Origin of the sequence: Segatella copri, assembly GCF_015074785.1 — a bacterium.
Lineage (GTDB): Bacteria > Bacteroidota > Bacteroidia > Bacteroidales > Bacteroidaceae > Prevotella.
In genome coordinates, this window is the sequence record NZ_CP042464.1 from 2,854,727 (window position 1) to 2,910,000 (window position 55,274).

A 55,274-nucleotide genomic window follows, 5' to 3' on the forward strand; every position below is an offset into this window, starting at 1 on the left:
AATACAGAAGGGGCTTTATCCTTTTATGCTTCCTTCCACACTCTTCTCTTCAACCACAACGCCAAAATGGGGTCACTCATTTCCAGATGCTTAGGAGCAGGTATTGTAATCAGATCTTTCACCATCAAGGACTTCTTGAGGCGGGTTACATTGGCTGCAGATACAGAACTTCTGCAAAGATAGCAAAAAAAAACAAATTAAACAAGGTTGTTTTAAACAAAGTTGTTTAAAATCGTCATTTTTATTACGAATTAACTAATAGTCAATGGATTACGGGTAAGACACCAAAGAATTTAACGGGAATATTTTTAAAACACGGACAAATTGAATTTGTCCGGATGGTTGTCCGGCAGGCTTATAAGTACCAGAAAAACAACACGTTATGACGCTCCAGACAATTTGTCCGTGTTATTTTTTATGAGAAAGGAAGAAGAAGAAAAAGGGGGTTACGGATTGAAACGAAAACCTGTTATCCGAGAAGCTATAACCTGGCACCCGAGAAACTATGATTTAGCACATAAGAACCTATGTTTTCCGCCCCACAAAACTATGACTTAGATTTTTTAACACAATTTGCTCCAAATGGCTGCTGAATTTCGGACCTTATCACACACTCAAATTTGGCGGTTACAGAAGATAGTCGTATTTTTGCCCCCGTTTACCGGATATTCCGACAAGCTAACTTTTAAACATTAAATAATTATGGAGAATGAAAATTTAAGAAACATAGAGAACCTTTTAGCCGCTAAGGCAAGTACACAGCCTCTTTACGAATTCCCAGTAGACCAGCTTCCACTCGGACTCCGCGACTCGCTCTCTGGCGTAGCCGCAGAGGCACGCGTGCCTGCCCTCTTCTCAGCCCTCCCTATTGCCGCAACCTACGCAGACCGTCTGAAGGCGAAGTATTGCGACGGCAGCGATACTCCGATGGCACTCATGTCTATCATCATCGGCGAGCAGGCATCGGGTAAGGGCGTATGCCGCCGCATCGAGAACATCTGGGCGAAGAAGATGGATAAGGACGATGAGAAACCACGTGAAGACGAAGCCTGGTACCAGCAGCACAAGGGCAAGAAGGGTGTAGTGGATCCCAAACCTTGCATCCGTCACATTGGCGATACTATCTCGAAGTCGGCCCTGATGCGTCGTCAGCTCTGTGCCGACGGCCATACCATGTATATGTTCAGCGAGGAGCTCGGTTCGATGAAGAGCGTATGGAAGGTGTTCGGCGACTACTTCCGTAAGGCGTTCGACCAGAGCGAGGTGGGTCAAGACTACATCACAGCCACCAGCGGCGTAACCCACGCCCAGCTCAACTTCTCCGGCTGCTGCACCCAGAACATCTTCCAGAAGTTCTTCACCGATGATAACATCGAGGACGGATCTTCTTCAAGAATGATGCTCGCCAAGATGCCCGATACCTCCTTCGCACCCCTCAGTCAGCACCACGGCTACACCAAAGAGGAGCAGGCCAACATCCTCAAGGCAGTAACTCTCCTTGAACGTAGTCACGGCGTGATGGAGCTGCCCCGTATGTGCAAGGAGTTCTGCCAGTGGCTCGAAGCGAAGAGACAGCTCGCCCTGGCGAATGCCGACCGTGTGATGGATGTATATCGTCGCCGTTCCGCCGTCATCGGCTTCCGTTGTGGCGTCATCTTCCACATCCTGGAACAGACCGGAGAGGAGACAGATGCCTGCATCCGTTTTGCCAAGGCTGTGGCCGACTACGTGCTCGCCATGCAGATGGAGATGTTTGGCTTGCGTCTCGACAAGCAGCAGCAGGACAACGAGGCTATCCCAGTCTATAAGTCTCGAAACACCCTGCTCTTCGCCCAGCTCCCGGAGCAGTTCACCCTCTTCGATGCCAGCCGTGAGCGTGGCGACGGAGCCAGCCGTGAAACCATCCGTAAGATGATAAGCCGTTGGACCAAGCGTGGTCTCTGCAAGAAGCTGAAAGGTGGCGACACCGAGATCTGGCAGAAGCTTACCCTCTCGGCATAAAGCATCTTGAATCTCCTGAAACTGTTAATCCCCCATCACGCAGCCATAGCGTGGTGGGGGATTACTGTTTATATAGTTTTTCTATATTTTATTGAGGTAAGATGTTGCAGTATTCTCGTTTGAACCACAGTTCGAAGACGGGGTCAACCATTTTGAAACCATCGCCCGATTTCTCTATGAAGTCTCTTTCTACAAGAGTCTTTTTGTTCTTGGTGATGGTCCGTGGAGCACCGAGTCCATATTCTGCTACTACCTGTTGGGCATTGAAATGAATCTCTCCCATGCAGACGGCACGCAGGAATGCTATCTGAGAGGCAGGCATACCATCAATATCGGTAATGAACATATCGGCATTGGTATCCAGAAGTTTGGCGAGTTGTGACTGATAGATTTCCTCTGTTACTTCTGTTGCTGTACGAGTCCAGATGAGAAAGCAGAATTGCTGCATGTACCAGGAGTGGCATTGCATGGCATTGCAGATTCGCTCTATCATATCATCGCTGATAGACTTGCCGTGATTGTAGAAACTGTCGTGAATAAAAGGTTTCCAGTATTCCTTGGCTATCTTCTTCAAGGTCATCATCTGTCCAAAACGATAGAATGGATTCTTCGAGTTGCCGAATATATCCATCATCATATGGCGTTTACTGCCATAGAGACAGTAGGTCGTACTGTGTTGTCCTTGCCATACCGAACGCATGGTTCCTTCCAGTCTCTTCCAGTCGGGCAGGTTTGCCAATTGTTGGAACTCATCAATACACACGATGACATGGATGCCTTTTGCCTTGGCAATCTTTTCTGGTAGATTGAGAATTTCCTCGGCACTTTCCTTCAAAGGTTTGAAGTTTAGATTTACTTCTACGGCATTCACCGGGTCGCTATTGATGGTAAGGCTTGGAGATATGGATTGGACGAACTTTACGATGTCGGCCCATCTCTTTTCCATCGTGGAAGAAACTCCTTGGAGTATTGCACTTGCAAACTTGTTGTAGAACTCTTCCTCGGAGAAAATCTTGAAGGCATCCAGATAGCATACTCTTATGTCCTTCTGCTCTTGCTTCAGCTCTTCCATTGCTGCTTTGACAAGTGAAGACTTGCCCCATCGTCTTGGAGAAATCAGCATCACGTTGATGCCTCCTCCAAGAAAAGTCTTGAGGTCTCTTCTATCTTCGATTCTATCTATGAAATATTCATTTTCTGCGATAGAACCATATTCAAATGGTATCTTGTTCATATGCTTAAAGTCTTGATTCTCTGCAAAGTTACAAAATTATACCCAAAGGTATTATACCCTAGGGTATAATTTATGAAACTTTATATTTTATCTCCATCAGAAACAGTTAATCCCCCATCACGCAGCCATAGCGTGGTGGGGGATTTCTGTTGTTTATTGCTGATGTCGCTCGATATATTCAGCAGCCTGGATATTCGAGAACACATAGTTCTTCAAATCCTGGAACTTAGACTCCTGCTTGGTTTCCTTCAGATTGCCATTCGGCAACACATCATAGCAGAAACTGCGGCTCATCGACGGATTATAGACGAAGCAACGCTGATGATCTCTTGCCACAATCTGGTTGTCTGCCGAATAGAATACCATCGGGCGCTGCTGCTTCAGCAGATCCACGCCGAAGCCCTCGTACTCATAATTCAGATTCATCAAGCCGAAAAGCGTAGGCATCACATCCACCTGCATGCCCAAGCCCGCATACTGCTGCTGCGGAACACCAGGACCAAAGATGATGAGCGGAATGTGGTTGTAAGACTGAGGCAACTCGCCCTCGCTCTTACCCACCAGCTTACCATGGTCTGCCTGAATCACGAATATCGTGTTCTTATACCAAGGCTCCCGACTTGCCTTCTTCAGAAAGTCGCCTATCGCCCAGTCGGCATACTCCACAATCTGTGTTTCCTTCTCCTTGGTCTTCGGCTTGAAGAAATCAGGAATGATATATGGCGGATGATTGCTCACGGTGAGGATGGTAGCCATGAAAGGCTTGCCCGTCTTCGCCTTCTGGTTGATGGTGTTGAGGGCGTAGTCCATCTCGAAATGGTCGCTCACACCAAAGCTGTTCACCACCTCGCTCTTAGGATAGTTCTCCTGAGAGAAGATGTCATCATAGCCATTGGTCTGGAAGAAAGCCTTCATGTTGTCATACTGTGCCTCGTGGGTCATGAAGAACATGTTCTCGTAGCCATACTTCTTCAACACCGTGGCGATACCCTTGCGGCGTGGAGTTACCGTTCCCTTCATCAGGTTTCGGAACATGAGAGCAGGGAAGCTGTAGAGCGTAGCCGTCATGCCATGGTTGGTATGGATGCCGGCACTATAAAAGTGGGTGAACGCCAGAGAATGATGATAGAGCGAATCGAGCGTTGGGGTGAGCGGCTGCTGATTGCCGAAAGTACCCAACAGATTTGCCGACATCGACTCCATCAGTATCACCACCACGTTAGGATGATTCTTCTTCATCATCAGGGAATTGTTCACCACCTCACGCTTCAGAATATTCGTGCTATCCACCTTTCCCATAATACCCAGCCACTGGCGGGTATTCGTAATAGCCTCAGCGTATGGCATGAGATGCAACTCCTTGTTCTCCTTGCGCATATCGTCGAGCGCAGAAGTAAGGAGATTGAATGCCGGATTGATGCCGAGCTGGTTGAGAAAAGAATCCTCGCAATAGTAAGCCTGGCTCACCTTGATAGGGTTATAGCCCATTCTGCCACGGATACCGAAGAGACAGGCACCTATCATCACAGCAGAAATAAGGAAACGGCTGACTACCTGCACCAGGTGCATATTGTCCTTAGGCAGAAGGAAGAGCCCCTCGAAGTAGCGGCGCAGACGGACGAGCGCATAGATAAACGCCCCCGTAAACACGAAATAGAGGGCGATATAGAGCCAGTAGGAAGATTCCTGCAAGAGCATGCCCGATGTGGTGGCTACATAGCCGAACCACCCGAATATGCTGGAATTGATGTTCTTGAAGAAATACTGGAAATAAGGAGTATTGGCTGCCGAAGGCATGAAGGCGATGGCAAACCATGCCGCATACCAGATGTTGATGCCACGCAGCAAACGGCGATGACACCACCCCAGGCTGGCTGCTATCAGGAGCACAGCCACAGGCAACACCGAAATATAACAAGCTATGACATTGTCAAACCATACACCCTTGACAAACGCCATTACCCTACTCGCCTCTGCATCTACAATCATGCCATGCAGGGCGATGAATTCTACCAATCTGAACAGAGTCATCACCAGCAATGCCAATACATGCACCGAAAGGAGATACCCAAAAGCCTTAAAATATCGTTTCATTTTTATTCTACTTTAGAAATCGGGTGCAAAGTTAATAATTATATCCCAATAAAAGCAAAATTTCTAGCCTTATTCTGTCTATAAACAAATAATTATATGTAACTTTGCAGCCAAAATAACATAATAAGACTTCGATAAGACATGAACATCAAGTACAACAAAGCCCTATGGCTCATCATCATCCTGGCTATCGTGATGATGATTCCATTCCTCGGACTCACCGATTTCAATACCAAGGGAGAACCTCGCGAAGCGGTGGTTGCCTACACCATGCTGGAACATGGCAACTGGATTCTGCCTATCAACAACGGAGGCGACATCCCTTACAAACCGCCATTCTTCCACTGGTGCATCGCCTTCTTCAGCCTCTTCATCGGCCATGTGAATGAGTACACCTCACGCCTGCCGTCTGCCGTATCGCTGGTATTGATGACCATTGGCGGTTTCGTGTTCTATGCCAAGCGCAAGAACGCCCAGACCAGCCTCATCGCAGCCATCCTTACGCTCACCGCCTTCGAGGTGCACCGTGCGGGTATGAACTGCCGTGTAGATATGCTGAACACCGCCTTCATGGTGGGAGCCATGTATCTGCTCTACCGCTGGTGGGAGAAAGGAAAGCACCAGTTGCCTTGGCTCGCTATCCTCTGCATGAGTGGCGCTACGCTTACCAAAGGTCCTGTGGGCATCATTCTGCCTTGCTTTGTGATGGGCGTATTCATGCTTACCCAACGTGAGAACTTCTGGGGCATCGTATGGCGCATGGCTCTAACCGCCCTGCTCTCGCTCATCATCCCATTCTGCTGGTATTATGCAGCCTATCTGCAAGGCGGCGACGAGTTCCTGCGACTGGTGAAGGAAGAGAATATCGACCGATTCATGGGCAAGATGGCATACGAATCGCACGAGAATCCAGCGTGGTACAACCTTCTCACGCTCATCACGGGCTGGTTGCCTTACACCTTATTATTATTGTTCTCGCTCTTCATTCTGCCATGGAAGAAGTTCTCGAAGACCCGTTTCCTTGAGAATGCGAAGAAGGCTACTCCGCTGCAGGTGTTCACCTGGCTCGCTTTCCTCCTGGTACTCTTCTTCTACTGCATCCCAAAGAGCAAACGCAGCGTTTATCTGCTGCCATGCTATCCGTTCATGGCCTATCTCATCGCCGAATACATCGTTTGGATGATGAAGGAGAAGATGGGAGCCTTGAAGGTTTATGCAGGGGTGATTGCTGCGATAACCCTGATTCTCAATATCGCCCTGCTGGTGGTAAAAAAAGGATGGGTGCCAGAAAGCATCTTCCACGGTAAGCATGCCATAGACAATATCGCCATGCTCCATGCGCTCGAAAACAACGATTTTCTCATCCCATGCAGCATCTTTATGGTTATCACTTTGGAGGGAGTTTACCTCATCTTCCGAGCACTCAGGAAGAAGAATTCAGGCAATATTGTTTCATATACTCTTGCCACCATCGTGGGGATCTTCCTGATGCTCGACTCCAGTCTGCAGCCACCTGTGCTCAACACGAAGGCCGATAAGCACCTGGCGCCGGTTATCGAGAAGAAGTTTGATACCAGCAAACTCTATTCTTATATGTCAGTAGATATGCTGCATTTCTTCAGCCTCAACTTCTATCTGGGCGATAAGATCCAGCAGTTTGACAAGGTATTGCCACAGGATGGCGTGCTGATGATTCCGGAAGAAGACATGCCTGATTTCCTTGAGAAATACGGCAAGGACTACACCTTCCAGAAAGTTTGGGAAGTAAAGAAACTCGTAGAATGGCACCATCCGGTAGGCTTCTATCGGTTTGTAAAGGTAAGAAAGGCTTTGTAATATAAGCCTTTCTATCCTACATTTCATTCAAAATAATCATTTATAAACTAAAAGATATGACAAACAAAATCAAAATATTACTTTTAGCTACTCTGTTCTATACTTCATGTAATAGTTCAAAATACCCTAAGAGTTTAGTAGAAATTGACAGTTTATGCTATTCAAATCCTCAGTTAGCTTTAACTAAATTGGAACAAATTGGCAATAATTTTGATACAACTCAGACTGCCTATTGGATGTATTACAACCTCTTGAAGCTAAAAGCACAAGAAAAGACTTGTACCCCACATCCTAATTTAGGCAAAATCAATCTACTAAAATCTTATTATGAAAGAAATGACGATAAGAAACTTCTACCTGAGATTTATTACTTAACAGGTACAACTTATTTAGACCTACACGACTCTCCTCAAGCCTTAGAGTACTTTCATAAAACATTAAACGAGTGTAAAGATATTCGTTTAAAGGGGCTTACATATGCCCAACTGGGCTATATTATGCTTTACCAAGGCAACTTCTCTTCTGCCATAGATTTCTATAAGAAATCATATCATATCGACTTAATAAGAAATGATATAAAAGGACAAATATATGATCTTAGAGACCTAGGATATACTTACGCCAACACCAACAAAGTCGATAGTGCGATTTTCTTCAGCCAACAATCGTTACAATTAGCACTAAAAGCCAAAATGCCGAAAATGATAACTTCCGCAAAATCAAGTTTGGCTAATATTTATTTAGACTCAAGACAAGATGTTGATTCAGCTGCCAAATATTTTCTTCCACTACTCAATGATATTAGAGAAGAAAATAAAAGTGGTACCTTTTCTATGGCTATAAAATACTATAAATTGTGCAATCTTCCTGATTCTGTCAATTACTATATAAAGAAAATTGAAGAAACAGGAGACGTTTATGCCAAAGAAGCTGCTTATCGAGAAAAGGTTGAGATGGCATTAAAAAAGAATTGTTCCTACAAAGACTTACTGTCATGGAAGCTATTTATCCAATACGCTGATTCCATTGAAAATATCTCGAATGCCAACGCCATCGCAAAAAGTCAGTCTCTTTATGATTATACGCAAAAAGAAAAGGAATATATCAAATTACAAAATGAAAACAAACAACATAAATTATGGCAAATTATATATGGACTAACAACCCTACTCACATTTTTGTTATTTTATGTGTACTACAAAAAATACAAAATAGCAAAAAATGAACAAAAACGGCAAACGATGGAATTACAACATATTTTGGAAAAAAGTGCCTCGCAAAAGACCAACAATAAAGACACCCTATCACAGATTAAAGAAACAAACATTTATTCAATTTTCATCCAAAAAACACAAAACAAAAACAATATCAATGAGAACGAATGGAAAGAATTAGATGAATTAGTCAACAAAAACTATTACGATTTTAAAATTACACTTTACAGAATTTGCAAATTATCTGAAATCGAATACCGAATATGCCTACTTCTTAAAGTCGGATTTACTTTGTCTGACATGGCAATTATACTTCACCGAGAACCATCAACACTTAGCATGGCTAGAAAACGTTTATATAAGAAGCTTTTCCATAAAGACGGTAAAGCAGAAGAGTTAGATATATTCATTCGCTCCATCTGAAATTTGAAATCTCTTACTAGAAAGAAGCCAGAAGACATGTGAAATATTTCACATGTCTTCTGGCTTCTTCCATAATAGCAACCTGAATATCAACAACTTACAAAATGTGAAATATTTGTGAAAAGGATTTTGACCACCATATTATTTTTTTTCATAATTTTACCACCAAAAAAAGAAACGTTATGAAGCAACTAAGTTTAATTATTTTAATGTGGTTTTCTACATTATACCTAAATGCTCAGCAAAAGTTCGATATTGAACTTTTCCCTATTTCGGTATATAGCAATGATAGAGAGAACTACCATGAACGTCACAGAATGCCTTCAAAGAAACCTTTAAAAGTTTTCTGTGAAGACGGAATGATACATTTTACAAATGTACCAACAAGCTGTCGTATAGTATTCAAAAATGAGCAAGGAGAAATTCTATGTCAATTTTCCTTTAACGCTACATTTTTTACTATCGAGAAACCAGCATCAGCCGCTTGTTTAGAAATTTACTATGGCGATTCGACATTGAGAGGCTTTATATCATAAAATATTCACCAAAATATTACACTACATGAAAAAATTACTTATTTTCGGAATATTGCTATCATGTATAGCAATATCATGCACCCAAAACTTAGAAGAAGGTGCTCAAGACAATGGTGGTAACCTGTTACACCGCCTAGCAATAGGTTTAACTGAACCAGAATTGTTAAGTATTGCCTACGACTCTAACAATGACTTATCTGAGGAAGCCGCAACAGACATTCTTGCTGATTTTATTGCAGAAAACAATGTATCAAGAAGTTCTATGCCTACTTTTTGCCTAAAAAACAAGTACACCATCAACGCAAAGAACAACTCGACATGTTCTGTCAATAAAGACCATGTTACCTTCTATGAGTATGAGACTGAAAATCAGCCAGAGAAAAAGAAAGCGTTAGTTTGTGGAGATAAGCGTTTTCCTGCGGTAATTGCTTACATAGACTCCTATAACAGAAATAGCATATTACCATCTGACATCATGCTAGCCAATGCAAAGCAATATGTTTTGTCCACAATCTCACAAATCAAACATTATGAGGATTCCTTGCGAGTACAAACTATTGACAAGATTCGCCACATTAGACAGTTTACCGGGGATTTTAAGTTTAAAGACTTTGAAGACAACATCTTTGTTTACGAAAATCCAACAAGAGGATGGGCTGTCACACCTGGTGGAACTGAAATGGCAAAAATTGGTCCCCTCACAACAACCCAATGGGACCAAGTTTCTCCCTATAACTTATATGCCGACCCGACAACAGGAACTAATGATGAAGGAGCATTTGACTTTAGATACGACAATCGCTATCCTGCAGGATGTGTTGTTACTGCCATGGCACAAATTGCTGCATATCTTAAACCTTCTATGCCAGGGATAGATTGGAGTCTTGCTAATATTCAATCAGTTCCAATGTTTGACAATAGTTCAGAAACATCAAAAGCTGTTGCAAGTGTTTTTTCTCTAATTGCAAAAGGAAGTGGGACAAAATATGGACCAAAAGGTGGCTCAACAAACACTCAAATGGCTCGTAACTATATGAAGACATTAGGGGTATATATGGATGATGCAAAAGACTGTACTTTTCAAAATATGAAGGCTAGTCTTGATGCATTAAGACTTGTTTACATTACAGGAACTGGTCGCCATGTCTACACCAGAGGATTCAATGCTAGCGGAAGACATGCCTGGCTAATTGATGGATACCAAATAAGACAAAGAAATTCTTCGTACAGAATGATTTTGAGACAATATAATGTATATTGCCACTGTAATTTTGGATGGGGAGGCGATAGCGACGGATGGTATTTATATCAGTCTTCTGGTGATATCACTTTTGACTGTAATGGTAATCCAAAAAGTGATTATGATATTTTTGACTATGAGCTCAAGGCTTATCCAAACGTTCGCAAAGGGTAATCACTTTCAAATTAACACTATTTCTAACATGGATTGAGAACTAGGCAAGTTCTCAATCCTTTTAACATAAAATTTATGAATAGAAAAATCTATTATATATTAATGGCTCTAACCATGACTATCACATCTTGTCAAACCAACAATGATGCTCTCAATTTTTATTACTATGAGAACAAAATTGAACTAACAGAGGCTGAAATTTCCAGTATTATGTTTGATGATAAAGTCAAGTTGACTAAAGACGAAGCTGTTGACATTTTCAATCTCTTTGCAGAAGACAACCTTACAACTCGACAAAACAACCCTGTAATCAAAATAGAAGAAACTAAAGAGTATAACATTTCACCATCAAACAAATTACAGAACCAAGTAAATAATAACAAATTACATTGTCCTATTTACGAGTTGAAAATAAATTCTACAACAGGAGTCTATACAGCAATTATTTCTGGCGACAAGAGATTCCCTTATGTATTAGCATACTTTAGAAACGATAGTACAAGTTTCTCAAAAGAGTTGCCACCACTTCTATATTCAAAAGAACTTTTTACTAACGCCATTAGCAGTTTAGATTCTAACAAAGATTCCTTACGAAATACGACATTAGAGAAAATAGCAAAAGTGCTAAATACCACCCCAAAGAAAGTTGAGTTTGCAAAAATTAAAGAGTTCATTTCTCCGAAACAAATTAGGAACACAAGAGCAACTATTACAACACCCCCTAGCAATGCCATCGCAGGAAATGGTCCATTCATTAAAGTTAGTTGGAACGACGGACTACCATACAACCAATTAATGGAACAAAACTGCTCCGACAATTGGCTTTGGGATTATCGTTACCCAATTAGCTCTGTTGTCATTGCGACTGCTGAAATCATGTCTTTTTACAAACCGAGCATTTATGTTGATGGGACAAGAATTGATTGGGACTATCTATGCGAAAAGGAAGAAATACATGATACCTCAGACTACTTTGGTTCGTACACTAAAGATCCTGATGACAAATGTCTGATGATTGCTAAACTTATGAAATTTATCGGAGAACAATGTGGAGTAAAATATCAATGTAATTCTAGTAGCGTCAACTTTAGTAATATTATCAAATTCTTAAAAAAATATGGGATATACGTGGACAACATGCAGAAAATGAACATTGCCACATTAAAAGCTTCTGTTGATGAATTAAGACCCGTATTTATGTATGGGCAAACTAGTACTGGAGCTGGACATTGGTGGATTGTAGATGGGTATCGAACACAACCGACCACTCGTGCCTCTTTCTTCCCTGGATTTAATGTTTACATGCATGCAAACATGGGGAAAGGCAAATCGTACTCTGGCTACTACTTAGTAGATAGCAATGGTGGGCTTACTTTTGATACTACATTTGCTAATTTCAACACTAATCTAAAAATGTACCCAAATGTAAGAAACGATTAGCCACATTCCACAAACAAAGGACAGGCATCATCTCATATTGGTTTCTAGCGATTCATCAAAAACGAATTCAATATAACTATGCGATAAGATCAAAAGACGTGCCGCTCATACGACACGCCTTTTGATCTTACACACGCTTTTCTTATGTTACGCTTATATCTTTATTCTTATACTCTTTCTTCGATGAAGTATCGTGGGCGACGCTTCACCTCGGTATAAATCTTGCCGATATAAACACCCGTGATGCCTACGCCCGTGGTGATGATGCCTCCGATAAACCACATGGAAACAAGCATGGAGGTCCAGCCCTGGATGGTCTTGCCCTGGAAATATTCTACCAAGGCAAAGATAATCATGATGACTGCCACCAAAGTCATCGCCAAACCCAGGAAGGTGATAAACCTAAGAGGTGCCACGGAGAACGAGGTGATGCCATCGATACTGAAGCTCAGCATCTTGGTAAACGGATACTTACTCTCACCCGCCTCACGAGCCTTGCGGTCGTAATAGACGAATCCCTCCCGGAAGCCCAACTGGCGTACGATGGATCTGAGGAAGAGATTGCGCTCGGGATACTGCATCAGAGCCTTCAGGGTGCGGTTGGTCATCATGCGGAAATCGGCATGATTGTAAACCGTATCCTTATCCACACTCTGCATCAGCTTATAAAAAGCCTGGGCGGTAAAGCGCTTAAAGAAGGTATCGGTCTTGCGCTCCTTGCGCACACCATAGATGATATCCTTGCCTTCCTGCACCTGGCGCACCATATCCACGATAACATTCTCATCGTCCTGCAGGTCGGCATCGATGCTTACCATCGCATCACAATGGTCTACCGCAGCTTCCATACCTGCCCAGAGCGCATTCTGATGGCCCCGGTTATGCGACAGCTTAATGCCATGCACATACCCATGTTCCTTGGCAGCATCCGAAATCATCCGCCAAGTATGATCACGACTGCCATCGTCGACAAGCAGCAGTTCTGTGTCGGCATCAGTCTCTTTCTTAATCTTTCTGATCAATGCCCCCAGCACATCTAAGGTCTTAGGCAGCACTTCTTCCTCGTTATAACAAGGGATAACTATCAATATCTTCATTTGTAAGCCAGTATTTATTCAGATGCAAAAGTAACTCATTTTTTCTATTTAAACAAGAAAAACGTTTAATATTTTTTATTCTTGATATATTTTTCCCGTTTTTCTCCATTCTTTCTTACCATTTCCACTTTACCTGTATCTCCAGATCGGTTTGCGAAGAGCGGGAGATTTCCTGCAAACCAGAAGAGATGTGAGAGCGGTCGAAATAATCGGTTGTACCCAATTTGGCGATAAGCAGCAGATGGGAACCTATCTCTGAGCGTGCCACCAAGGCGTAACGGATGCCCTCGCCGTAGTAGCTGCCGAAACTCATCTGATAGAGCAGACCGGGCTCATAAGCGTAGATACGGGAGGCAAAATCGGAAGTATGGAAATAGCCCAGGCAGCCTCTCAACGTTCCTTTCAACTGCTTCTTCCATTTCCATTCCCATCCTATATGCTCGCTCACCATATAGCCTTTACTAAGCTCATCGCCCTCATTCTTCATTGCGCTTTCTGCCTGGCTCATCGTATAGTCGAAACTGGTTTTGGCGCTCCATCGTTTTTGGGATATTGTGGCATAGAGACGCAGACGGCCGGTTGTGGTTCCCGCCTTATCCTTATAACGGAACCTTCCTCCTACCGTCAGCACTCTTGAGGGCTGGAAGAGAATATTCAGCAGATTATCCCAACTCTGAGTGCTCTCCCTGGTCTGATACTTAGGCCAGGCGAAATAGGCGAAATCGCTATAGGCTGTGATGCTCCAATGATGGGCAGGAATCCAGGTAAAGCCCAGATATACGCCGTTTTCATCCTGCACATCGCTCCCCTCGGAAAAGCTGTTGCTGAAGAGAGAATAATATCGGGCAGAATAGAACCTGTGAAGAGCCATGAGCGTGAAATGGTCGGAACAGAGATAGGAGGCTGCATTGAGCGTGGCTATGGAACCGCAATCGCCCGTAGCCGTTTCGCCGGAGAGGGTGAGGCGATGGGAGATGTAACCATAGCTGATGCTGGCATTCCAGAAGGCATTCCCCTCTGGAGCAAAACGCTTGTAAAGCTGGCTTTTATTGGGCGTGAGCGGCAGGGAGAAAGAGGTATAAAAGGCTGTACCTCCGATGTGCCAGCCCTGATGCCGGTAACTGATGTTGCCTCCCACAAGTGTATTGGATGCTACCTTCTGTTTAGCAATCTCATTCACCGTGCGATGCAAACCAGTCTTCAGGATGGTCTTGATGCCCCCGCCGTCAGCAGAAAGCGTAGCATCTATCTGGCGATAAGAAAGAAAGCCGGTCAGTTCGAGGCCCTTTAATAAGGTATAGGTGGCTGCTGCGCCTTGCAGATAATTAGCTGAAGAACGGGAGGAATGACCGCGGATGATGCAGGAAGATGATCTGCCCAAGGAGGTTAAGGCTGAGAGTTTGCCGAAGCCGAAATCATTATTGAGTATCAGTCCCAATCCTACGTTCAGTCTGTATCTGCCCAGGGTGATATTCTTCCATCTGCCCAGGTTCTTTACCTGAAGATAGAAGGAATAGAAGTCGTAACCCATCGTGTTCCTGCCTCCAAAGAATGGTTCGCCGGCATCCTGAAAAGCTACGAATCCCAGTTTGACGGAATTGCCGTAGCGAAACTGGTAGCGCAGTCCGTGCTTATAAGGATAACCCAGATAGCCGCCAGTTCCGCTTGCATCGCCCTTGCGCTCATAAAAAGGAACCTTCAGCATGCCCATCACCTCGTGCTTGCCATACTGGGCGATGTTTTTAAGACTGGGGAAAGCCGGCTTGCTCCCGTCATCGGCCACAAAGAAGAAACAACTCATCAGCTGGCGCTGGTACCAGTCGATACTGCTTATCAGGGTAAGCTCGCTCATACTCTTCAGCTGGCCATAGCGGTAAATATAGAACAGGATGTCTTCTACCTGCGATGCGGTAAGAAACGGTATGCGCTCCAGTTCTTCTCTCGTTGCCGTATTCAGATTGACGGGATGCTGCGCCATCTCCTCCAAATCTTCTTCATAATCCTGCCAGGCTACATGCTCGAAATCTTCGGATGCAGAAAGATCGGACAGCAGTTGCTGCCAGGGTGGCGAAGCGGAAAGAGAATCTTCAGGCGCGGCGCCCTGTTCTGAAAGAGAGGAAGATTGGGCTTGAGGCCATGAGGCACAGAAGATTTGGGAGCTGCCTACGAGAAACAGTTTCAACAAGAGGGATGTTATGGAATGAGCATGCTTCATCTGCAGTAGGCACTTCATTTATTAAATTAAGACAAAGTTACTGCTAAAATATGAAAAAGAGAAAGAAAAAGCCAAGAATCTTTCTCAATTTGAGAAATAATCTGTAATTTTGCGGCGTAATTAGTAACACAAAGGGGCTTACACCTCTTTATATATAGAAGAAGCTCCACGAAAAAAGGAGCTGGCCAAAGAACTTTGAGGAGATTTACATGAAACAGAAAATATGCTTTTTACTGGCGATGCTCTTCTGCATCACCCTGCAAACCATGGCGCAGACCGATGGCGACAACCCTGAAGACAGGGAGGTGGACATGGATGCTCCTACCTTTGAACCAATGGTGAAGGTAGGAAAAGTGCTCCTGGATCATGACAGCGTGCAATATGTTCAGGTGAACAACGTGTACGTTTATCCGCAGCCGATATTTAAGAACGCCAAGGAGCGAATGGCTTACAACCGTTTGGTATACAACATCAAGAAGGTGCTGCCGATAGCCAAAGAGGTAAGAAAGATTATCATCGAAACGGGTGATTATCTGGAAACGCTGCCTAACAAAAAGGCAAAGGATGCACACATGAAACTGGTGGAGAAAGGTATCAAACAGGAATATACCCCGAGAATGAAGAAACTCACCTATGCACAGGGTAAACTCTGCATCAAACTGGTATATCGCGAGTGCAATTCTTCATCCTATCATCTTATACAAGCCTTCCTGGGTCCTATCCGTGCCGGATTCTATCAGGCATTTGCAAGCCTCTTCGGTGCCAGCCTCAACAAGAAGTACGACCCGAACGGCGTTGACAGATTAACAGAAAGAGTGGTAAGACAGGTAGAATCGGGGCAGATTTAACCAGTTCATCTTATTCAGAAAGCTCATATACTTAGGTATAAAAGCATTTCCAGTCAATAGGAATTGCTTTTATACCTAAGTTTTTTTGTTGATACAAGCAGAAGAAATCTCCGTTCATCGACGTTGAATGTCCGTTCAGCGTCGTTGAACGGCGGTTCATAGACGTTGAACGGCGGTTCAACGTCGATGAACGAAGATTTAAACAGACAGAAAAAAGAAATGTTCCTAAGAAAAGCAACAACTTTTCCTAGGAACATTTCCTTTTATATTCGAATGGGATGCCCACCTATTCCTCAGTATAAAGCACCTGAATCATGGTCTGGCCAACCGCCTTAAGCACATTCTTATCCAGATGAGCCATATCATCGCTCACGGTGTGCCAGGTAGGACCGAAACTGCTCTGCTGACAGTCTGGATAATAAGCTATCACATCTACAGTAGGAATCTTAGCCTTCTCGTTGACCGGAATATGATCATCAGTAATCATTCCGCCATCGCTCTTAGGGAAGTAAGAGCCAAAACCTGCCTGACGGGCTGCAGCCCAAACCTTCTTCACGATGCCACCGGCATACTGCATAGACATACCCTCACGATAGAACTTGGCTCCCTGTCCGCCCACCATATCGAGGAGGATTCCGAAACGAGGATTATATCCCTCAGGCTTGTTCTCGCTCCAGTACTGGGCACCCAAAGCCCAAGTATCGCCATCGTCCTGAACATCAGCCCACTGAGGTGTACCCCAGTCTTCGGTATCGAAACATACGAAATCTACGCCGATGTTAGGATTCAGCTTCTTGTCTGCCTGTAGCTGGCGGGCTATCTCCAACATGACGGCTACTCCGCTGGCTCCATCGTTGGCTGCCATTACAGGCTTGCGCCAGTTGGTACTGTCGGGGTCGTTGTCGGCCCAAGGACGGCTGTCCCAATGGGCACAAAGCAAGATGCGGGTTTCTGCCTTCGGGTTGTAATGGGCGATGATATTGGTATTCTTCAGGATGGTACCATCATAGCCCTTGAGGTCAGCCTTCTGGGTTTCTACCTCACAACCAAACTGCTTGAACTTGCTCACAATCCATTCGCCACACTTGTCGTGCGCCTCGCTGTTCATGACGCGAGGACCGAAATCGCATTGTGCGGCACAATAAGCCAACGCCGAATCGGCATTAAAGGCAGGACCTACAGGATTCAGCTTCTCTGCTTCCTCTACTTCCTGGATTTCCGGCGACGTGGTGTTGGCACTCTTATAGCTGATAGCTCCAGCTACCACTCCGGCAGCAACTACCAAGCCTAAAATTATCTTCATTTTCTTCGTCATAACATTAATGTTTAAAGTTCTGCACCTGCGTCATCACTCTGAGCCAGTTGCCTCCCCAAATCTTGACAATATCCTGCTCGCTATATTTGCGGCGCAACAGCTGGAGGGTGAAATTGATGAGTTCAGAAGAGTCGGCGAGCCCCCGGATGCCGCCGTCTCCATCAAAGTCGGTACCCAGACCTACGTGGTCGATACCCATCACATCGATGGCATGCTCAAGATGGGCGATAGCGTCCATGATGTCGGCTTCACCCTCTTTACGCAGGAATCCATGATAGAGCGTGGTATGAGCCACACCACCCTTTGCTGCGAGGGCACGCATCTGGTCATCGGTCAGATTGCGAGGCACATCGCAGAGCGCACGGCTGCTGCTATGGCTGCAGACAATAGGCGCCTGGCTGATATCAAGTGCATCGTAGAAACTCTTCTCGCCACCATGACTCAAATCTACCATGATGCCCAGGCGGTTCATCTCATGAATCACCTTCTCGCCAAAACTGCTCACACCATTATGGGTATTGCAGCCGCGAGCACTATCGCAGATATCATTATCACCATTATGGCAGAGCGTAATATAAACGATGCCGCGCTGGGCGAAATGCTTCACGTTACTGATATCGTGCTCCAGGGCGAGACCGTTCTCGATGCCGAGCATGATGCTCTTTCTGCCTTTCCGCTTATCGCTATAAAGATCGGCAGGAGTGCGGGCTATGCTGAGATACTGCCTGTTCTTGCTCACAATCTCTTCTATCTTGTCGAAGATGAGGTCGGCATACTGCGCAGGTCCCTTTACATCGAAAGCCACCTTGCTGCTGAAGCTCTCGCCTATCTGAGGCTGTGGCAGGTAAGCTACCATCGTGGTAGCATCCTGATGACCATCGGTCATCTTATGGAGATCAACCAGGATGCGGGAATCGCGGTGATCAAACTTGATGCCCTGAGGGAAGAACATCGGAGTATCACAATGGGTATCGAGCGTAAGGATGCGCTTATGCAACTGCTTGGCTGCATAAAAGTTGTTAGCCTGATTAACCAGCCATTGGAAAATCTTCAATCCTTCTTCTTCCAGCCATTCCGGATGCCATTGCACACCGAGAATCTGCTTATACTCGCTACTCTCTACAGCCTCGATAATATGGTCAGAAGATTTGGCGATGGTGCGCAGATGATTGCCTGGCTCGCTTACCGCCTGATGGTGGAACGAGTTGACAAAGATCTTCTCCTTATTATATATATTATATAAGGTGGAATCTTTCTTGATTTCTACGATGTGGGTTGGTTCAGTACGGTCGGCATCCTGGCTGTGCTTTACCAGCTGCTTGATATCCTGGCACACCTTTCCGCCCAGCGCAATAGCGAGGGTCTGAATGCCCCGGCAGATGCCAAGCATCGGAATCTGGCGGTTGAAAGCCAATCGGGTAATCATCAGTTCGGCAGCATCACGTTCCTGATTGATGTTGTGAAGACGGGGAGAAGGCTCTTCGCCCATCCACAGCGGATTATGGTCACCGCCACCCGTCAGAATCAATCCATCAAGATGCTCCAGGGTATTGACGATGACCTGAGCATCGGCAACAGGAGGAATAATGACCGGCGTACCGCCAGCCGCTATTACCTGCTTATAATAACGGTCGCGAAGCGTAGCATCAATACCTTCATAATTGGCAGTAAGGCCAATTACAGGCTGATGCTTCGCTTCGGGAAATCTAGAGTATGCACCCTGGAGATGCGACTCTAAGTCAAATGTTTCCATTTGTTTATCTTTCAAAAAATAATGATTCAAGATCTTCTAAAAATCGTACTCAGGTATGGAGACTCTTATTAATCTTCATCGAGAAGTACAGGAATCTCACGCTTGATGCTCTGCTCAAGAGAGATAAGCGTTTCGGTAGAAACCACACCAGGGATAGCCTGAAGCTTATTGTTGAGCAGATCCATGAGCTGCTCGTTGTCGCGGGCATAAAGCTTGATCAGCATGGTGTATGAACCGGTTGTAAAGTGGCACTCTACGATTTCAGGAATGTTCTGCAAGCGCTCTACCACCTTTTTATACATATTACCACGCTCCAAGTTCAAACCTACATAAGTGCAGGTAGAATAACCCAGGCTTTTAGGGTTTACATCAAAACCGCTACCGGTGATGAAACCATCCTCCATCAAGTGCTGAACACGCTGATGGATGGCAGCACGAGACACGCCACATTCTGCGGCTACGTCCTTGAAAGGAATACGGGCATTCTTGGAAAGGATGCCGAGAATCTTTCTGTCTAGATTGTCTATTTTCTCCATTTCGTTTTGCTTTATATTATTCTATTTATAAGGTACTTTTCTATACCAGATAGCAAAATTAATAAAATCTATTGAAACTGCAAACAAAATGCACGAATATTTTGCAATATCCGTGCATTTTGTTGTTTTTTATACTGTTTTTAACCAAAAACCTTGGCATTTTGCTACTTTTAGTAGAAAAATCATACGCTTATCTGATAACCTCGGAGAAGTAATGATCACGCAAAGGTTTCACCACTTTATCACCCGTCAAAACTATCTGCTGCTTAAGACGGATGTCTTGAGAAGAGGCTCCAATCTTCAGTTCATACGTTCCTGGAGCTATATTCCATTGACGATTGCCTCGATGAGAATAATAACCAAACTGATCAGTATAGAACTTGATGCATACTCTCTTGGTTTCGCCAGGATTGAGAGAGATGCGGGCAAAGCCCTGCAACTGGATAGGATGAATCTGCTGGTTGTTCTGAGTTGGCGACAGATATACCTGCGCTATCTCATCGGCACGAACCTTACCCGTATTGGTAACCTCAAAGTAGATATTGCTCGACTCTGAAGCCGTAGAGAGCTCCTTAACTGTCTGCAAGTTCTTATAGGCAAAGGTTGTATAGCTCAATCCATAACCGAAAGGCCACTCTACACGAGCATCCTGACGGGTGGAATAATTATAGCAGATAGGCTCATAAACCTCAGTATTAGGATAGCTGACACTCAGCTTGGCAGATGGTGAAATCTTGCCATAAAGAATGTCAGCCACAGCTGTACCACCCTCTTCACCAGGATACCAGGCCTGGATGACTGCTGCACAACGCTTGGCTATCTTGGAGATAACCTGCGCACGACCGCCGAAGACTACCAGGACTACAGGTTTGCCCGTAGCCAAGAGTTCCTCAACATATTCCTCTTGCTTACCAGGAAGCTTGAGACCATCTCGCTCACGATTCTCACCACAGAGCATCACATTCTCGCCTACAGCAGCAACGATAACATCGCTTTCCTTTGCCATCGCCAAAGCTTCTGCCTTGTCTGCCTTCTCGCCTGAATCAACCTTGCGATGCAGGAGCTGATACTCCCAAGCACGCTTATCGCCAGACTCTTCAAACTTGGTCTCTATCTCCTCTGTCCAGTCGCAACCACGAGAATACTTTATATTAATACCCTCAGGTTTACTTGCCTGCATTGCCTCTAGCAATTTAACGATATGTGGCAAGTGGCTATCATCCCACTTTTTCTTCCAACTCTGCCAGAAATAGAACATTGAAGGGAAAGAGTAGTCGCCACACATCGCCCAGATAGAATTGGCATTAGGACCCGTGAGCAAGATATTCTTAACCTGCTTGGCGCTGTTAACATCAGCCTCCTTCACAAGAGGCAAAACACCATTATTCTCCAACAAGACGATAGACTGGCTGGCAATATCGTAAGCCGTCTGCCGTTCTTCCTTAGTATCAAGCTTTACATCCTCCGTACTATACAGATATGGATTCTTATCCATCAGTCCTGCACGAATCTTATAACGCAGAACATCCTTTACAGCACGCTCAAAGACTTCTTTCTTAACAAGTCCCTTATCCAAGGCTTCCTGTAAATACTGATAGTTTTCGCCTCTAGGGAAATCAACATCATTGCCACCATTGATAGCAGCCACAGCTTTCTGAAGAGGAGTATCTAGTCCCGGCAACTGGTCAATGGCAGTATAATCGCTCACCACCATTCCATCGAATCCGAGATAATCTCGCAAAATATCATTGAGAATCTCACTATTTGCCACGCACTTGGTACCATGAACAGCATGATAACCCGGCATCAAAGCCTTGCTACCTGCCAGACGAATCATCGTCTCATGAGGCAAAAGGATATCTTCCATCATCTCCTTCTCATCAGCATCACCGCCACCACCATATCCCAGATAGTGTTTAGAACAAGCTCCCACTCCCTTCTTGAGGTCGCCCTGCTGAAGACCCTTGACAAAAGCAGTACCCATAACGGCAGAAAGATAGCCATCCTCACCGTATGATTCTTCCAGACGATTAAAACTTGGAGTACGGCAGACGTCTACCATTGGGGAAAGCGACAATACGCCACCCATCTTGCGAAGAGCGGTACCTGTCTGCAAAGTCTTGAGCTCTGCCAACTCTGGATTGAATGAGCAAGCCTGACCTATCTGCTGTGGATAGACTGTTGCATCTTGCGTATTGATACCCGAAAGAACTTCCTCGTGAAAAAGAGCAGGGATACCATTTGGGGTATGATGTATCAACCAATCTTGTACTACAGCCACACGCTTTCGCAAGAAATTGGCATCAACCAATTCCTGACTGGCGTACTGAGAAAAATGTCCAATACCATAAGGAATGAGCTGCTTGCATTTGACGGTATCCAAATTGCCTTCCGCATCAAAAAGCTCATCCATATACCCACTTCTCAACTGAGCGATACGCTCTGGCTGTGACATTCTGCAGTAGAGTTCATCTACCTGTTGGTTCACTTGCTGCTCCGTATTGTTTATGTTACTGCAACTAGCCATCAGCACAGTTGCACATACGGTTGTTGTAATTTGTTTCATCATTATCTTTTAGGTTAAAAAATGATTATTGAAGTTTTTATTATCATGTGCAAAGATAATGCAAACGAGCGCAGAATATCAAGCTTGCTTGAATATTATGCCGAGTGCAGTTTATCTTCTGCAAAGATAATACAAATAAGAGAACTAACAGATTCGCTTTCCCGTTTTTTATGCAAAAGCAACAAACACAAACGTAAAAGAAACAAAAGAGCCAAAGATAACACTCTATCCTTGGCTCTTACCTTATTATATTTTAGTAGTAATTACTTGTTGAAATGAATTTCGTAATTACTTTCTCTTCTTTGAATGCGCAGCTTTCTTGGCTGCAGGTAAGAAAGGTAAGAAGTAATCTTGTGAAAGCAGAAATGAGAGTATTGTAAAAAACGCAAAAAAATCTCATAATATATTATATAAAGAGGTCGGAGATCCTATTGGTAGGGGTCTCTAACCTCTTTATTTTCTAGCAAATAGGCATTAATTTTAGATGGTTAATCACGCTATACTGACGAATAGGCATGGATGCGATTTTTGCTGTTTGTGAGATCAAAATATTTTATTTACCTTTGCAAACAGAAAAAAAATAATATAATAAGTTAAAATTATAGAATATGAAATTGCTGGAAAAGAAAAGTTATTGGCTTTTAGCATCTTTACTCTTATTGTCAGTAGGTGTAGATGCAAAGGTGAAATTTGATTTTTCCCTCGTCTTCGTACCAGAGGAGGGTGGTGTGAAGTTCGAAAAAATCACAGATGACGCTGACTGCGTAGCTGATTATAAAGGTAATATCGTGGGTAAGACATCTGGCGTCTTTGGCTCTCGCAAGACCAATACCATCGATTGGTGGGTAATTCCTCAAATTGGCGTATCTCCTGATGGAAGACGCATAGGTTACATCAACGAAAAGAATGGAACCACCAACATCATGATTAAGAATGCTGCTAAAGGTGGCGCCAGTGTACAGCGCACATTCCGTACAAACGTAGAGGGCTTCACTTGGAGTCCTGATGGCAAGACCCTGTGCTTTACTGAGGTGAGAGGCAATCATCATGGCGTGTATCTGGTAGATGCCAATCAGGGTACTGTGGTACGTCAGATTTCAAACGGAACAGACAATGACTTCGGCGGTGTAATCAGTAAAGATGGAAACACAATTTATTTCCATCGTGGAGAGGGATATGCATCTTATAGCCTTTGGAGTTATGATCGCAAGACCAACCTTTTCTCCAATTATAGTAGAGGTATGACGGCTTGTCTTATTCCTAATGATCTGGATGCCATCTATTGCGCCCGTTTTACAACGAACAAGGAAAGTGAAATTTGGCGTGTAAACTTCAAGACGGGTGTGGAGGAAGTTATCCTTTCCCAGCCAGGCAAGAGCTTCAGTACGCCTCAGTTATCACCTGATGGCAAATGGCTGTTGGTTACAGGATCTAGCAGGTCTGAAAAAGAGAAGATTGACAATACTGACATATTTGTAGTTCGCACCGATGGTACCCAGCTTACTCAGCTTACTTACCATCCAGGTAACGATTTGTCGCCAGTTTGGTCACCAGACGGAAAGAGTATCTTCTTCCTGTCTCAGCGTGGCTCAGCAGAAAAGAACTATAATGTATGGCGCATGGATTTCAGTATGTAGTCTATCTATTTGTAAATCTATGAGTATTAATCATATAAACTTTTTAAGATTATGAAAAAAATTATTATTGTAGCAGTTTGCGCATTCTGCGCTCTTACAGCTTCAGCACAGCGTGCAAGTAGCTCATCTTCTTCATTCTTCTCAACAGAGAAGGCTGATGGCGGCGTTCAGTTTGGTATCCGTGCCGGTCTCAACATGGCAGGTATGGCCTATGAAGAAGACAACGTGACCGTTTCTACAGACAATAAAACTAATTGGCATGTAGGCATTATCGCAGATATTCCTATGATGGAGAGTCTTTATGTCCAGACTGGTCTTTATCTCCAGAACAAGGGTTACAAGGAGAAAGAAGGAGACTATGAGTTGACAGCAAATCCAATGTACTTGGAAATTCCTGTATTGGCTTCTTATCGTTACAACTTTAGCGATGCTGCTCAGTTGCAGATTAATGTTGGTCCTTACTTCGCTTATGGTGTAGGTGGTAAGATTAAGGAAACAGATGAAGGTGACGAAGACAAGTGGGATTGCTTCGGCGATAAGGGTGCAGATTGGAAACGTTTTGATTGTGGTCTGCAGATTGGTGCTGGCTTGACAATTGCTAAGAACTATTACATCGGTGCAGCTTATGAGTTTGGCTTCTCTAATATAGCCAAGAACTCTGGCGATGGCAAGTTGAAGAACAAGAACTGGATGTTCAGCGTAGGTTATAATTTCTAATAATACATCGTTGAACCTTGATAAAAGGGGATGCAATATTTGCTATAAGGATATTGCATCCCTCTTATTATTACAATCATTAAAAAACTTAGAATCATGAAAACAGCGAAATTACCTCTTTATTATATAGGTATGCTTTTGATGGCATTACCTTTCTTCTTTACTTCATGCAGCAGTGATGACGATGGCTTTACCCCTTCGGTTGGAGGAAGTGATACCGCAGGTCAGATAACTGGCAGCGATGGTGAGAAACTTTATATTACTTCTGTAGGTGACAATACTTTCAGCTACAACTCGGAAGGAAAAATCACAAAGTGTAGAGCCTATGGTAATGATGATTATATTTTCTCCTACAATCCATTCAAGATTTCTTATACCCCTAAAATCCGCAACTATCATCCAATACACGATTAAGGGTAGATTTATGAGTCGTTAGTAGCAGCTTTCAGTAAAAAGCAACAGCACAACATCAATATGTAGCCACCATCCCCTTACCCCACGATGCGACTTGAGGTAATACGCAGATTCAAACCGGAAAGAAAGGATTCTTATCCGAATTCTGTTTTGAAGGGTTTTGCATAAGCTCGGTTCTCTGTGTAGATATTCAGCACGTATTGCCTTGCAGTCATGATCCACTTGGCAGGTACGGAGATGAATCTGAAGACAAAAGCCTTTATGCGACTCGTTTTCTTGAGCCCAAAAGCCTTGGTGTCAAGCCTGCTCATGATGGTCTTGTAGAAATTGTGTATCAATGCAGTAAGCAGAAGAAAGACAGTATTCTCCGCCATGAATGACTTGGGGAGCCTGCTCCAACCGAATCCGTTGTTCATGTCGTCAAAGATACGTTCCTTGCCGCCACGCAGATTGTAGAATTCAACAATGTCCCTTGTCGATGACTTGTAATCGTTGGTCAGAATACAACGGTAAGTGTATTCGCCTTCCCACAGGTCAAGGTCGCCACTGTTGCGTCTTTGTCTCTGGATGACAAGACGATAGCACTTGCCTTCCCATTTCTCAACGAGAATGGAATTGAGTTCGAACTGGATGCCGTTAATCTCCTCCGTCTTCCATCCTCTCAGAGCAAAGATGTCATTGTAGAGCGAACTGCATCGGTTGGCACGGATGTAGAAATGTTTGCAATGCTTCTCTATCTCACTGACGATTTCCTTCGAGCAGGAACCGCAGTCTGCCCTGAAGCGATTTACACGGATGTTCTGGGATTCCAGAAGAGCGAAGAATCTCTTATGGGTGTCTGCCTGATGAAAACGCACATTCGTGTTACCATCGCTGTTCTCGATATAGACTATCTTGTCACCGATAACATATACGCCAGGCCTGTAGCCGAGGAACTTTTTGTAGGTCGGTTTTGCATCATACTTCTCCGTTTCAAGGAACTGATGGTCAAAGTCAACATCGTATTCCTCAATTTCCTTCAACTCGCCTGTAGAAACCAAAGCGTTTATAAGCAATGTGTTGAGTTTGTCTGCAGTATTGAAATCATAGGTCTTGCCTTGGTCGGAAGTATAGGAGATGTTTTCCTGTGTCAGTTCCTTGATGGCTCTGAGGATGGTATCAGAGCTGCATGTACGAAGGGTAGGATGATACGAGAGATGGCGCATCAGTTGTGACGTTACATCTTCCACGCATGAGCCGCCACAGAAATAAACGCTCATCAGCGAACGGACTATCTCGCTGAACTGATATCCGAAGATACTGCTGCATCTCTGACCCAGTGTTGAGTCGATAACGGGTGAAAGCATGGAGTCAAATTTCTCCATGATTGAAAAAATTCCTCCAAAAGGTGTGAGTTTCTCAGATTTAATTTGTATTTTTGCCATGTCATATTAGAGTTTTGCTTGTTTTCTTTTTGCAACACTAAGATAAGTGAAAATTCTGACATGGCAAAATCCTGGGCAACTTTTTGTTGCTCAGGAACTTATAAATAAAGTTAAATTATAGTGTTGCGGAATTAAGGATTACCATTTTCGGCAAACCAGGGTTCTATCTCGGCGAGATACTTCTCGGATAGCGCCACTTTGTCCAAATTGAGATATACATCTGCGAGATTGAGCTTGCAGAGGTACATATCGAAGGTATCTGTCTTATGATGTTTCTCGAGAAAAGCCTTCATGGCAAGAAACTTCTGGAGAGATGCCTTGTAGTTCTTGGTATAATAATAGTAGTTGCCATAGTTATTGAGGTAATAAGCCTGCATGCCTACAGACATCTGCGAGAAATACTTCTCTGTCTGCTGATAATACTTCAGCGAGGTATCAAAATCGTTGAGTTGCAGATAGATGGTGGCAAGTCCGAGATAGAGTGTGATGTTCTCACTAGACGGCAACCCGAGCGAGTCTACCAGAAACAGGGCACGCCGATAACACGCCGCAGCCTCAGGCAACTGACTCTTGAAGATATAAGCATCGCCCAGATTGGCACAAACCTTAGGCATCTGGTCTTTAGCATCGCTGTTAGCCAACAAGGTTGTGGCGTCTTTATAGAGTCTTATCACCTCATCCGGATTCTTGCGATAATTATGATAAGCAATAGCCTTGCAATTGTATGCGTATGCCAATAGAGAGTTACGGCGTTCTGTAGCTGGCTGGAGTTTGCAATAAGATATGGTTTGATCCAAGATGGGATACATCGAGTCTGGGGTGGCAGACAGACAGAAGTACTTTGCCTTGCGAATATAATATTCATAATAAGTCAGGCTATCCGTTGCCGAAGCCAAGGCTTTCTTTATAATTTCAGGAGCATGAACCGACATGGCTTCCACTGAGTCATCAATGCAAGCTAACACTTTTCGTTCTTCTTCTGTCTTACCCGATTCCGCAGGTCGTTGGCAACCCAACAGTACGACCAACAGCAGGCATATACACCAAACAAATCTTTTCATCTTCTATATTCCGTTAAAACTCTCTTTTTATGGCAAAAATAAGTATTTTACCTTAATTCCGCAACACTATAGTTTAATATTATTTATAAGTGCCTGAGCAACAAAAAAGTTACCCAGGATTTTGCCATGTCAGAATTTTCACTTACCTTAGTGTTGCGAAAAGAAGACAAGCAAAACTCTAATATGACATGGCAAAGATACAAATAAAATCTGAGAAACTCACTCCTTTTGGGGGAATTTTTTCGATTATGGAGCAATTTGATGCTCTTTTAGCTCAAACCATAGATTCCACCTTGGGATTGAGATGCACTATGTTTGGTTATCAATATAGCGAGATTCTACGCTCTCTGATGTGCGTATATCTTTGTGGTGGCTCATGCATTGAGGATGTTACAACTCACCTGATGAAACATTTGTCTCTTCATCCAACTCTTCGCACTTGCAGCGCAGACACCATATTACGTGCTATCGAAGAACTGACTTTTAAGAGCATCACCTATAAGTCTGCTTCTGGCAAATCCTATGATTTCAATACTGCAGACAAGATGAACTGCTTACTGGTCAATGCCCTGCTTGCTACTGGTCAATTGAAATCCGGTCAAGAGTATGATTTTGACTTTGACCATCAGTTCATTGAAACAGAGAAGTATGATGCAAAACCAACCTACAAGAAGTTCTTGGGCTATAGTCCAGGCGTAGCTGTCATTAACGACATGATTGTTGGTATTGAAAATAGAGACGGCAACACAAACGTACGCTTCAACCAAAAAGAAACTTTGGAAAGAATCTTCAAGCGATTGGAGGCTTCGGAAATATATATTTCTCGTGCCCGCATGGATTGCGGCTCATGTTCGGAGGAAATCGTAGATATGGTAGAGGCTCATTGCAGGCATTTTTATATTCGTGCCAACAGATGCTCTTCTTTCTACGATTCCATGTTTGCCTTAACTGGATGGAAAACTGTTGAAATCAACGGTATTGAGTTTGAGTTGAATTCTATCCTTGTTGAGAAATGGAAAGGAAAACCGTATCGTCTTGTCATACAGAGACAAAGGCGAATAGATGGAGACCTTGACATTTGGGAAGGCGAATATACCTACAGATGTATACTGACTAACGATTACAAGTCGAGTGCAAGAGACATCGTGGAATTCTACAATCTTCGTGGTGGCAAGGAACGCATCTTCGATGACATGAACAATGGCTTTGGCTGGAATCGATTGCCAAAATCGTTCATGGCACAGAATACTGTATTCCTGCTTATGACAGCTCTCATCAGAAACTTCTACAAAGCTATTATGCAGAGATTGAAAACCCATGAATTTGGATTGCGTGCCACCAGCAGAATCAAGACCTTTGTTTTCAAGTTCATCTCTGTTCCTGCGAAATGGATTAAGACATCACGTAGGCATGTATTGAACATTTACTCAGACAACAATGCTTATGCCAACCTGTTCAAGACAGACTTTGGTTAAAGACCATGCTTTTCTGGTTAAACCAGCGTATTACCTCAAGTCGCTTTATGGGGTAAGGGGATTTTGTGTCTGCGACATTTCTGTTGTGCAAGAAATATGTACAATAAAATGAATTTTGTCGCTTTGCAAGCAAAATCCCACTAAACCCTATAGGTTGCGGATTTGAGGGTAATGAGGTATCTATTTATTATGTCAATTCTATCCGTATCGGACAGGCGGTAAAGCAGGGGAATATGGCAAAGGTCAAGGATATCTTGTCACACGAGAAGGGGTCAGATAGTATGGAGTTTAGTCTTCGCCAGATTCGTAACCGTTATCTTCGCAAGTATTATGAGGCTATAGGCGATTATCGGGGAGCCTACGATAATCTGAGGACGGATGTCCAACAGAACGACTCCCTAGAGCATAACCGCATCAAGATGCGTGCATCAGAAATCATGGATCGATTTGCGCAAGATACCATTCGTTTGCACCATAACCTGGAGATGGAGCATAAGAATGCTGTTGTCCAGCGTGCCTATGCCATCACGGTGGCAGCAGTATCGCTAGTCGTTGTCATCATCCTGATCTTTGCTCTTCTTGTCATGCGCTCCCGCAAGCGAAATGCGCAAGATAAAATGCGCAACATGCAGTTGAGGCTAGCTTGTGTGCGCAACCGTATTTCTCCACATTTCGTGTTTAATGTGCTTAATGGTAAAATATTGAAATCGGATGAGCATGATGCCAATGACTTGCTTGACCTGACAAAGTTGATAAGAGCTAACCTCGACCTGTCGTGCCGTCTGGATGTGACGTTGCGCGAAGAGTTGGACTTCGTGAAACGGTATGTTGATGTGGAGAAACAGCTGGTGGGCGATGACTTCGAGTTTGCTATCAATATTGCCGAAAGTGTGAATATAGATCAGGTGCGCATCCCTTCCATGTTTGTGCAGATTCTCGTGGAGAATGCTTTCGTGCATGGTCTGAAAGGATGGGATGGACATAAGATTATCCATATCGGGATAAGCAAGGAAGGAAAGAACACCTGTATCAAGGTCAGAGACAATGGACCGGGATTTGACATCCGTAGTGTGGGAAAGAAGCGCACCGGACTGAACGTCATCACCCAAACTATCGTCATCGTCAACGAGCGAAATAAGAACAAGATGAACTTCTCGCTCAATAATGAACAGGAAAATGGAAAAGCCGTAGGATGTGTGGCAACGATAGTTATTCCAGATAATATCAAACTATTTATTTGACAAAAGAACCGCAAGATGAGAACAATCATTATAGACGACAATAAGCAGGCAGTCAAAGACCTGAACGAAAGGCTGGCCAGATTCTCCGAGGTAGAAGTGGTGGCAGTAGAGCACTCCGGACTAGACGGCCTGGCGAGGGTGAGCGAGTTACAGCCCGACTTGCTCTTCCTTGACGTGCAGTTGCCCGATATTTCCGGTTTGGATTTCCTGGACAGACTGGATTTCTTTACCCATGGCCGTTGCAGGGTGGTAATGTATACAGCTTACGATGAGTTTGTGTTGCCAGCTTTCAGAAAGAAAGCCTTCGATGTACTTCTGAAGCCTATTGATGACAAGGAGTTGGACATCATTATGCAGCGACTTGCCGAACATCCCCTTTTACCAACCCCACAATCCGTCGGGCAGGATAAGGACAAACTCATGTCCGACAACGGCAAGTTTCTGCTCTATACCAATACCATAGATTTCAAACTGGTTGACAAGCGCGACATCGCTCTCTTTCAGTATAATCATGAAGTGCGTTGCTGGGAGGCTGTGGTAGCGGGCAGCAAAGCTCCCGTCCGTCTGAAGCGAACCATCAAGGGTGATGCCCTCCTGGAAGTGGACAAGCAGTTTATACAAGTCAACCAAAAGTTTATCATCAATATGAATTATCTGATAGAGGTGGTTGACAACGTATGCCACTTCTATCCGCCGTTTGATAACATAAGCTATGTAAGGGTAGGACGCTTCTATCGCAAGAAATTGATAGACCGCTTTTATAGTCTTTGATTTTAGGCAAAAAAACTATTGAAATGTTAAAGACCTTGGCATCTTACTACTTTTAGTAGAAAAATCATACGCTTATCTGATAACCTCGGAGAAGTAATGATCACGCAAAGGTTTCACCACTTTATCACCCGTCAAAAAGAGCCAAAGATAACACTCTATCCTTGGCTCTTACCTTATTATATTTTAGTAGTAATTACTTGTTGAAATGAATTTCAGTAATTACTTTCTCTTCTTTGAATGCGCAGCTTTCTTGGCAGCAGACTTAGCTGGCGCTTTTGCCACCTTCTTCTCTGCTCCTACGGCTACATCTTCCTTCAATTCGCCAGCAGGCTCAGCCTTAACCTCAGGCTTTACGATGCTAACCAGCTCAAGATCGAACACCAAAGTAGAGTATGGAGGAATCTGACCAGCCTGACGCTCGCCGTAAGCCAACTCGTAAGGAATGTAAACCTGCCACTTACTGCCCACAGGCATCAGAGTAAGCGCCTCGGTCCAACCCTTGATCAATCCGTTGGCACGGAACTTGTCAGTCTTGCTGCCACCATGCTTGGATGTAGCATCAAAAACGGTACCATCAATCAGACGACCCTCGTAGATAACCTCTACCTCATCGCTTGCCTTAGGCACTTCGCCATGACCTTCGGTAATCACCTTATACTGCAAACCGCTAGGCAACACCTTTACACCAGATTTCTTGGCATTAGCAGCAAGGAACTTCTCGCCGGCACCAGCCAAAGCTTCCTTCTGGAAATCGGCAGCAGCCTTAGTAGTAAAGAATGTTGTATCATTAGCCAAAGCTGCGATAAAACCATTCTGGAACATAGCATGGCTGATAGAATCGCCTGTACTCTTCAACTCTTCCTTTGTGCCAGGATATACGCGCTTCTCTACCAGTTTGGCAACCTCCATACCTGCAGAATAAGCTACGGTCTTAGGATTGATTCCCATGGCAAGCGCATCCTTGTAACCACGAAGGAAATTCTCCATATAGGCAGTATCTACCTGAAAACTCTGCTGGATATAAGGAATCAGACCACGAGTGGCATTCATACCAGCTACATAACTCAAAGAATCGGCTGATGATTTCAACTCAACAAGAGCAGCCGCCTTCTTAACCTTCTTCTTGCTTGCAGCACTAGCTGTAAACAAAGAAGCACCCGCCACGAGGACGAGTGCTGTCATTAATATTTTCTTCATTTATAAAGTCCTCTATAAAAATGAGTTCCCACAAAAATTACTTGCCACCTACTGAAATCAACTCAATCTTGAAGATCAATACAGAGAATGGCTTGATCTGACCCTGCTCGCGCTCACCATAAGCCAACTGCTGAGGAATGTAAACCTCCCAAACAGAACCTGCTGGCATGTGAACCAAAGCATCAGTCCAACCCTTGATAACCTGGTTAGCACGGAGATCTACGGCCTGACCACGCTTGAAAGAAGAATCGAATACCTTGCCGTCGATTGTCTTACCCTCGTAGTTAACCTTAACCATAGAAGTATCCTTTGGCATAGGGCCGTTACCCTCCTTGATTACCTTGTACTGAACACCTGAAGGCAGAGTAACAACTCCTGGCTTCTTCTTGTTGGCAGCGAGGAACTTCTCACCAGCAACCTTGTTAGGACCATATTCCTTCTCCATGTTCTTAGCCTTGATAGCCATCATCTTAGCCTGAGCTATCTGAGCAGCCTGCTCAACAGTCATCAAGCCCTTCTTGCCAGTAGTACCTGTGATGAAACCAGCCATGAAGTTCTTCAGAGAGATAGACTTTGTAGAATCCTCACCGAATACCTCGTGGTTGATGCCCTTAACCATCTGGTTGCTGATCTGCTGACCAATCTGGATACCTGCATAGTAAGCAGCCTTCTTCTTGTCGTCACCAGCGTTGGCACCATCGTTAAGACCCTTGATGAAATCATCCATGTAAGCAGTATCAACGCCCATGCGCTCTACCATAAACTCCTTCAGACCCTGAGTCTGAGACATACCCATAGCATAGCTCATAGTATCTACATCAGTCTTGAGATCTGCCTTAGGAGTAGAATTGCCACAACCTACGAATGTAGCAGCAGCACAAGCCACGAGGGCTCCGAAAAATAACTTTTTCATTTTCTTATTTATATTTTAAATCTTTATTTTTATCTATTATATTCCAGGATTGCCTTTACTTCATTTAAATATATCTACTAACAGATTACTTAACGGAAACGAGTTCAACATCGAAAATCAATGCTGAGAATGGAGGGATAGATGCACCTGCACCACGCTCACCATAACCCAACTGATAAGGGATGAAGAAACGGAACTTGGCACCCTCGGTCATGAGCTGAAGACCCTCTGTCCAACCAGCGATAACCTGGTTCAATGGGAAGGTAGCAGTCTGACCACGGTCGTAAGAACTGTCAAACTTAGTACCGTCGATAAGCGTTCCCTCATAGTGGCACTCAACCTGATCGGTAGCCTTAGGAGCCTTGCCATTACCTTCACGCAAAACCTGATACTGCAAACCGCTCTTAGTAGTGATGATACCGTCCTTCTTGCCGTTCTCGGCGAGGAACTTCTCACCAGCTTCCTTAGCAACCTTGCCCTTCTCGGCAGCAGCAGCCTGAGCCTTAGCCTCCTGCTCTGCAAAGAAGTTCTGTACCAACTCCTGAGCTTCCTGCTCGCCGAGCTGAAGCTTACCGGCGATGGCATCCTTTACAGCCTGTGCAAAATCATCAATATTCAAACTCTCTGCACCCATAGAAGCCAACTGGCGACCGATGCCGATGCCCAAAGCATAACTTACTTTATCCATAAAATTTATTTATAAAAATGTATTAATAATCTTAAAATGTACTTTTTGTCCTTAAAACGAGTGCAAAGATAACATTTTTCTCGCTTAAAACGATGTTATTTGCAGAAAAATTGCTAAATTTGTGCATTCTTAATAAAAAGATTAAGAAAATATGAATAATTAAAACGTGATAAGATGAAGAAACTCGTATTTTTAACCGGTGCAGGCATGTCTGTGGAGAGTGGTTTCAAAACTTTCCGTGGCAATGATGGATTATGGGAAAACTATCCTGTAGAACAGATAGCTACCCATGAAGGATGGGAAGCTGCCCCTACCCTAGTAACAAACTTCTACAATATGTTGCGCCATAAACTCTATGCTGCGCAACCTAACGAGGGGCATAAACTTATCAAGGAACTGGAAAAAGACTTCGATGTGACGGTAATCACCCAGAATGTAGATAATCTGCATGAGAAAGCAGGTTCCAAGAATGTAATCCATCTGCATGGCGAACTATCAAAGGTTTGCTCTTCACGCGACCCTTACGACTATCGCTACATCAAGGAATTACCCGAGGATGACTGCGAGGTAAAGCCGGGAACCGAAGCTGGAGATGGAAGCCTGTTGCGCCCATTTATCGTTTTCTTCGGCGAAAGCGTTCCTATGATTGAGCCGGCAGCCGAAGCTGTACAGCAAGCCGATATCTTCGTCATTATAGGAACCTCACTCAACGTTTATCCTGCTGCAGGTCTGATTTCATATACCAAGCCTCACATTCCTATCTATCTGATAGACCCAGGTGCCGTAAACACCAATGGATATTACAAGATAGAGCACATCATGAAAGGGGCTTCAGATGGTATGAAGGAACTGAAGAAAATATTGGAAAAGTAAAAACATTCTGAATATATAAACAACAAAAGCAAACGGGGAAGCATCCATTGATACTTCCCCGTTTGCTTTTATTACTTTTATTTTCTCTCTATCAATAATATTCTGCATTACACAGCCTCAGATGTTCTGACGCCCATGCGAGCCTCGGCGACATTAACCACATAATCACCCAGTTTTTCGCATTCCTGAATGATATCCATATACAATGTACCTACACCATAGGTATAAAGATGGTTATCCACATCATCCAGGTTCTGGTTTCTCAACTGAGTACGATAATTATTAATCTCAGTCTCGATATTGTACGTATGGTTGAGATTGATAGAATGGCGTTCATGAGCAAACATATAGTTCATCTGAGTCAGCGCCTCATCTACCAACTTAAACATCTGATGAATGTTTTCACTCTGCTTGGCAGTAAACTCCTCCTTGTTTTCACCCTTGCGCTTAATGGTGCGGGCAAGATTAAAGCAACTGTCACCAATACTCTCGATTTCAGAAATCTCACGCAACATCGCACGGATCTTCGCCTTGGTATCATCACTCAGATGAGCATCGCTCACCTGATCAAGATACTTGGCAATCTCAATCTCCATATTATCAGAAATACCCTCATACTTCTCAATACGCTCATAGAGCTTGTCGAAAGTCTTGGAATCCTGAGTTTCCAGCAACTCTCTCACCATACCAAACATACGATGGATGCGCTCGCCGAAACTGCCGATTTCCTGCTGTGCCTCGAAGACAGAAAGTTCTGGTGTCTTCATGATGCCAGCCTGGATAAAGCGCAAACGGAAATCTTCATCCTCCTTATCTGCCTTAGGCTTGATAAGTTTGCAGACAACTTTTTCCAACTGTGGGATAAACCAAATCAGAACGCCCGTGTTACAAACATTGAAACAGGTATGGAACATCGCCAGGACAATTGGCAACAACTTCGTCTTCTGTGCCGCAGACATACCACCATCAGGATCATACCCCACGATAGAGCAAACGAAATCTACAAATGGATAGAACAGGCAGAGAACCCAGATTACACCAAAGACATTGAATACCAGATGGGCCAAGGCTGCACGACGAGCCTGGGCATTGGCACCCAAAGCGGCAAGATTGGCTGTAGCGGTAGTTCCGATATTCTCACCCATCACCAAGGCAATACCCAGATAGATAGGGAGTACGCCTGTAGAACAGAGTAAGATAGTTATAGCCATCACAGCCGCCGAACTCTGTACGATACAGGTTATAAGTGTACCGATCAGGAGGAAGACTACAATCGTAAAATGGCTCTTCGTATCGAAGGAACCAAAGAAATCGATAACCGCCGGATTATGTTCCAGATCAAGAGCCTTACCCGCACTACTCAACAGAACGAGCGAGAAGAAGAGGAAGGCGATACCAAAAAGGAAATCTCCGAAATAACGGCGCTTCTTACTATAAATCAGCATGATGCCGAGGAAGAACGCTGGGAATACGACAATCGTTAAATCTACATTATAACCCAGCGACATAATCCATGCCGTAAACGTGGTACCAATGTTGGCACCCATAATAACGGTAATAGCTTGGGCTAAAGTCAGCAAACCGGCATTTACAAAAGAAACCGTCATAACGGTAGTTGCAGAGGAGCTCTGAACGGCACAGGTAATAAAGGTACCTGTAAGCATTCCCGTAAATCGGTTGGTTGTCATAGCACCCAAAATGTGGCGCAACTGAGATCCTGCCATCTTCTGCAAGGCCTCACTCATCACCTTCATACCATAGATGAGCAAAGCTAAAGAACCGAGAATCTGAAAAAAAATCACAAGATATTGACTTGTATCCATATTCATTTGTATTTGTGGAAATGTTTGTTACGTTTCGGTTGCAAATATAATAAGATTTCTGCTTATTCCGAAATATTTGGGAAAGATATTGCGAGTTGTAACAGCATTGTAACATGTAGGACAAGAGAAGAAGACATATTGCGATTTCTCGGAGCATCGCAGAGAATAAAAACGGACGTACGCCATAGGGATGGAGCGCACGTACGTGAAGAGAGAGATTTTATTTGATCACGTTCCACTGACCGAGAATATGATTAGTCATTGGCATTAATAGCTCCACTAGGCAACTTGTTGTATCCACAGCTCAAGCAATCATAATCAGTCAAGTTTTGAGTCAAGTCCTCACCCGAAAAATCATCCTTCAATAATGGAGCCGTTGTAAAATACCAATCGTATGTTGTCAGATTGTGATTTGTACTATCCCAAAAGAGCCACCAAACGAACTTTTATCAGACAAGGCATATCGGCTTGCGCCACAAGTTGCCACTGGCAATCCATATTATCCCGTCGTCTCACCATTCATGATCGGCATTTGATAGATACCCTTATGAGGATTGGGAGCGCGATCACCTGCCAAAGAATACCAAGGAGCATGGTCTTTGTTGGCAGCGACATCCGCCGTTACGCCTTCTATCGCCATGGGATCGGCTTTTTTTACCACAATTCGCATGCTATCCAGGTTGATGGTAATGTCGTAATAGCCCGACTCTGGCACACAAAACTTGTAATCGTTGCCAAAAGTGGAGAGGTGAGCCAACTGAATATAGGAGTTGAATTGATAATTCTCATACTCCGAGCAATAGCTCTTGCAATATCCCCAATCACGACCATCAGTAAACTTGAACAACTCGTTTCCTTTCAGATATACCGTGGTTTTATAGACGTTGCTCCCACTCGCCTTATTCAAAGGTATGGCTTGCGATAGGTCGTAGGCTCCATACCCATCTTTCTTCACAGCCTCACCCGTCAGATAAACCTGGCTCTCGCCTTCCATGACCACCATCGTCCAATATTCCAGGGAAGGAAGCGTAAAGGTAAGTTGATTGCCTATTTGCTCGAACGAAAGTTCTTGCACCGCACCAGCATGACTGTCTGGACTGGCTACCCATAGCTTAGACACCTTACGGTTGGTTTGGATGGTTACAGCCAAGTTGTCCTTCCGGGTTGGTTTCTGGCGAGTACCATTGAGGTCTCGCCAAGAAAGGTCGGAGGTGTTGGAGAAGTTGAGGAAATGAACGACATCACTGTTGCCCACGGTCTTGGCGAACGTCACGATGGAGTTTGCTTGTGGAGGCCATGCCTTCACCGTATTGCCATTCACACTCACATGAGCCGAATAAGCAGCCTTGGAAGACACGCCACGCAACCAATTCTGATAAGCTGTCAGGAAATCGTAATACCTTACGAGCGCAGTCTTCAGTTCATCGCTCATCGCCAAAGGAGCCGCTGGGAAATACTCACGAGTGAGCATGTGGTCGCCCATCTCTAGGTGAGAGCCTCCCAAGGCAAACATCACCGCATCGGTAAGCAAGGCACCAGGCGTATTGACCATGTGGTCGCCCGAGCCGCCATTGTCAGCCTTGTCGTAATTGATATAGGCTGCAAAGACCGTGGGATGCTGATGGTCGCTCAAGCGATCGTTAGTGGCGATGATGTCATAGAGATTGGCAAACTGGTCTTCTGGTGCTCCGCCATAACCGTTGCCATTGCCCCATACCTCATTATAGCAGAAATCCACATCTCTATTCACGATTTGCTCTGTTCCATAACCCGACACTGCATTCATAATCAAGGACTTCTCGGGATGAGCCTGCTTCATGGCATCAATGAATGAGCCATAACCCGAAGGCAAATCTACCTTTTGATGATTGGCGTCATACACAGTACCACGATACCCCAACTGGTCTATCTGAAAACCATCGAAATCAAAATTACCATACACTTCCTTGTTTCGTTCCACCATATATTGCTGCCAATCGCCATTGCCCGGTACTTGCAGATAGATATTGCTTGCCCAAGAAGAAGGGAGTCCATGATAGTCTTGATAACAATTGCCATTACCATCCTTCTTCATCAAAGCCCACTGAGACTTCACACCATCGTTTGCAGCATCCTTCCATGCGCCAAAGCAAAGGTTATAGAAGATGGATTTCATGCCGTAAGCATGTTGTGTGGCAATATAGTTCTTGACATATTCCACGCCTACCCATCGATTGCTAATATCGGTATACCATTGGGTGAGCGAACCATCACCATTCAATTTTACAGGTCGATGGTGCATCCACTGCCAGTCTTGGAATTGCACACCATTGATATGCAATCGATTGAGATATGCCATCTCGCTCTTGATGTTGGCGTTCTTATCGACTGTACTGCTGTAATTATCAAAGTCAGCGACAAAGCCGTAACGTGGAAAACGTTTCCAATTGCTGGAAACATCTACGGCTATCGTACCAAGAATATTTTCCACACCACTGCCCTCTGTATACAATTCCACCAAATAACCTTGATAATCGGCAGATGGTGGCAACCAAATCCACTGCTTACTCTTAGCCACCTCTGAGAAGTCTTGGACAAGAAGCACATGGGAACCATAACGATAACGCACCTTGGCCGAAGAAGGAATATTCCCTTCTGCCACAAACGTAACAGTTTGTCCTGGTACATAGCAAGCCTTGTCGGTTTTCATATTGACAGACAACTGCGAAGTAACTGTGGCAGCATAACTACAAAGGGAAAGCATGAGGGGCAATGCCAACACCATCATACGTTTAGGCAAGAAGAGGAGTAAAGGTTTTCTCATAAAAACGATTTTATAAGGATGATGAACATAAACTCCCCATACCCCTATATATAATAAGGTATAGGTATGGGGAGAAAAATATATCTATCTTTTTACTTTTGCATGAGACTGATGGCATAACCACCACCTGCACCAGCATTCAGTTTAAGGGTAGATTTATTGGTTACCACACGCTTAGTGATGACGTATGACTGCTGATTGGCTTTGTAGCTTGCATTCTTGCCATCGGCATAGATTGTAGCAACATACTTCTTGCCCGGTGTAAGGAAATCAAGTTTCAGGGTAGACTGATGAGGAGTCTCACCCACTGTACAACCAACAAACCACTTGTCTTCGCCCTTAGCCTTGCGGGCAATGGTAATATACTGACCAGGCTCAGCCTCAAGATAACGACTCTCATCCCAATCGATAGCTACATCCTTGATAAACTGGAAGGCATCTGCATACTTCTCATAGTTCTCTGGGATATCAGCTGCCATCTGCAATGGACTGTACATCGTAACATACAATGCCAACTGACGAGCCAAGGTAGAGTTGATATGATGATGCTTGCTTGGATCAATCCTGTTCATATCGCCCTCCAAGATACCAGGGGTATAATCCATAGGACCACCTTGCAAACGAGTGAAAGGCAATACAGTGGTATGGAAAGCCTTGTTGCCTGCGAAAGACTCATACTCTGTACCACGAGCCGATTCATTGCCTATCAAGTTAGGATAGGTACGACAAAGACCTGTTGGGCGAGTAGCCTCATGAGCATTGACCATGATATGGTGCTTGGCAGCCTCGGTTACGCAATAAAGATAGTGATTGTTGAGCCACTGACCATAGTGATGCTCGCCACGAGGAATGATGTTACCTACATATCCGCTCTTCACCGAATTGTAACCATACTTATTCATCAAGTTATAGGCAGCCTCCAAATGACGCTCATAATTACGCACAGAAGCTGACGTCTCATGGTGCATCATCAAGCGCACACCCTTGGAGTGAGCATAGTCATTGAGATACTTAATGTCGAAATCAGGATAAGGAGTCTGGAAATCGAAGACATAGTCCTTGCTGTGGCCAAACCAGTCTTCCCAACCAATGTTCCAGCCCTCTACAAGCACCTGCGAGAATCCGTTCTTGGCTGCAAAGTCGATATACTTCTTCACATTCTCTGTATTGGCAGGATGCTGACCATGAGGTTTTACCTTGGTATAGTCGGTTTCTCCCAATTTGACAGATGGTAGGTCGTTAGTATAAGACCACTGTTTGCCACCACCAATCATCTCCCACCAAACACCAATGTACTTAACAGGCTTGATCCATGAAGTATCTGAATATTTGCAAGGCTCATTCAGATTGAGAATAAGGCGAGAGGCAAGTACCTTGCGTGCATCATCCACTACCATGATGGTACGCCATGGAGTATGGCATGGGGTCTGCATGTGAGCCATGTTGCCTTGTGCATCAGGGGTAAGCTGAGAGGTGAACACGAGGTTCTTGTCATCGAGATTCAAATGCATGCAAGAGTAATCCACCAAAGCAGCCTCATGGATATTGAGATAAATGCCATCAGCTGTCTTCATCTGCAATGAGGTCTGCACACCTGTAGGTGAGAAGATGGTCTGCGAAGCATTGCTGCTCACTGCTCCTTGCAACAAACCTCTGATTTCAGAAAGCTTTGATTCTGTATAGTCATATTCCTGAGTATCATAATCACCAGGAATCCACCATGCCTTATGGTCACCAGTCATCGCAAACTGCGTATGCTCTGCCTTGACCACGAAATAAGGAAGGAACTGCTGCTGAGGAAACTCATAGCGGAAACCTACACCATCGTTATAGACACGGAAACGAAGATTCATAAACCTACCATTGGAAGGCTTCTCCATCTCAACGAAAAGTTCGTTGTAATGGTTACGTATCTCTTTCTCCTCACCCCATACTGGTTGCCATGTCTCATCGAAGGTAGATGTAGAAGTCTTGTTGATGCGGAATTTATCCATCAAGGAGTTCTCCTCAGCCAACTCAATGCCCAATGTACTGGGTTTGATGACTTGTTTTCCCTTGAATGACACTTGATAAGTTGGAACGCCATCGCCTGTAAGCGAGAACTCCACACTCAGGTTACCATCTGGAGACGATACCTTCTGGGCAGATGCACTTGCAGTAAGGAGCATCATGCAACCTAACAAAAGGTGAGGTAACAGCCCCTCTAGACGAGAGAGGGACGTTACACATAGTTTATTCAGTTTACTTTTCATTTATTGTGATACAAAATTAGGTAAATTATATACTTTACTTGAGTCTTACGATCTTACAACCATGAGCAGGAATAGTAGCTGTGATAGAAGAGCCACTGCCTTCGTCCTCATGCTCCCAAAGGTCACGGATTTGTTTGGTGCCTTGTATGCCAAGCGTACTGAAATCAACTGTCACTTGGTCGGAGTTGTCATTGCGATTGAAGATACCAAGCACATAGTCGCCATTGGTCATCTGTCCATACCATATCTCATTGTTCTTGTCGTTGAGCTTGTCGCTGAGAGGCTTGCCCACGAAACCATCCTTGTTGAGGGCGAGCAACTCATCGTTGGTATAATACTTCATGTCATTGCCAATCGTAGATGGCAGGTCGGAGGCTGCGACTGGGCCACCAGCCATCAACTGCAAGGAAACTACCGTCTGCTTCTCTGCATCCGTATCGAATGTATTGAGGCGAATGAAGTCACCATCGAGAATCACCTTGTTGCGACCGCTGATATGCGACCAATAGGTAAATCCATCAAACATATTCATGCAGTTAGGCCATGTGCGATAAGACTTACCCTTGTCCTGGGCAGAGCAGTGCCACCAGCCACCAGTACCTGTATCTGCCACGATACGAATCATGTTACCATAAAGGCTCTCTACCTGTGCGTCGGCATACAAGTGAGGCATCACAAGTGAGGTGAAGATACCATATTTCTTGGCAGACTCGGCGATGTATCGCATGGCGAGCGCATAGCTCTCGCGACCATAGCCACGACCAGTGACACCGACGTTGCGATCCTGTCCATCCTCATACCAAGAGAGGAAGTCCATTCGGATGAACTCTACACCCATCTCCTTGTAATGCTTGAAGAAGCCATCGATATACTCCTTGCAACCGGGATTCTCGGCTACAGCCCAAGAGAAATCCATGTCCTTGGCAGTAGGATGAGACAACTTGTCCTTATTCTCGCCATTATAGAAGAGGTCGTTGAAGGTATATTCCGTGCCCTCTATCTTGGTTTCTCTTGGACCATGAATCCAGAGAGGATTGTCATAGACACCCAGTTTCAAGCCCTTCGCCTTACACTTGGCTGCAATGTCCTTAAGAGCCTGAGAACCATAATGGGTCATATAACCGCTCTCATCCTCGGAAAGCATTGGGATGAAACCATCCGTACAAATCATGTCATAGCCTGATGGCTTGAGTTGGGTGGCCACATAGTCGATAAGTTCATCCCATTGGTCGGAGGTAAGATCCATATCGTTGTTGCTTACACCTTTAGCGTTTTGCAACATGCAATACTCATATACACTCCAATAGAGAGGAGCCTTCACACCATCGTGGACACCTTCCACTACAGGAAGGTTGGATAGCTTGTGAGTAGAAGGATAGTTCATTTCCACATCATTGGCACAAGAGCCAAACAGAGAAACGGCAACTATCGCCAAGGAAAATAATATTGATTTTTTCATTGTTCTAATCGCTTTAATTGATTATTTCTTTACCACCTTTATCGTTTTGTTGTTGATGTCAATGGTGATTTGATAAGTACCTGCCTCTGTTACTTTCCACTGGTCGTCAGGACTTGCCGTGAAGACCATATCTGAAGCCGAAACTCCACTAGCATCTACTGTGACATTGGCAGAAGAAGGACGATAGAAAGGAGCGTTGAAATCTTTCTCCTCACTCATCTTAAATGTACCCTCCGTGAGTTGACCTTCCCATGTAAATACATCCTTGTTAGATGCATCCTGGGTAAACTCTTGCGCGTTGTCCCAAGCCCAACCACCTGCGGTAGCATCACCTATCATATAGATATGTGTTTCTTTCTGAAGCTCACCCAAGAACTCTGACTTGATGGTCCAGTGCTTAAGATCCAAGGTTAAGCGATACTTGCCCTGTACCTCTACTCTCCACTTGTTGTCGTTACCACCAGCGTAATATTCGAACTTCTCATCCTCTACACCATCCTTGTTAATCTTGACACCATCTGAAGGGCAGTGGATGAAGGAAGCACCCCAATCTTTTTCGCCACTAAATTTCAATTCACCTGTCTTTAATTCTCCTTCGTATACAAAGATGTAGTCAGAACTCTTCGTAAGTTCAGTTGCCTGTCCCCAGTCCCAGCCACCAGGAGTAGCGGTTCCGATAATATACAGGTGTTCTAAAGATATAGGCTCAACAGCTGGCTTTTCTTTCTCACCGAGGTATTCGGTAGACATGGTCCAATTGCGCATATCAAACGTAAGACGATATTTACCAGCATCTGTAACTCTCCACTTGTTATCAGGGGCGCCTGCCCACATCGCAAAAGTCTGTCCACTAACATTTGACTTAGAGATTATCTCTTGGTCATTGACTGGACGGATAAACGGATTGTCATAACTACCAGCTACAAGACAAAGTTTCATTTCTCCTGCATTGAGAGTACCCTCCCAAGTAAAGAGCATAGGGTCATCTGCCTTTTGGGTAAAAGGAGTTGGATCGTCTATACTCCATCCATTTGGGGTTGCATCACCCACCATGAACAACGTAGAAGTCTTAATTGGCAGATTACCATCAATGATCTTCAAGTCTTTCTCGCCATCACAACCAGTAAACAAGGTCATCAGGAGAGAGAAAATAAACAAGCTGAGGCTGAATTGCTTCAATTGAATATTTCGTTTCATAATTGTATCTTATTAAAAATGGTTTACTTATTATAACCAGGATTCTGAACCAACTCATGGTTTGCATTCAAGACATCACGCATGATAGGCCAAATCTCTGTATGTTTGTCGGCATCTGGAGTCTTGTCCCACCAGGTACCAGAAGAGAACTTGCCATAGCGGATGAGGTCGATACGGCGACGGCTCTCTGCGAAGAACTCACGTCCCCACTCATCGAGCATCTCGTCCAGGTCAAGCTTGGCATTACCCTCAGGCGCATAGAGATACTCCTCATAATCAGCAGCAGGATAATTACGCTTGCGCACGCTGTTGAGCAACTTACCTGCCTCCTCTGGCTTGCCTTGACGAAGTTTGCACTCTGCGAGCGAGTAGATAATCTCTGGCAAACGAATCTCTGTATAATCGCTCTCCAACTGATGCTCATCATCATCGCTATAAAGAGGATATTTTACGAAATGCCAACCTGAGTTATGGTCACCATCACGCAAGGTAGAAGAGGTTGCAGATAGCCACTTGGTAGGAGGAGTGCTCTGGAACTTGCCCACAGCATCACGGATATACAACTCATAATCTACCTCTGGTGCCTTTACACGCTTGGTAGCTCCATTCTCATCCTTATACTCCAAGTAGCCATACAAGAACATACCCTCACGCTTGCTGTTACCCAAGTTGCGATAGAGCTTCAGACGCTCATCGTCTGGATATTTCTTGAATTTCTGGATAGGCATACCCAAGTCGTACTTATACATCGTACCGTTAGGCGCATAGCTTGGAGAAGCTGCATACTTCGTGTTATGACCACCTGCCTTGTTCTTGGTATCATTGAGATAATAGTTGGCACGTGCAGGTACTGTCCACATATAGGTATCGCCATCATACTGCCAATGGCTATAGCCTGGGGCACCTGGGAAACCGAAGATTACCTCATCACAAGCATCATTGTCCCAGTCAAAGGCGGCATCCCAACGGTCTGCTACTTGATACTTGCCATACTTGCCATCCAAGATGTCTTGAGCCACTTGGGCACACTCTGTATAATGATCCTCGCCGATATATACTTGGGCATTAAGATAAAGACGAACCAACAAGGCGGCTGCACCTGCCTTGGTCCACTGACCTTGAAGGGTAGAGTTTGTTCCAAGCTCTGTCTTCTCAACAAGAAGTGGCAAGCACTCCTTCAACTCGCTCTCTATGAAATCGTAGATTACCTTAGGCTCCACTTGCTTCATGGAAGCGCCAGTGGTTGTGGTCACCAATGGCACATTGCGGAAACCATCGAGCAAACGAAGGTAGAACCATGCTCGCAACACGCGGCACTGGGCTGTAAGGTTGTTGAACTCAGACTGTGAGAAACCGAACTTTTCAAAAGAAAGCGTACCTAAGTCCTCTATGACCTTACAACTCTGCATGATACCCTGGAAGCAGCCATTCCATTCGGTCTGGCAATCACCTCCGTCCTCTACATTATACTCATGATAGTGGTATCTACGCCATTTTCCACCATCATCCCACCAACCATCACGGGTAGGAGTAATCAGTTGGTCGGCAGTAAGCTCGTTGAGCACATGACGACTCTCTATGCTCCAGTAAGCATGCTCAAAAGGACGGAATGTGGCTCTGACCACATCGTTCTTGGTATTATAATAGTTCTCTGATGCCACCTGATCGTAGAGCTTCTCGCTCAAATCAGTACAACTTGTCATGGCAAGTGTACCAAAAGCAGCAGATACAATATAATTGAATATTTTCATTATTTCTATATTTTTAGATGATTATCAGATATCTACGTTCAAGCCAATGATAAACTGGCGGGTAGATGGATAGTAGTCACGAGAACCTTGTCCACTTGGGGTGAGTCCGTTCACCTGATAGGTAGAAGGATCTACACCGCTAAACTTGGTAAGGGTGAACACGTTCTTTACAGTACCATATACTCTAATGCGGTCGATGAAACGACACTTCTGCAAATTGAGCGTATAGCCCAATGTAATCATGTCGAGCTTCAAGTAGTCACCTCTCTCCAAGAAGTAATCACAAACCACAGGGTTGGCATTGCCTGAAATCTTGAAGTTCTTGCCGTATGCCTTCTGCAAGCGATTGCCAGTGAAGTTGCGGTTGGCATAATAGAAATCGTGGATGTTGAAGATGTCATATCCAAACGCACCACGGAAGAACAACGACAAGTCGAAGTTGCGGTAGCGGAAGTTCTGGCTGGAAGACAAGGTAAACTTAGGCAAACCATTGCCCACCTTCACACGGTCGTCTGCCGTTGCTTGGGAAGCACGGATGATGTCACCGCTCTTGTCATAGACCAACCACTCGCCATCCTCTGTATGACCAGCATATCTCCACATATAAAAGTTACCGATAGACTCGCCTTTCTCAATGCGCTGCAAGTTGTAGTAAGGATATGGATCAGAAGTACCTACCTCATCATAATAGTCCTGACCTACAAACTGGGAGTTGCTGAAGCTTACGAACTTATTCTGCATGGTAGAACCGATGAGGTTGAAGTCGTAAGAGAAATCCTTGGTAGTGACAGGGCGGAAATTGAGGTCAAACTCAAAACCGTAGTTCTTCATCGTACCTACATTGACGAATGTATTGTCGAAGAGGTATGGAGGAACAGATACCTTGTAGTCACCCAACAAGTCTTGCTGTTTGCGGTTGAAGTAGTTCAAAGAACCATAGATGCGATTGTTGAGCAAAGAGAAGTCGATACCTACGTTCCAGTTCTTACCCTTCTCCCACATCAAGTCAGGGTTCACATTCTTGGCTGGACCCCAAACCTGGAAGAACTTACCATTATATATATAGTAGCCAAATCCATTCATGGTATTCAATGACTTGTAGCTATCGAAGTTTTGGTTACCCGTCACACCATAGTCGGCACGAAGTTTCAAGTCGCTGATCCACTGGACGCCCTTCATAAACTTCTCTTCAGAGATACGCCAACCAGCTGATACAGCTGGGAAGTTACCCCACTTGTGGTTAGCACCAAACTTAGAGGAGCCCTCGTGACGAAGAGAAGCGGTAAACATATATTTGCCTGCATAGTCGTAACTTACACGACCGAAGAAAGCGATGAGCTTGGCATCGTTCTTGTAACTGCCCATGTTTACCTCACCTTCTTCCTTATTAAACTCACCAGCACCCAAGTTGTCTGGACCCAGAGCATCATTAGGGAAATCCTTGTTGGATGCGTTCAAACCAGAATACTGAGAATACTGGTAAGAGTAACCTGCCATAGCCTTCACATTGTGCTTGCCAAAGCTACCGCTATAATTAGTGAGCCACTCCATTACATACTGGCTCTCCTTGCTGGAAGAACGACTTGCCTCACCTTCACGACCACTCTCAATAGCTATGGTGCTGGTAGAAGGACGGAACCAAGAGGCATCATGAGTATATTGATGGTCAGCGAACATCACCTGTGTAGAGAGATGATGATTGCCAGATGCATTCTTTGCCAACAAAGGCAAGAGGTTCAACTTAACGGTACCATCCCAGTCGATCAAACGGATATCATCCTTATCAGTCTCCAAGAGTTGACGCTCCACAGGATTGGAACCCACAACCTGACCCTTGAAGTTATAATAACGAATCGGATTATCTGGATCCATCAAAGGAGTAGTTGGGTTAGCCTCAAGAGCATCCTTGAATACGCTGTAATCAGCCTTGTCGCTGTAGATGACACGAGGAGCGACATTGGCAGTAATGGTGAAGAGTCCACCCTTGGTGGTATGCATGATGTTGGCACGAGCGCCATACTCCTGACGACGAGAACGAAGGTCGATACCCTTGGCATCACGATAATCGGCACTCACACGATAGTTGCTCTTGTCATTGCCACCACTGAGGGTCAGGGTATGCTGCATGGTAGTACCCGTACGGCTGACGGCATCAAGCCAATCTACATTACCGCCGAGGTCAACGCCAGAGTCACCCCATCCCAGACGAACATCACGGAAATCCTGAGCGTTCATCATCTTCAGGTCTTTCACCATCGTGTTCCAAGTATAAGAGGTAGAGTAAGAAGCGTGCGTTCTGCCGTCCTTGCTTCCCTTCTTGGTCGTTACCAAGATGACACCATTGGAACCACGAGTACCATAGATAGCAGAGGCTGCACCATCCTTCAATACGTCGAAAGAAGCGATGTCATTAGGATTGATGTTGGTGAGGTTGCCACCTGGCACACCGTCAATCACAATCAGAGGTCCATTGCCTGCGGCACGAGAGGAGACACCACGAATCTGGATGCTTGCCTGATTGTTTGGGTCGCCCACCGCGGTATTGGTGATGCTCACGCCCGACACCTTACCCTGGATCATCATGGAAACATCAGGGGAACTGATGGTGAGGAAGTCTTTCTCGCTTACGTGAGAAATGGCAGAAGTAAGCTCTTTCTTGTCCATAGTACCATAACCGATAACCACCACCTCATTGAGCACATCAGAGCTCTCCTTCATGGTGACATCCATCTGTCTGCGGTTCTTCACCGACTCAACGACTGTCTCAAAACCTACGTATGAAAAGGTAAGAGTAGATTTAGGTGAAACTTCGATGGAATACTTTCCATCCAAATCAGTGACTGCTCCCACACTAGAAGAGCCAGCCTTTACATTGACACCTATCAGGGGCTCACCCGAAGGGTCAGTAACGATTCCGTGCACTTTCAGAACATCTTGCGCAAGAAGCGAAAGAGGCATCAGCATGGCAAAACATGCCAGTGCAATTGTCTTTTTTAGGAATGTCTTCATTTTTAATTGTTTTAAATTATTATTTGGATAGTATAATTATTTTATGATAATTATCTTGATTACTCTACCAATATTTTCTTTGAGCATTGGGCAGATGCGATAAACTTTGTGCTGGCACTGTCATAAGCTATCTTTGCATCATTTGCCGTGATACTTGCCACAGCAGAACTTGTGGCATACTCCACTTCTATGCGATGCCCCATAGAGCAACTTGCAGAAGGTACCTCAATCGTAGTACACTTACTCTCCGCATTATAAGTGAAAGTAACTTGCATTCCATCCACCTTAGCGGACAATGGCTTATCTGTATTGTATATCAACAATTTATAAGAGCGACTACTTGGAGCCTCCTTAGATGTACCCTTGCGAGGAGAAATGACATACTCACCTACATGCCCATCAAAGCTCTGTCTAAGCATAGTCTCTGCATAATTAGATGAATAATCAGGATTATCACCATCATCCTCATAAATGGAACCTTTGCCATTCTCTCCAGAAATTATGTTGAGCACCAATTGCGAAGGACGTTCCGTAACATTCATCACGTCTGCAGGATTGTTAGGAATCAATGCTCCCTGACGATAGAAATAAGGTATCTGCTTATCTGTGAATGACATGGTAACCAAACGAGGACCTTCTATCAATTCATTAGTAGACACACTCCACCATTTTCCTTCTGGCAACCATACATCCTTTGTCGTGATACCTCTTGCATCAGATTTCTCAGTGATAGGTGCCACTAAGATATCGTCACCAAAGAAATACTCATTATCGTATGTATATGCTTCTTCTACCTCAGGATACTCATAGTACAATGGACGACAGATTGACACACCAGTATCATAGGTCTTACGCGCCATGGTATATATATAAGGGAAGAGAGAGTAACGCAGACGAACTGCTTCCAAGATGGTTGGGAAATTTGAGAATTTCCAAATACGGCGTTCTATGCGAGAATCGCTGGTAGCATGAGTACGGAATATAGGAGTAAACACACCAAACTGAATCCATCGCAACACCAAGTTAGGATTGTTTACCAACTCCTCGTTCGAGAACATGTGGCCTCCTAAGTCATGTCCCCAATATCCATAGCCCACATTAGATGCCGTAGCTGTGAAATAAGGTTCAAAAGCCAAAGCCTCATAACTAATATTGGCATCACCCGAGAAACCAATCTGATAACGATGACTGCCTAAGCCTCCCCAACGATGGAAGATAACAGGACGATGGTTGTCACGCTTGGCAGCCTCATTGAAGAAGACATAATTACACCAGAAAGTCTCACTCAACGAGTTGGTATACGGACTGGTAAGATATTGTTGCCAATCTATCCACCAGAAATCCACACCCTCGCTCTCATGGTCACGAATTATATTCTTAAAGAACGACTTGGTGAAATCGGTATAATCCAAGCTCCAATTTATATTGTCACGATTGTCATTCAGGTACTTGCCACCTAATTCACTGTTCATGGCAGCGAAATAAGTAGGCGACTCTATCTGATTGATACCATCGGCAGGATGCAAATTGAGCGCAGTCTTAAAATTTTGTGAGCGCATCTCGGAAAGAAGACCTTTTGGATTAGGTATGAGGTTGGTGTTCCATGACCAACCAGTCCAACCACCACGACCTTCCGACTGACTATAAGCATTTCCATTCCAATGCCAATCCATATCGAGAATCATCACATCGGTAGGTATCTTATTGGCTTTCAAGTCGCTCATAATGTTGCGATAATCATCTGCCGAATAAGAAGCATACTTACTATACCAGTAACCGAACACATAATCAGGTGGCAGAGGGATGCTACCAGCAATCTTGGTATAGTCTGCAAGAGCTTTCTTGTAATTATGGCCATATCCTAACACATAAGTATCCATGGCATGATTGTCTGCACGCTGTGTCCACCAAGGATACCCCATATCACTATTAGGAGACAAGGCATAAGAACGTCCTCCATCAGAACGAGGTGAAGCCCATGAATCGTCTATCACAGCCCAACCAGAGCGAGAAACCAAACCACTTTCCATTTCCGAACGCTTGCTATCGCCCATCAGACCATCCAATGTACGGCAAGTTCCTTTTAAGTTCAGTGGATCTGGTTTGCCAGGATACCAAACTGTAGAAACACCATTACCTGTTATAGCGATGGTAAGATTGGCTGAAGAGGCTGGAAGGGTGCGTGGATCAGTTCCCTTGCGATACTTGAGCTTCAGGTTGGATGTCATTATATATAAATAGGTGTCATCCTCACTCTTGGTGAACTGAGGCGCATCCAACTTACGATTGACAATGGTGAAGGTCGCCCGATCCTCAAACTTCGCTTGATCGCTATACTCCACTCTTATCATCTCCGGAGTAAGAACCGTAAAACGAGCATTGCCACAAGTAATGACAGCCTGACTTGTTGCTACAGGATCATTGACCACTACTTGTGCCATGGAAGGAGTTAACAATAAGCAACTACTCATCATAAGCATAATGAAAGGTTTCTTCATAATTCAAACATTTAGTTGATGGTTATTTTTGTTAAAAGATGCGGCAAAGATAGTCATAATCTACTACCATCATGCGGCAAAGTACACGATTAGTACAAAAACGAATGATGACAAATCCCTTATTCCCATGATAATGAGCAACATACAAATAATCGGAAATTCGTATCAAGTACATTCGTCTTTGGAGGGGATTTTGCGGTAATAAGTGTTTTTTCATAAAAACACAGCCTATTATTTGGCTACCCAAAAATAATTTTGTATATTTGCACACAATTTTAAAAAGCGAGATTACCATGCAAAGAATTATTATAACATTCATATTGATATGTTCTTGTTGCCATTTGTCTGCAACAAGAAACGAGAAACTTTCTTTTACTTTAGATAGCCTTTTAGACAACAGATCCAAAATCTTCAAGCAAAAGGAGGCTAGTATCAACACCTACAAGGGAATCATGGACAAGGACAAGAGCACCGCCACGTTACTTTCTATCTATGACAAGCTATTCAATGAATACTACGTTTATCAGTTTGATTCCGCCATGGTGTATGTTGACAAGTCCATAGAGTTGGCTGATAAGACCGCCAACCAGTTCTACCATGACAAAAGCAGAATAGAAAAAGCATCACTGCTTGCCATCGGTGGACTTTATGGAGAGGCTATGTCTCTGCTCAATGAGATAGACTTTTCCTCGCTCACTCCATCTCTTTCCTTTGACTATACTATCACGAAGTATTATATATATATGTATTGGTCTGACTATTGCCATGACGCAACATACGCTCCCAAGTACAGACAAAAAGCTGCTGAGTTTCTGAAACAGGCGGTCGGTCTGCTCAGCAAGAATGACAAACGTTACAATTTTTTCCTGGGAGAATACTACATTTACGTGGAACGTAACGACAAGAAGGCATTGAGTCACTACTTTCGTGTCTTGAAGGAAATACCTGTCAACTCTCGTTACTATGCCATGGCGGCATTTGCAATAGCCAACAACTATAGTGCAAATCATCAACCCGAGAAATACGAAGAGTACATCGTACAGGCATGTATCAGTGACCTGAAGAACTGCACTCGCGAGAATCTTGCGTTACAAGACTTTGCCATGTATCTATACCAGAAAGACAACGAGAACGTTTCTAGAGCCGAACGCTATATCAACTTTGCCATGGATGACGCAAAGGCGTACAACAACCGACTGCGCATCATCGAAATCTCGCAAAAGCTGCCTATCATTGTCAAGAACTATCGAGAGAAGCTAACCGCACAAAACAACTTGATGCGCGCTGCCTTGTGGGGGATTTCCATCCTCCTCATCATCATGCTCGTGCTTTTCTACTTCTATAGACAACAAAACAAGTTGCTGCACAAGCATCGTATCGAACTATCTGACAGCAACACGCAATTATCAAGCCTCAACGATGCACTCAACTTGCTCAACACACGCTTGACAGACACCAACAAGCAACGCGAGCGATTGGCGAAACTGTATATCGACCTATGCGCCAAATTCATTGACCGACTGAGCAAGTTTGAATTATTGGTACACCGAAAGATCAAAGTGGGACAAGGAAACGACTTGCTCAATATGACTTCCTCCTCACGCTTGTCAGACAAGGACTCAGCCACCTTCTTGCTACAGTTCGACACCGCCTTCCTCGACATGTATCCTTCGTTCATAGAAGAGTTCAATGCCTTGCTCAAACCAGAAGAACAAGTGAAACCAGCACATAGCAGGAGCCTCACCACCGAATTGCGCATATTTGCCCTCATCAGATTGGGCGTTAAGGACAGTTCCGAGATTGCCTCCCTGTTGTTCTATATGCCTCGCACTATCTACAACTATCGGTCAGCATTCAAGAACAAGGCATTGAATCGTGAGACTTTCGAAGAGGATGTGGAGAAGCTGTGTACCGTTATGCCCACCACGGCATGATGAAGGCGGCATGCGACGCAACTTATGAAAAAAAATCGAAACAAGTGTCCTTTTTTGCCTCATATTTAATAAAAAACGAAAAAAGATGCCAAGAAACTTTGTTTTCTCCTTTTTTTTTTGTTTCTTTGCCTTATAAAACTAATAATAGTCATAATTTATGGGAAAAGGTAAAAAAGGTGGCAAAAGAATGAACAAAGCGCAGCTCACTGAGATGCTGCAGGAATTCTTTGCCGAAAGACCGGGCGAAACGCTCAGCTTTAAAGAGATATTCCGTTCCCTCCATCTTACGACGCATCCGCTTAAGATGCTGGCGATTGACATTATGGAGGAAATGGCATGGGATGACTACCTGGCTAAGGTAAGTGATAATTCTTATCGCCTGAATCAAAGCATACAGGTGATGGAAGGTAAATTCGTTAGGAAGGCAAATGGCAAAAACTCTGTTATCCCTGATGATAGCGAGAAGCCTATTTTCGTTTCTGAACGTAATTCGATGGGAGCACTTAATGGCGACAGGGTGGAATTCACCTTCCTCGCTCGCCGTAAGAACCACATCAAGGAGGCACAGGTCAACAAAATCCTTGAACGCGCTAAAGATACCTTCGTAGGGCGTCTGAAAGTAGATAAGGATCTGGCTTACCTCGTGACACCTGGCGATGTCTTTGCTCACAACATCATCATTCCTAGAAGAAAAGTAAAGGGAGGAAAGACCGATGACAAGGCGGTGGTACGAATTATCGAGTGGCCTGATGGAGAAAACAAGAGTCCTATTGGCGAAGTTGTTGATATTCTTGGCCAGATGGGTGATAATGATGTTGAGATGAATTCTATTCTTGCTCAATATGGATTACCTTATAAGTATCCAAAGAATGTTGAAGATGCAGCCAACAAGATAAGCGGCGACATCACAGAACAGGATTACAAAGAACGAGAGGACTTCCGAAAAGTTTTCACTTGTACCATCGACCCGAAGGATGCCAAGGACTTTGATGATGCCCTCAGTATCCAGAGATTGGAGAATGGTAACTGGCAGGTAGGTGTTCATATCGCAGATGTGTCACATTACGTCACAGAGGGCAGCATCATCGACAAGGAAGCTGTGAAACGTGCAACATCTGTATATCTCGTAGATCGCACCATCCCGATGCTCCCAGAGCGTCTCTGTAACTTTATCTGCTCGCTTCGTCCTAATGAGGAAAAACTTGCGTACAGCGTCATCTTCGAACTCGACAACAATGCCGAAGTCAAGAACTATCGCATCGTACATACCGTCATAGAGAGCGACCGCCGATATAAATATGAAGAGGTACAGGAACTCCTCGAAGCAAATGGTGTGATTGATGGTACTGGCGAACCTGCTCCAGCCGAAACAAAGGAACATCCTTATCAGGGAGAAAACGCACTTCAGCTCATTACGCTTGACAGACTGGCTAAGAAACTGCGTGCCGCAAGATTCAAAAATGGTGCTGTTAAGTTTGACCGCGAAGAGTTGCATTTCGACGTTGACGAAAAGGGGAAACCAGTAAGCTGCTACTACAAGCGCTCTAAGGATGCCAATAAACTCGTCGAGGAATTCATGCTTCTCGCCAACCGTACGGTGGCAGAAAGTATCGGA

Annotated in this window: 37 protein-coding genes (1 of these 37 cut by a window edge); 16 read left to right on the forward strand and 21 right to left on the reverse strand. The window is 44.3% G+C overall.

From position 1 onward, the window contains the following. Positions 1–702: 702 nt before the first annotated feature. Positions 703–2,001, forward strand: a complete 1,299-nt coding sequence (locus FO447_RS11845) for a hypothetical protein (RefSeq protein ID WP_118200958.1) — start codon at positions 703–705, stop codon at positions 1,999–2,001. Positions 2,002–2,089: 88 nt separating this feature from the next. Here the strand turns inward: FO447_RS11845 and FO447_RS11850 are convergent, their stop codons facing one another. Together FO447_RS11850 and FO447_RS11855 are read right to left on the reverse strand one after the other, a co-directional pair. Then, the gene (locus FO447_RS11850) at positions 2,090–3,235 is read right to left on the reverse strand and encodes an AAA family ATPase (protein WP_118064696.1); all 1,146 of its coding nucleotides are present in this window, start codon (positions 3,233–3,235) and stop codon (positions 2,090–2,092) included. 153 nt (positions 3,236–3,388) lie between these two features. Beyond that, a complete protein-coding gene (locus tag FO447_RS11855; protein WP_200756482.1) occupies positions 3,389–5,329 on the reverse strand; it encodes an LTA synthase family protein in 1,941 nt (646 codons plus the stop codon). Between the two features lie 141 nt (positions 5,330–5,470). On the opposite strand from FO447_RS11855, the gene FO447_RS11860 reads away from it, so the two are divergent. From FO447_RS11860 to FO447_RS11880, 5 genes are all read left to right on the forward strand, one after another. Further along, entirely contained in the window at positions 5,471–7,165 is a 1,695-nt protein-coding gene (locus tag FO447_RS11860; RefSeq protein WP_200756484.1) for an ArnT family glycosyltransferase, read from the forward strand. A 56-nt stretch (positions 7,166–7,221) separates the two neighbouring features. Continuing rightward, complete coding sequence (locus FO447_RS11865) at positions 7,222–8,802, forward strand: tetratricopeptide repeat protein (protein WP_117729768.1); 1,581 nt, start codon at positions 7,222–7,224, stop codon at positions 8,800–8,802. A 182-nt stretch (positions 8,803–8,984) separates the two neighbouring features. Then, the gene (locus tag FO447_RS11870) at positions 8,985–9,338 is read left to right on the forward strand and encodes a hypothetical protein (protein ID WP_117729766.1); all 354 of its coding nucleotides are present in this window, start codon (positions 8,985–8,987) and stop codon (positions 9,336–9,338) included. A gap of 25 nt (positions 9,339–9,363) precedes the next feature. Next, positions 9,364–10,752, forward strand: coding sequence for a C10 family peptidase (locus tag FO447_RS11875; protein ID WP_200756486.1), 1,389 nt, complete (start codon positions 9,364–9,366; stop codon positions 10,750–10,752). Between the two features lie 75 nt (positions 10,753–10,827). Then, entirely contained in the window at positions 10,828–12,192 is a 1,365-nt protein-coding gene (locus FO447_RS11880) for a C10 family peptidase (RefSeq protein WP_118067374.1), read from the forward strand. Between the two features lie 167 nt (positions 12,193–12,359). Here FO447_RS11880 and FO447_RS11885 read toward each other — a convergent pair whose 3' ends face one another. Together FO447_RS11885 and FO447_RS11890 are read right to left on the reverse strand one after the other, a co-directional pair. Further along, positions 12,360–13,289, reverse strand: coding sequence for a glycosyltransferase family 2 protein (locus FO447_RS11885; RefSeq protein ID WP_200756488.1), 930 nt, complete (start codon positions 13,287–13,289; stop codon positions 12,360–12,362). 115 nt (positions 13,290–13,404) lie between these two features. After that, positions 13,405–15,522: a helix-hairpin-helix domain-containing protein gene (locus FO447_RS11890; protein ID WP_200756490.1), complete on the reverse strand. Its 2,118-nt coding sequence runs from the start codon at positions 15,520–15,522 to the stop codon at positions 13,405–13,407. A 191-nt stretch (positions 15,523–15,713) separates the two neighbouring features. On the opposite strand from FO447_RS11890, the gene FO447_RS11895 reads away from it, so the two are divergent. Beyond that, on the forward strand, positions 15,714–16,352 hold the full coding sequence (locus FO447_RS11895) for a DUF4294 domain-containing protein (RefSeq protein ID WP_200756492.1): 639 nt from the start codon (positions 15,714–15,716) through the stop codon (positions 16,350–16,352). Positions 16,353–16,638: 286 nt separating this feature from the next. On the opposite strand, the gene FO447_RS11900 is transcribed toward FO447_RS11895, so the two are convergent. The 4 genes from FO447_RS11900 to FO447_RS11915 form a co-directional block, all read right to left on the reverse strand. Then, a complete protein-coding gene (locus FO447_RS11900) occupies positions 16,639–17,667 on the reverse strand; it encodes a M28 family peptidase (protein ID WP_200756494.1) in 1,029 nt (342 codons plus the stop codon). Positions 17,668–17,671: 4 nt separating this feature from the next. Next, positions 17,672–19,420 carry a membrane dipeptidase gene (locus FO447_RS11905; RefSeq protein ID WP_200756496.1) on the reverse strand — a complete coding sequence of 583 codons (1,749 nt, stop codon included), beginning with the start codon at positions 19,418–19,420 and terminating at the stop codon, positions 17,672–17,674. Between the two features lie 68 nt (positions 19,421–19,488). After that, positions 19,489–19,956: an Lrp/AsnC family transcriptional regulator gene (locus tag FO447_RS11910; RefSeq protein WP_006848151.1), complete on the reverse strand. Its 468-nt coding sequence runs from the start codon at positions 19,954–19,956 to the stop codon at positions 19,489–19,491. A 190-nt stretch (positions 19,957–20,146) separates the two neighbouring features. Next, positions 20,147–22,525, reverse strand: a complete 2,379-nt coding sequence (locus FO447_RS11915) for a glycoside hydrolase family 3 C-terminal domain-containing protein (RefSeq protein WP_234698999.1) — start codon at positions 22,523–22,525, stop codon at positions 20,147–20,149. A gap of 605 nt (positions 22,526–23,130) precedes the next feature. On the opposite strand from FO447_RS11915, the gene FO447_RS11920 reads away from it, so the two are divergent. From FO447_RS11920 to FO447_RS11930, 3 genes are all read left to right on the forward strand, one after another. Further along, complete coding sequence (locus FO447_RS11920; protein ID WP_117587462.1) at positions 23,131–24,159, forward strand: PD40 domain-containing protein; 1,029 nt, start codon at positions 23,131–23,133, stop codon at positions 24,157–24,159. Positions 24,160–24,210: 51 nt separating this feature from the next. Then, positions 24,211–24,876, forward strand: coding sequence for a porin family protein (locus tag FO447_RS11925; RefSeq protein WP_200756497.1), 666 nt, complete (start codon positions 24,211–24,213; stop codon positions 24,874–24,876). A gap of 96 nt (positions 24,877–24,972) precedes the next feature. Then, on the forward strand, positions 24,973–25,290 hold the full coding sequence (locus FO447_RS11930) for a hypothetical protein (RefSeq protein WP_200756498.1): 318 nt from the start codon (positions 24,973–24,975) through the stop codon (positions 25,288–25,290). Positions 25,291–25,424: 134 nt separating this feature from the next. On the opposite strand, the gene FO447_RS11935 is transcribed toward FO447_RS11930, so the two are convergent. Both FO447_RS11935 and FO447_RS11940 read right to left on the reverse strand, forming a co-directional pair. After that, complete coding sequence (locus FO447_RS11935; RefSeq protein ID WP_005814044.1) at positions 25,425–26,714, reverse strand: IS1380-like element IS612 family transposase; 1,290 nt, start codon at positions 26,712–26,714, stop codon at positions 25,425–25,427. 131 nt (positions 26,715–26,845) lie between these two features. Beyond that, entirely contained in the window at positions 26,846–27,775 is a 930-nt protein-coding gene (locus FO447_RS11940; protein WP_200756499.1) for a tetratricopeptide repeat protein, read from the reverse strand. A 188-nt stretch (positions 27,776–27,963) separates the two neighbouring features. On the opposite strand from FO447_RS11940, the gene FO447_RS11945 reads away from it, so the two are divergent. The 3 genes from FO447_RS11945 to FO447_RS11955 all read left to right on the forward strand — a co-directional run bounded on the left by FO447_RS11945 (position 27,964) and on the right by FO447_RS11955 (position 31,262). Then, positions 27,964–29,250: an IS1380 family transposase gene (locus tag FO447_RS11945; protein WP_200756500.1), complete on the forward strand. Its 1,287-nt coding sequence runs from the start codon at positions 27,964–27,966 to the stop codon at positions 29,248–29,250. Positions 29,251–29,483: 233 nt separating this feature from the next. Further along, positions 29,484–30,491, forward strand: coding sequence for a sensor histidine kinase (locus tag FO447_RS11950; RefSeq protein WP_200756501.1), 1,008 nt, complete (start codon positions 29,484–29,486; stop codon positions 30,489–30,491). Positions 30,492–30,506: 15 nt separating this feature from the next. After that, positions 30,507–31,262 carry a LytR/AlgR family response regulator transcription factor gene (locus FO447_RS11955; protein WP_200756502.1) on the forward strand — a complete coding sequence of 252 codons (756 nt, stop codon included), beginning with the start codon at positions 30,507–30,509 and terminating at the stop codon, positions 31,260–31,262. Positions 31,263–31,481: 219 nt separating this feature from the next. Here the strand turns inward: FO447_RS11955 and FO447_RS11960 are convergent, their stop codons facing one another. The 3 genes from FO447_RS11960 to FO447_RS11970 form a co-directional block, all read right to left on the reverse strand. Then, positions 31,482–32,459 carry an FKBP-type peptidyl-prolyl cis-trans isomerase gene (locus tag FO447_RS11960; protein ID WP_200756504.1) on the reverse strand — a complete coding sequence of 326 codons (978 nt, stop codon included), beginning with the start codon at positions 32,457–32,459 and terminating at the stop codon, positions 31,482–31,484. A gap of 37 nt (positions 32,460–32,496) precedes the next feature. Then, complete coding sequence (locus FO447_RS11965; protein ID WP_117587468.1) at positions 32,497–33,372, reverse strand: FKBP-type peptidyl-prolyl cis-trans isomerase; 876 nt, start codon at positions 33,370–33,372, stop codon at positions 32,497–32,499. Positions 33,373–33,457: 85 nt separating this feature from the next. Further along, the gene (locus FO447_RS11970) at positions 33,458–34,060 is read right to left on the reverse strand and encodes an FKBP-type peptidyl-prolyl cis-trans isomerase (protein WP_200756506.1); all 603 of its coding nucleotides are present in this window, start codon (positions 34,058–34,060) and stop codon (positions 33,458–33,460) included. Positions 34,061–34,234: 174 nt separating this feature from the next. Between FO447_RS11970 and FO447_RS11975 the strand changes: the two genes are divergently transcribed. Next, complete coding sequence (locus FO447_RS11975; protein ID WP_200756507.1) at positions 34,235–34,933, forward strand: SIR2 family NAD-dependent protein deacylase; 699 nt, start codon at positions 34,235–34,237, stop codon at positions 34,931–34,933. A 107-nt stretch (positions 34,934–35,040) separates the two neighbouring features. Here the strand turns inward: FO447_RS11975 and FO447_RS11980 are convergent, their stop codons facing one another. The 8 genes from FO447_RS11980 to FO447_RS12015 form a co-directional block, all read right to left on the reverse strand. Next, entirely contained in the window at positions 35,041–36,756 is a 1,716-nt protein-coding gene (locus FO447_RS11980) for a Na/Pi cotransporter family protein (protein ID WP_200756509.1), read from the reverse strand. A 499-nt stretch (positions 36,757–37,255) separates the two neighbouring features. Continuing rightward, positions 37,256–39,559: a glycoside hydrolase family 66 protein gene (locus tag FO447_RS11985; protein ID WP_200756511.1), complete on the reverse strand. Its 2,304-nt coding sequence runs from the start codon at positions 39,557–39,559 to the stop codon at positions 37,256–37,258. Positions 39,560–39,651: 92 nt separating this feature from the next. Then, a complete protein-coding gene (locus FO447_RS11990; protein ID WP_228112675.1) occupies positions 39,652–41,730 on the reverse strand; it encodes a glycoside hydrolase family 97 protein in 2,079 nt (692 codons plus the stop codon). Between the two features lie 115 nt (positions 41,731–41,845). Next, the gene (locus FO447_RS11995) at positions 41,846–43,270 is read right to left on the reverse strand and encodes an alpha-galactosidase (RefSeq protein WP_118416722.1); all 1,425 of its coding nucleotides are present in this window, start codon (positions 43,268–43,270) and stop codon (positions 41,846–41,848) included. 21 nt (positions 43,271–43,291) lie between these two features. After that, positions 43,292–44,467, reverse strand: coding sequence for a SusF/SusE family outer membrane protein (locus FO447_RS12000; protein ID WP_200756513.1), 1,176 nt, complete (start codon positions 44,465–44,467; stop codon positions 43,292–43,294). 23 nt (positions 44,468–44,490) lie between these two features. Further along, positions 44,491–46,221: a RagB/SusD family nutrient uptake outer membrane protein gene (locus FO447_RS12005; protein ID WP_437181650.1), complete on the reverse strand. Its 1,731-nt coding sequence runs from the start codon at positions 46,219–46,221 to the stop codon at positions 44,491–44,493. Between the two features lie 21 nt (positions 46,222–46,242). Continuing rightward, positions 46,243–49,227, reverse strand: coding sequence for a SusC/RagA family TonB-linked outer membrane protein (locus tag FO447_RS12010; protein ID WP_233339720.1), 2,985 nt, complete (start codon positions 49,225–49,227; stop codon positions 46,243–46,245). A 59-nt stretch (positions 49,228–49,286) separates the two neighbouring features. Next, entirely contained in the window at positions 49,287–51,725 is a 2,439-nt protein-coding gene (locus tag FO447_RS12015; RefSeq protein WP_118140947.1) for a glycoside hydrolase family 31 protein, read from the reverse strand. Between the two features lie 341 nt (positions 51,726–52,066). On the opposite strand from FO447_RS12015, the gene FO447_RS12020 reads away from it, so the two are divergent. Together FO447_RS12020 and rnr are read left to right on the forward strand one after the other, a co-directional pair. Further along, positions 52,067–53,659 (forward strand): DUF6377 domain-containing protein, encoded by a 1,593-nt coding sequence (locus FO447_RS12020; RefSeq protein ID WP_234699000.1) that lies wholly within the window; start codon positions 52,067–52,069, stop codon positions 53,657–53,659. Between the two features lie 157 nt (positions 53,660–53,816). Continuing rightward, positions 53,817–55,274, forward strand: the 5' portion of a protein-coding gene (gene rnr / locus FO447_RS12025) for a ribonuclease R (RefSeq protein WP_118141984.1). The gene runs 840 nt beyond the window's last position; only the first 1,458 of its 2,298 coding nucleotides appear in the window; its start codon is at positions 53,817–53,819; its stop codon lies off the right edge, out of view.

Excerpts from the sequence above, each read along its gene's own strand:
- FO447_RS11890 (WP_200756490.1), bottom strand. The coding sequence starts at position 15,522 with ATGAAGTGCCTACTGCAGATGAAGCATGCTCATTCCATAACATCCCTC.
- FO447_RS11920 (WP_117587462.1), top strand. The coding sequence starts at position 23,131 with ATGAAATTGCTGGAAAAGAAAAGTTATTGGCTTTTAGCATCTTTACTC.
- FO447_RS11895 (WP_200756492.1), top strand. The coding sequence starts at position 15,714 with ATGAAACAGAAAATATGCTTTTTACTGGCGATGCTCTTCTGCATCACC.
- FO447_RS11965 (WP_117587468.1), bottom strand. The coding sequence starts at position 33,372 with ATGAAAAAGTTATTTTTCGGAGCCCTCGTGGCTTGTGCTGCTGCTACA.
- FO447_RS11845 (WP_118200958.1), top strand. The coding sequence starts at position 703 with ATGGAGAATGAAAATTTAAGAAACATAGAGAACCTTTTAGCCGCTAAG.
- FO447_RS11915 (WP_234698999.1), bottom strand. The coding sequence starts at position 22,525 with ATGATGAAACAAATTACAACAACCGTATGTGCAACTGTGCTGATGGCT.
- FO447_RS11980 (WP_200756509.1), bottom strand. The coding sequence starts at position 36,756 with ATGGATACAAGTCAATATCTTGTGATTTTTTTTCAGATTCTCGGTTCT.
- FO447_RS11945 (WP_200756500.1), top strand. The coding sequence starts at position 27,964 with ATGGCAAAGATACAAATAAAATCTGAGAAACTCACTCCTTTTGGGGGA.
- FO447_RS11940 (WP_200756499.1), bottom strand. The coding sequence starts at position 27,775 with ATGAAAAGATTTGTTTGGTGTATATGCCTGCTGTTGGTCGTACTGTTG.
- FO447_RS11925 (WP_200756497.1), top strand. The coding sequence starts at position 24,211 with ATGAAAAAAATTATTATTGTAGCAGTTTGCGCATTCTGCGCTCTTACA.
- FO447_RS11970 (WP_200756506.1), bottom strand. The coding sequence starts at position 34,060 with ATGGATAAAGTAAGTTATGCTTTGGGCATCGGCATCGGTCGCCAGTTG.
- FO447_RS11975 (WP_200756507.1), top strand. The coding sequence starts at position 34,235 with ATGAAGAAACTCGTATTTTTAACCGGTGCAGGCATGTCTGTGGAGAGT.
- FO447_RS11900 (WP_200756494.1), bottom strand. The coding sequence starts at position 17,667 with ATGACGAAGAAAATGAAGATAATTTTAGGCTTGGTAGTTGCTGCCGGA.
- FO447_RS11985 (WP_200756511.1), bottom strand. The coding sequence starts at position 39,559 with ATGAGAAAACCTTTACTCCTCTTCTTGCCTAAACGTATGATGGTGTTG.
- FO447_RS11855 (WP_200756482.1), bottom strand. The coding sequence starts at position 5,329 with ATGAAACGATATTTTAAGGCTTTTGGGTATCTCCTTTCGGTGCATGTA.
- FO447_RS11860 (WP_200756484.1), top strand. The coding sequence starts at position 5,471 with ATGAACATCAAGTACAACAAAGCCCTATGGCTCATCATCATCCTGGCT.
- FO447_RS11880 (WP_118067374.1), top strand. The coding sequence starts at position 10,828 with ATGAATAGAAAAATCTATTATATATTAATGGCTCTAACCATGACTATC.
- FO447_RS11990 (WP_228112675.1), bottom strand. The coding sequence starts at position 41,730 with ATGATGCTCCTTACTGCAAGTGCATCTGCCCAGAAGGTATCGTCTCCA.
- FO447_RS11950 (WP_200756501.1), top strand. The coding sequence starts at position 29,484 with ATGGCAAAGGTCAAGGATATCTTGTCACACGAGAAGGGGTCAGATAGT.
- FO447_RS11930 (WP_200756498.1), top strand. The coding sequence starts at position 24,973 with ATGAAAACAGCGAAATTACCTCTTTATTATATAGGTATGCTTTTGATG.
- FO447_RS11910 (WP_006848151.1), bottom strand. The coding sequence starts at position 19,956 with ATGGAGAAAATAGACAATCTAGACAGAAAGATTCTCGGCATCCTTTCC.
- FO447_RS11955 (WP_200756502.1), top strand. The coding sequence starts at position 30,507 with ATGAGAACAATCATTATAGACGACAATAAGCAGGCAGTCAAAGACCTG.
- FO447_RS12015 (WP_118140947.1), bottom strand. The coding sequence starts at position 51,725 with ATGAAGAAACCTTTCATTATGCTTATGATGAGTAGTTGCTTATTGTTA.
- FO447_RS11885 (WP_200756488.1), bottom strand. The coding sequence starts at position 13,289 with ATGAAGATATTGATAGTTATCCCTTGTTATAACGAGGAAGAAGTGCTG.
- FO447_RS11995 (WP_118416722.1), bottom strand. The coding sequence starts at position 43,270 with ATGAAAAAATCAATATTATTTTCCTTGGCGATAGTTGCCGTTTCTCTG.
- FO447_RS12010 (WP_233339720.1), bottom strand. The coding sequence starts at position 49,227 with ATGAAGACATTCCTAAAAAAGACAATTGCACTGGCATGTTTTGCCATG.
- FO447_RS12000 (WP_200756513.1), bottom strand. The coding sequence starts at position 44,467 with ATGAAACGAAATATTCAATTGAAGCAATTCAGCCTCAGCTTGTTTATT.
- FO447_RS11905 (WP_200756496.1), bottom strand. The coding sequence starts at position 19,420 with ATGGAAACATTTGACTTAGAGTCGCATCTCCAGGGTGCATACTCTAGA.
- FO447_RS11870 (WP_117729766.1), top strand. The coding sequence starts at position 8,985 with ATGAAGCAACTAAGTTTAATTATTTTAATGTGGTTTTCTACATTATAC.
- FO447_RS11865 (WP_117729768.1), top strand. The coding sequence starts at position 7,222 with ATGACAAACAAAATCAAAATATTACTTTTAGCTACTCTGTTCTATACT.
- FO447_RS11960 (WP_200756504.1), bottom strand. The coding sequence starts at position 32,459 with ATGAAGAAAATATTAATGACAGCACTCGTCCTCGTGGCGGGTGCTTCT.
- FO447_RS11875 (WP_200756486.1), top strand. The coding sequence starts at position 9,364 with ATGAAAAAATTACTTATTTTCGGAATATTGCTATCATGTATAGCAATA.
- FO447_RS11935 (WP_005814044.1), bottom strand. The coding sequence starts at position 26,714 with ATGGCAAAAATACAAATTAAATCTGAGAAACTCACACCTTTTGGAGGA.
- FO447_RS11850 (WP_118064696.1), bottom strand. The coding sequence starts at position 3,235 with ATGAACAAGATACCATTTGAATATGGTTCTATCGCAGAAAATGAATAT.